A 55,075-nucleotide genomic window follows, 5' to 3' on the forward strand; every position below is an offset into this window, starting at 1 on the left:
AGTGGAGATCATGCACATATAGCTGTGAATGATGGCTGAATGACCCGTTCAGCCTTTCCGATTGCCGTCTGCCGTCTTGCTGCGTAATTGCCGCACCGGCTGCTCTTGCTCCTCCATGGGCGTGTCCGCCGAGTTTTCCTGCTCGTTGGGTTGATCCCTGCCCGCATCGGCAAGCGCGGGACGAGCCTCTCGATGGATGGTAAGATCGGTCTGCGGCAGCGGGATCTCGATGCCCTCGGCCTTGAAGCGCTTAAGGATATCGATCCTGAGATTGTTGCGCACCACCATGCCGTCACCCATATCGGCGAGGAAGAAACGCAGCTCAAAATCCAGCGAATAGGGCCCGAAGCGCAGGAATTCGACATGCGGCTCCGGATTGCGCATGACGAGCGGTATCTTGGCCGTCAGTTCCAGCAGGATGTCCATCACCTGCTGCGGATCGGCGTTGTAGGCGACGGAAACCGGAATTTCCGAGCGGCCGATCTTGTTGCGGTGCGTCCAGTTGCCGACGAGGCCGTTGATCAACTCCGAATTCGGCACGATGATCGACTGCTTGCGGAAGGTCTCGATCTCGGTTGCGCGCACCGAAATGCGTTTGACGATGCCTTCGGCCGTGCCGGAAACGACATGGTCGCCGACCTTGAACGGCCGTTCGACGAGCAGGATCAGGCCGGAGACGAAGTTGGAAACGATGTTCTGCAGGCCGAAACCGATACCGACCGAAAGTGCCGAGGCGACGAGCGCGAAGCTCGACAGATCGATGCCGGCCGCCGAGACGCCGATGATCGCCGCGATGCCGACGCCGAGATAGCCGATGCCGGTCTTGACCGAATTGCGCACGCCGAGATCGACATGGCTTCTGGCCATCACATTGCCATCGAGCCAGCGCTGCAGCCAGCGCGTCAGCAGGTAGACGCCGGCAAACAAGAGAATGCCGGTGCAGATGCCGAGCAGCGAGATGCTGATACCGCCGAGCCTGACCTCGGTGAACAGCCTATAGGCAAGAATCTGCAGGTCCTGCACATGGAAGCCCCACATCAGCAGGATCAGCGGGATGCCGACGAGAAGCGCCACCGCATAGATGGCAAGACCGACAAGCAGGCCGGCCTGGTCGATCGCCACCGGCCCGAGCTTGAAACGGCGCGTCAGGAAGCTTGCGAAGAAGGTGTCGCCGAAGCTTTCCTGCCTTGATATCGCCTTGCCGGAAAGCAGGCCGATATACATGGTGACGACGACGGCGCCGGTGATGATGAGCTGCGTGGCGACGAAGCGCGCGAGCCCGACATAACCGGTCAGCGCGGTAAGGATGAGGCCGGCGCCGATGACCCGCAGGATGATCGCCATGCCGCGCGGCCAATGCCTTCCCGGCGCATCGGGATCGCCGTTCTTCGCCAGCATCGGCTTGCCGAACGAGACCGCGATCAGGATCAGGCCGATGATCAGCGCCGCAATCAGGCTTCTGACCACGGTCAGCACCAGCGGCGAGCCCATCGCCTCGCCGATCGTGCCGAACAGATAATCGAGCGCATTGACGATCGCCATCGCCAGCAGGCAGTAGCCGATCGAGCGCGCGCCGAGATTGGAAAGCCGAACGAGGCGCCAGCGCGGTTCGTGCGGCGCGAAGATGGCATTGACGAAGCGGCCGACGAAATAGACGAGGCCGATCGCCCCGAACAGCGCACCGATGACAGGTGCGATATCGGGCCTCAGCACATTGAACCCGTTAAGGAAAAAGAACGAGGTGACGAGCAGCACCGAGAGCGCCAGCGTGCGGATCAACGTCGACCAGAAGGCGATCGACAGCCGGCCGATATAGGACGGGTTCTCGACAGCCTCGTCGCGCCGCAGGTAGGAGCCGAACAGCCGATAACTGCCGGAGAGCAGGATCAGCGCCGAGGCAAGCGACAGGAAGATCGCGGCAAACATCGGGAAACGCTTGAATTTCCAGACGAAGGTGGCCCAGCTCGACAGGGCGTGCGAGAATTCGCTGGCCTCGTGCACAAAGGCGCTGCCGGCATCGTCGAGCACCGAGACTGAAATCTCGGTGCGCCTGAGCAGCGTATCGGCAAACAGCCGCCGCCGCATCTCGGTGATCTCGTTGACGAGCTTCGTCACCGTGATCGAGAGGTTTTCGGCATCGCCCGTCAGCGCGTTGATCTGCGCGCGTTCGGCGGCGAGCGCGTTGCGCTCCTGGGTGACGATCTCGGCTTCTGGCGGCTGCCCGTCCTTCGGCGGATCGCCGATCTCGGCAAGCCGGTTCTTGATCTGGTCGAAACGCGGCCTGAGATTGACCGATATGGTGATGACGGCGCGGCTGAGTTCGTCGGCCTTGGTCGCAAGCCCGACCAGGGCATCGTCATTATCGGCATTCTGCTTGACGCCGTCCTGAAGCGCCGTCAGCTGGACCTTCGCCTTGTCGATCTCCTTTGTCGCCTGGTCGAGCGGGCTATCGGCAAGCGGCGCCTGCGCGGCCGCCGGTGCCTGCGGCTCCTGCGCGAAAGCGGCAGCACCCTTGAAATGCGCGCCGGCGACCGCCAGCGTCAGCAGAAGAATGGTGCGAAGCAGGATCGGTCTCAGCCGCAAAAGCGCCTCCGGGAAAGGTTGTCGTCGGAATAGAATGCCAGCTTGTCTTAGTAAAGAAAGGCGACAGAAAGGCGGAAGCTCCCTGGAAACCCTCAGAAACCGGCATCGGGCCGGGAGAGATAGTCGCATTCCTCAGCCGTCGACTCGCGTCCGAGCATGGCATTGCGGTGCGGAAAGCGGCCGTAGGCGGCGATCACGTCGCGGTGGCGGATCGCATAATCGAGATATTCTTCATCGCCAAGCGCGGTAAACAACGCCACCGATCGCTCCTGCTCCCCAAGGTCCTCGGCATGTTCGAAGGGCATGTAGAAAAAGGTACGGCATGCGGCCTCGACCGCCCGATCGGCGCCCGATGCCAGCGCGAGCTTGGCTTCCCGAAGCGCCAGCCCATCGGTCGCAACGGCAAGCGCCGTGCCGCGATAGATGTTGCGAGGAAACTGGTCGAGCACGATCACAGCCGCCAGCCGGCTCTTCGCATCCGCCCGCCATTCGGCGCCAACATCCGCGGCAAGGGCCAGATGGGTATCGCGGAAGCCTTCGCGGATCTCCACGTCGAGTTCCGGCGTCGAGCGGAACCACAGCTCCCGGCCGCATCTGACGAACCAGAAATCATACGCTTCCTTAGGTGTGCGGATCCTCGCCATGTTTCCCCTTCCCTAGCGTTAGGCTTGATGATGCAGCTTCGGTAAATTATTGTAGGAAAAGGGATAACACCGTGCCGGGAGCCCCCTCATCCAGCTGCCGCCACCTTCTCCCCGCTGGGGAGAAGAGATTCGCGGCAACGTCTCGATTCCCCCTTCTCCCCTCGGGGAGAAGGTGCCCGTAGGGCGGATGAGGGCCACCCGGCACACCCTACGCTGCACTTCCTACTTCCCCTCATGCAACGAAAACACCAGCGTCGCCTTGGTTCCGTCGTGGCCGGGGTCATAGGCGAAATCGGATTTCAGGCTGGCGGCCATGGCCGTCAGAATGCGTGTGCCGAGGCCGGTTCCCCTGGCCGGGCTCGACGGGTCGAAACCGGCGCCGTCATCCTCGACGATGACGCGCAATGCCCCGTCCGTCTGGTCGACGATGACGCGGATCTCGCCCGGCACGTTGTCCGGATAGGCATATTTGAAGGCATTGGTGACGAGCTCGCTGACGATCAGCCCGAGCGTGATCACCTTGTCGGTCGCCAGATTGATCGGCTGCGCGGTGAGGACGATCCGGTGCGGCCGCCTGTCGTCGCGCATCGAGGTTTCGAGTTCGGTGAGCAGGCTGTTCAGATATTCATCGACCTGCACCGAGCCGACCTGGCGGTTGGTATAAAGCCGGCGGTGCACGCTGGCGATGGCGTTGATGCGCACCTGCGTTTCGTGCAGCGCGTCGATCGCAACCTGATCCGTGGTCATCGAGGATTGCATGCGGATCAGCGCGCCGACGAGGCCGAGGCTGTTGGCGATGCGGTGATTGACTTCGGTGAGCAGCATTTCGGCAAGGTCGCGCTGCTGGCGGATCACCTCCTGCGCCTGCGCCGTCTCGCGGCGAAAACGCGCCCGCTCCAGCGCCTGTTCGAGGGCGGCGGCGAGCAGGTCGAAATAATCGGCTGATATCCCCTTCAGCATGTAATCGTCGGCACCGGCCTTCAGCGCTGCGACCGCGATGCTGGTATCGTCCGAACCTGTCGCATAGATGACCGGCGGATGATCCCCCATCGCAGTGATGCAGGGCAGGATATCGAGGCCGGTTTCGCCCGCCAGGACATGATCGAGCACGACGGCGTCGATCCCGCCTTCGCCGAGTCTCGCAAGGCCTGCAGCGCCGCTCTCGGCCCACTCGACCGAAAAGCCGCGCCGGAGCAGGTTCTTCTGCATCAGCAGGGCAAGCCCCTCGTCGTCGTCGATATAGAGGATGTGGATCAGGGCATCCGCATCGCCGCTAGAATTGCTCATTCGGTCTCCCGGCGTTCTCTCGCAGCGACGACCGCCCGCAAGCGTCCGAGTCGTCCGCATGGCAATGTCGTATTGCATTGGCCACCTGGGGTAAACAGCGGTTATCCCTCGCTCTTGTCGCAGGCGGCGCGGAAGGAGGATGTCGGGAAGCCGGCATTTTCAGAACATGATCCTGGCCTGGGGAGGAACCCTATGGAAGCCGTTGAAGGAGATGGGAAAACGAAAAACCTGAAATGAGATGCATAAACGCCAAGCGGCCCGATTGGTTCCCGGGACAAGCTAATTTTTCTGGAATTTCCGATGGCCAGATACTTCGGCTCCCGCCTCTGCCGGTAATTGCAGAAAACGCAGCGACGAGACGACCCCGATCACGCCGACCACGATGAAAGCCCAGCGGAAATCGGCAAGGACGGGATTGTCGGCACCCCTGAGAGCCGAGGCGATGTTGAGCACGGCCGCCGCCACTGCCACGCCAAGCAGCATCGATACCTGCTGCAGCATGCTCGACAGTGTTGAGGCCGAGCTTCGCTGCGCCGGGCCGATATCGGCGAAGGCGAGCGTGTTCAAAGCGGTGAATTCCATCGACCGCGACAGGCCGGCGAGGAAAAGCAGAGCGTGGATGAAAAACGGCGGCGTCTGCGGCGAGAGGAAACCGCAGCCGACGATCGAAAGAGCGGCGATCAGCCCGTTGACCCCAAGCACCGCGCGAAAGCCGAAGAAGCGCAGCAGCGGCGTCGTCACCGCCTTCATGCTGAAATTGCCGAGGAAATAGACGAGCAGATAGGTGCCGGCGGCAATCGAGCTCAGGCCGAAGCCGAGCTGGAACAGCAGAGGCAGCAGGAACGGCGTCGCATTGATCGCCATCCGGCAGGCCGTGCCCGCCGACAGAGTCGACATCGAGAAGGTCTGGATGCGGAAGGCTGAAAGATCGAGCAGCGGATTGTCGACGGCGAGGAAATGCCGCGTCGCCATGACTGACAGCACGATGCCCGCCGCCAGCATGGATATGATGGGCAAAAGCCCGCCGTCCCATTTGACCGAGAGTTCGAGGGCGGCGAGCAGGAAGGTCAGGCCGGCGGCGCTCAACACAAAGCCCACGAGATCCAGCCGGCTGGGATTGGTCTCGCGCTGCTCCGGCACGAAACGCAGCACCAGCGCGATACCGAGAATGCCGATCGGGATATTGATGAGGAAGTTCCAGTGCCAGCTGGCATAGGTGGTGATGAAGCCGCCGAGCACCGGGCCGATCACCGGCGCCGTCAGCGCCGGCCAGGTGATCAGCGCGATCGCCTGGACGAGTTCCGACTTGCGGGCATTCTTCAGCACGATGATGCGCCCGACCGGCGTCATCAGCGCGCTGCCCGCCCCCTGCACGGCGCGCCACAGCACGAATTCCGCAAGACTGCCGGACAGCCCGCAGAACAGCGAGGCGCCGGTAAAGACGGCGATCGACATCAGGAAGATGCGGCGCGCGCCGAACCGATCGCCGAGCCAGCCCGACAGCGGAATGAAGGCGGCCATCGTCAGCATGTAAACGGTGATGCCGATGCTCATCGACACCGGCTGCACGCCGAAGCTCGCCGCCATCTGCGGCAGCGAGGTGGTGACGATCGTGCCGTCGAGGATCTGCATGAAGAACGAAACGGCAACGACCAGCGCCACGATCTTCGCCTGGCGGCCGCTCACGGCCTCTTGCCCATTCTCGCTCGTCTCTGCCGTCGTCATCGATCTGCCAATAAAAATTCCGGATGACGCGGCAGGCAAACGGGAAGGAAGCCGATCGGAGATCTGCCGCGCGGAGGAGCGCGGACATGGAAAGCCGCACACTGGCTGAATACGCCCGTTGCAGCCGGCCGGAAAGGCTAAATCTCGCACTGCGCGGGAATATTCCCGATGCGGCCCGATACGTCGCGGCATCGACCCAAGAAAGGATTCAAGAAAAAGGCCCCACCGAAGCGAGGCCAAGCTTGAACCGCTCCGGGGAAAAACAGGAGCGGCGTGCAGTCCATACCGTGCGATCGATGTCGCAGCGAGGCCAGATGTCGCTGCATCGGTACGCTCGCCAAGAATTTTTCGCGATCTGCCGAAAAAAGATCGCCGCCCAAAACTATCCGCCCACGGGACGCGACACCTGTCGCATTGCAACAACGATTGATGCTTGCAATGTTTATAAAAATAGATATCACTAAACATATTGCTAAACATGATGATTGAGGAGTTCATGTGAGCATTCTTTGAAGTGGGTGAACATGCGACGCCGGCGGGGAGCCGGCCCTTGGTTCTGGGAGGAACTTATGCAGAAAACATCGAAAGCCCTTTTCGGGCTGGCCACGGCATTCGTCATGTCGTCGGCATTGCCCAATCTCGCCAAAGCCGATGAACTGACGCTGTGCTGGGCCGCATGGGACCCCGCCAATGCGCTGGTCGAGCTGTCGAAGGATTTCACCGCAAAGACCGGCACGCAGATGAAGTTCGAATTCGTTCCCTGGACGAGTTACGCCGACCGCTTCCTCAACGAGCTGAATTCGCACGGCAAGCTCTGCGACCTCATCATCGGCGACAGCCAGTGGATCGGCGGATCGGCCGAGAATGGCCACTATGTCAAGCTCAACGACTTCTTCGACAAGGAAGGCATCAAGATGGATGACTTCGTGCCGGCGACCGTCGTCGGCTATTCGGAATGGCCGAAGAACACGCCGAACTACTGGGCGCTGCCTGCCATGGGCGACGTCGTCGGCTGGACCTACCGCAAGGACTGGTTCGAAAAGCCGGAACTGCAGAAGGAATTCAAGGAGAAGTACGGCCACGATCTCGCAGCCCCGAAGACCTACGACGAGCTGAAACAGATCGCCGAGTTCTTCCAGAAACGCGAGATTGACGGCAAGACCGTCTATGGCGCCTCGATCTATACCGAGCGCGGCTCCGAAGGCATCACCATGGGCGTCACCAACGTGCTCTACGACTGGGGCTTCCAGTACGAGAACCCTAAGAAGCCCTATGACATGGAAGGTTTCGTCAACTCGGACGATGCGGTGAAGGGCCTCGAATTCTACAAGTCGCTCTATGATTGCTGCACGCCGCCCGGCAGCTCCAACGTCTATATGGTCGAATCCGCCGACGCCTTCAAATCCGGCCAAGTCGCCATGCAGATGAACTTCGCCTTCACCTGGCCTGGCCTCTACAAGGACGAGAAGGTCGGCGGCGACAGGATCGGCTTCTTCCCCAATCCGGCTGAAAAGGCGCACTTCGCCCAGCTCGGCGGCCAGGGCATCTCGGTGGTCTCCTATTCCGACAAGCGCGACGCCGCCCTGCAATACATCAAATGGTTCGCACAGCCCGACGTGCAGGCCAAGTGGTGGGAACTCGGCGGTTTTTCATGCCTGAATTCGGTCGTCAACGCGCCGGGCTTTGCCAAGAGCCAGCCCTATGCCCAGGCCTTCCTGGACTCGATGGCGATCGTCAAGGACTTCTGGGCAGAGCCGAGCTACGCCTCGCTGCTGCAGGCCATGCAGAAGCGCGTCCATAACTACGTGGTCGCCGGCAACGGCACCCCCAAGGAAGCGCTCGACGGTCTGGTGAAAGACTGGAGCGACGTCTTCAAGGACGACGGCAAGATCTGACGCGTGGCATCCCTGATGCGCGCCATCCTCGACAGGATGGCGGCCCGGATCGGCAGACGAGCCGGGCCGCCAGATCTCTCATACCCCAAAAGACCCCGTACCCCAAAAAGACCAGGTGAAAACTTGACTATTTCCCATTCCTCCATCGTCGAGAAGGCAGCCGATGCGACTGCAAGGGCAACGCCCTCCTCGGTCGCCCGGCGCGTCCGCGGCCTCTCCGATAGGGCGATCGCCTGGCTGTTCATTGCGCCTGCCATCACCCTGCTCTTGGCGATCAATATCTTCCCACTGCTTTGGGCGGTCTATCTCTCCTTCACCAATTACCGCGCCAACCGGCCGAATGCGCCGGTCCAGGGTGTCGGCTTCGGAAATTACCAGCGCGTCCTCAACGATCCCGATATCTGGCAGGCGATGCAGACCACCGCGCATTTCGTTTTCTGGACAATCGTGCTGCAGACGGTGATCGGCTTTACACTCGCCTATCTGATCGACCGCAAGTTTCGCGGCCATGCCTTCTGGACGACGATCATCCTGATCCCGATGATGCTGTCGCCCGCCGTCGTCGGCAATTTCTGGCGCTTCCTCTACGAGCCTCAGATCGGCCTCTTCGCCTATGCCGTGTCGCTGGTCACGGGCATTCCGACATCGGATATCCAGATGCTCGGCAACGTGACGCTGGCGCCCTGGGCAATCATCATCGTCGATACCTGGATGTGGACGCCCTATGTGATGCTGATCTGCCTCGCCGGACTGCGCTCGATCCCCGACTATATCTACGAGGCGGCCGAGGTCGACCGCGCCTCGCCCTGGCGGCAGTTCTGGTCGATCACCGTGCCGATGGCCCTGCCCTTCATCATGCTCGCCGTGCTTTTCCGCGGCATCGAGAATTTCAAGATGTTCGACATGGTGACGCTGCTGACCGGCGGCGGTCCGGGCTCCGTCACCGAGGTCGCCTCGATCACGCTGAAGCGCGCTGCCTTTGAAAGCTGGGCGACCGGCCGGGCCTCGGCCTTCGCCATCATCCTCTTCGTCGCGGTGTTCGGCCTCGCCAACATCTACGTCAAGGCATTGAACAAGGTGAAGCAACGATGAGCGCCGCCAACTCAGCCCATTCGGTCGTCGAACCGAGCCTCTCCAGCAAGCGCATCGCCGGCACGATCGTCGTCCTCTATGCGCTGATCACTCTCATCCCGCTCGTCTGGATCTTCCTGACCAGCATCAAGTCACCGCCGGATTCGATCAGCTATCCCCCGAAGATCGTCTTCACCCCGTCGCTCGAAGGTTATTGCAACCTGTTCACGACGCGCACGCGCCAGACGCCTGATTATATCGCCTCGCTGCCGGCGCCGGTCGGCACCTGCGATGAGGTGACGCGCAAGCGCAACATGGTCATCGCCGGCCCGTCGAATTTCCTGCCGCGCTTCGTCAATTCGCTGGTGATTGCCTTCGGCTCCACCTTCCTCGCGGTCTTCCTCGGCACGCTCGCCGCCTATGGTTTTTCCCGCTTCAAGATACCGCTCGCCGACGACCTGATGTTCTTCATCCTGTCGACGCGCATGATGCCGCCGATCGCCGTCGCCATACCGATCTACCTGATGTATCGCGAGCTCGGCCTGTCGGACACGGCCTTGGGCATGATCCTACTCTACACCGCCGTCAACGTCTCGCTCGCGGTCTGGCTGCTCAAGGGTTTCATCGACGAAATCCCGCGCGAATACGAGGAAGCGGCGATGATCGACGGCTATACTCGCCTGCAGGCCTTCCGCAAGGTCGTGCTGCCGCAGGCAACGACGGGCATCGCCGCCACCGCGATCTTCTGCCTGATCTTCGCCTGGAATGAATATGCCTTCGCCGCGCTTCTGACATCGGGCGAGGCCCAGACCGCGCCGCCTTTCATCCCGACGATCATCGGCGAAGGCGGCCAAGACTGGCCGGCGGTCGCCGCCGGCACGACGATCTTCCTGATCCCGATCCTCGTCTTCACCATTCTCCTGCGCAAGCAGCTGCTGCGCGGCATCACCTTCGGAGCCGTCCGCAAATGAGCCACCTGATCGAAACACGCACCCCTGCCCGTCCGAAACAGCCGTTCTTCCTGCGCCGCGGCCCGATGGAAAACATCGCCACTGTGCTGATCGGGCTCGGATTCCTGATGCTGTTCCAGCCCTTCCTGCTGGTGCTCTACACCTATTCGCTGGTGACCCTGCTCATAGGCACCGTCATGTTCATCATCGTCTCGAAATTCCCGGGGTGAACCATGGCGGACATCCGGATTGAAAATCTCCGCAAGGAATTCGGCAGCTTCGTCGCCGTCGAGGATTCGAGCTTCACCGTCCATGACGGCGAGTTTCTGGCGCTGCTCGGTCCATCAGGCTGCGGCAAGACGACGACGCTTCGCATGATTGCCGGTCTCGAGCTGCCGTCGAGCGGCAAGATCTATCTCGACGGCGAGGACGTCACCTTCAACCGCGCCAGCGCCCGCGACATCGCCTTCGTCTTCCAACTCTTCGCGCTCTACCCGCATATGAACGTGCGCAAGAATATCGGCTTCCCGCTGCTGTCGCAGGGCATGCCCAAGGCCGAAATCCGTCAGCGCGTGGAAGAGACCGCCCGCCTGCTGCAGATCGACCATATTCTCAACCGCTCGGTCTCCGGCCTTGCCGGCGGCGACCGGCAGCGCGTGGCGCTCGGCCGCGCCATCGTCCGGCGTCCGAAGTGCTTCCTGATGGACGAGCCGCTCGGCACGCTCGACGCCGAGTTCCGCGAGATCATGGTCCATGAGCTGCGCGAACTGCACAACCGCATCCACGCCACCACCGTCTACGTCACCCATGACCAGCACGAGGCGATGGCGATGGCCGACAAGATCGCCGTCATGAACCATGGCGTCATCGAACAATTCGGTACGCCGCAGGAGATCTATGCAAAGCCGGCGACCATGTATGTCGCCGATTTCATCGGCTCGCCGCCGATGAACTTCATGCGCTTCACCTCGGGTCTGAAAAGCGGCGACCGTTCCATCCTGCTCGACGGCGTCGATGTCGCCGTTCCCGAGATCCATAAGGACATGGCCGAAAGCGAGCTGGCGCTCGGCGTGCGGCCGGAGCATATCCGCTTCAGCGACGCCTCGGCGCTTCGCGGCGCCGTCTATGGCAGCGAATATCTCGGCACCAACCAGGTCGTGGCTGTGGAAACACAGGGGGGGCTGATCAAGGCCCGCGTTCCCGCCAATCGCAGCTTCCAGATTGGCGAAAGGGTCGGCCTCGAATTCAACCCGGCGAAACTCGCGCTCTTCGACTGCACGTCCGGCCGCGCAGTGCCATCCTCGCTTTATCAGGAGACCCGGCATGGCTGATGTCGTCCTCAGGAACCTCGCCAAGCGCTTCGGCGACACCCAGGCTTTGGCCGACCTCGACCTTTCGATCCGCGACGGCGAGTTCGTCGTACTGCTCGGTCCCACAGGCGCCGGCAAGACCACGACGCTGCGGCTGATCGCCGGCCTCGAAAAGCCCGATAGCGGCGGCATCGAGATCGGCGGCCGCAATGTCGCCGCCGAAGCGCCCGCCGAACGCGACGTCGCCTTCGTCTTCCAGCAATATTCGCTCTATCCGCATATGACGGTTTACGAGAACCTCGCCTTCCCGCTGAAGGCGCCGGTCCGCAAGCTGAGCCCCCAGGAGATCGACCGGCGCGTGCGCGAAGTCGCGCGCATGGTCCGGATCGACCACAAGCTGGAGAACCGCTCGACGCGCCTTTCCGGCGGCGAGATGCAGCGTGTCGCGATCGGCCGGGCTCTTGTGCGCAAGCCGGCGATCTACCTGATGGACGAGCCGCTGTCCTCACTCGACGCCAAGCTGCGCGCCGAACTGCGCCTGGAGCTGAAACGCATCCAGAAGGAACTCGGCTCGACTTTACTCTATGTCACCCACGACCAGGTGGAAGCCATGACCATGGCCGACCGCATCGGCATCGTCGCCGAGGGACGGCTGATGCAAGTGGGAACGCCGCGCGAGATCTACGGCAATCCCGCCAACCTGCATGTCGCCGCCCGCCTCGGCCAGCCGCACATCAATCTTCTGCCGGCGGACCTCTTGCCGGGCGGCGGACCGCCGCCCGGCACGAAAACCGTCGGCGCGCGCACGGAGCATCTCGACATCATTGTCGGCAAAGACGCTAATGCCGAGATCGACTGGATCGAGCATCTGGGCGACCAGAACCATCTGCACATCAGGGTTGCCGATCCCAAGCAGCCCGCGCGGGATCACAAGCTCGTCACACTTGCAGATCCATATCTGGCGATCGCGCCGGGCGACCGGATCAGCCTGACGCTGCGCGATCCGCTTTATTTCGATGCGGCTGGACAGCGCCTTTCCTGACCGGCAAACAGACATGACCATGGCATGAAAAACAAACAGACGGGTCTCAATCGATGAAACACTTCTTCAACCGCAGGGAAAACATCGTCACCGAAGCCTTGGACGGTCTGCTTCTGACGAGCAGCAAGGGTCGCCTTGCCCGCCTCGACAGCTTTCCCGACATCAAGGTGATCCTGCGCGCGGACTGGGACAAGTCGAAGGTGGCGATCATATCCGGCGGCGGCGCCGGCCATGAGCCCTCCCATGCCGGCTTCGTCGGTAAGGGCATGCTGACGGCTGCCGTATCCGGCGAGATTTTCGCCTCGCCGAGCGTCGATGCCGTGCTGACGGCGATCCGCGCCGTGACCGGCGAAAAGGGCGCCCTGCTGATCGTCAAGAACTACACCGGCGACCGGCTGAATTTCGGCCTCGCCGCCGAAAAGGCGCGCACCGAAGGTTTCGACGTTGAAATGGTCATCGTCGCCGACGACATCGCCATCCCCGAGATCAACCAGCCCCGCGGTGTCGCCGGCACGCTCTTCGTCCACAAGATCGCTGGCTATCACGCCGAAAGGGGCGAGGACCTGAAGACGGTCGCAGCCCATGCCGCCGCGGCAGCCGGCGACATCGCCTCGCTCGGTATGTCGCTTTCCACCTGCAGCGTACCCGGTCAGGCGCATGAGGACCGTCTCGGCGAGAACGAGGGCGAACTCGGCCTTGGCATCCATGGCGAGCCCGGCGTCGAACGCATCACTTTGCAGCCGGTCGCCGATATCGTCGCCACCATGGTGGCGCGCCTGTCGCCTGCGCTGCGCGAAGGGGCAAGCCATGCCCTCCTCATCAACAATCTCGGCGCCGTGCCACCGCTCGAAATGACCGTCATCGCCAATGCCGTGCTGTCCTCGCCGCTTGGCCGCCGCGTCCGGCTGATCATCGGCCCGGCACCGATGATGACGGCGCTCAACATGAACGGCTTCTCGCTGTCGTTGATCCGGCTGGACGCCGTGCGCGAGGCAGCGCTGACGGCAGCGGTCGAGCCGCATGCCTGGATGCCGGCCGTCGAACGCCACGAGATCCAGATCATCGCCGCACCGAGAACATCAGCCGGATTGAACGGCGCGGCTATTGCTGGAGACAACCTTCGCAACCGACGCCTGATTACGGCGCTCTGCGAGCATCTGATCTCGCAGGAAAGCGAACTCAACCGGCTGGATGGCCGCGTCGGCGACGGTGATACCGGCTCGACGGTGGCGACGGGCGCCCGCAGCGTGCTGGCCCGCCTCGACACACTGCCGCTCGACCGGCCGGCCGCAACCCTTGCCTCGCTTGGCGATATCCTCGGCACCAGCATGGGCGGATCGAGTGGCGTGCTGCTATCGATCTTCTTCACCGCCGCAGCAAAGGCGATGGCTGACAAGGCCGATATATCAGCAGCCCTTCTTGCCGGGCTCGACAGGATGACGTTCTATGGCGGAGCCGGAGTCGGCGACCGGACGATGGTCGATGCGTTGTCGCCTGCCCTGCAGGCGCTCGCATCCGGCGATGTCGCCGCCGCGGCAAAGGCTGCGGCAGCGGGGGCGGAGTCGACGAAGGCGATGACGAAGGCGAAAGCCGGACGCGCCTCCTATGTCGGCGAAAGGGATCTGGCGGGCGTTGCCGATCCCGGCGCCGTCGCGGTTGCCGGCGCGTTCGGTGTGGCGGCAAGCCTCGCCTGACCGATGTGACGTTTGAAAGCCCGCGGGAGGCGCGGCGACTAGGAGGATGGCAGTGCAGGCGGAACCGGTGCTTGTGGCAGGATTGATCGAGGTGTGCCGCGCGACGATCGCGGCAAACAGCGATCACCTCTGCGCGCTCGATCGCGCCATCGGCGATGGTGATCACGGAACCAACATGCGGCGCGGCTGTGAGGCAGTGAGCGCCGAAGGCGAAAGCCTGTCCAGCCTGCCCTTCCCCGACGCCATGGAAAAGATCGGCCTGACGCTGGTGATGAATGTCGGCGGTGCCGCCGGGCCACTCTACGGCACGCTGCTGATGGAGATCGGCCGCGAGCTTCGCAAAAGCAACGAGAAAGCCGATTTTTCCCTCGTGCTGAAACAGGCAATCGACGCCGTCGCAAGGCGCGGGCGGGCGCATGCCGGCGACAAGACGCTGCTCGACGTGCTCTATCCCGTGCATGCCGCGCTGGAGAAGCGGTCTCCACTCGGTGACGTCGCCCGCAAGGCCGAACGTTCTGCCAGCCGCACGGCTGACATGAAGGCGATGCGCGGGCGCGCGGCCTATCTCGGCGACCGCTCGATCGGCCATGTCGATCCCGGCGCGTCGAGCTGCGCGCTGCTGACCACGGCGATCTGCCGCTATCTCGGGGAGCATCGTCCGCAATGAATGGAAAGACCGCAAATGTGGGTATCGTGATCGTCTCCCACTCGCCGCTGGTGGCAAGGGGGATCGCCGATATGGTGCGACAGATGGTGGGCGACAGCGTGCCGCTCGCCTGGTCGGGCGGCAATGTCCATGGCGAACTCGGCACCGATGCCGGCGGTATCCTCAGGGCGATCGAGGCCGCTTGGTCCGATGCCGGCGTCGCCGTCTTCGTCGATCTCGGCGGTGCTGAAACCAACAGCGAGATGGCGATCGAAATGCTGGGCCTTCCCCGCGCAGCCCTCGTCTCCATCTGCAACGCGCCTTTGGTTGAAGGCGCCGTCATCGCCGCCGCCGAGGCGTCGGGGGGCGCGTCGCTGGCCAAGGTCGTCGCCACAGCCGAGGAACTGTCCCCCTGATGACAACAGGATTGCGTAGTGAAAAACAGGAGCCCGATCCATTGCATGTGAATTGCCAGACGGAGGTAGAAGTCAAGCACGGCGTCGGGCTGCATGCCCGCCCCTCCGTCACCTTCACGCGGCTTGCCAAGTCCTTCCCCTGTTCGATCGAGATCGCCGTCAACGGCAGCGATGTCTGGCTGAACGGCAAGAGCATCATCAAGATCATGGGCGCGCGAATCCGAAAAGGGTCGATCCTTAGAATACGGGCCGACGGCATTCTCGCCGAAGAGGCGATCCGCGCCCTGAAGGAACTCATCGAGCGCAACTTCGATGAGGAAAAAAAACATGGCCGAACCGCTTAGACTGAAAGCCAAGAGCGCATCCCCGGGCATCGCATCCGGCCCGGCCTTTCTCGCGGAGGAGCCGAAGGCTCCTTCCGCTGCCGAGCAGCCGGACACCGCCCCTGCATCCCGAGCCGTCGGGGGATACGGCGCGCTGGAGAAGGCGATCGACATCTCGATCAGCGAACTCGAGCACCTTGCCGATGGAGCCGACGCCGAAAGCCGGGATATCATCGATTTCCAGATCGAGGTGCTGCGCGATCCGACGATCGCGGAAGCGACCGGCGCACGCCTGGAAGCCGACGAGAATGTCGTCTTTGCCTGGGTCGCCACCCTCGACGCCTATATCGGCGAACTCGAAGCGGCCGATGAAGAGCAGATGCGGGCACGCGCCGTCGATATTCTCGACATCAAGAACCGCGTGCTCGGCGCGCTCGCCGGCACCCCAATTGCCGATTTCCCGCCCGGCTCGGTCTTCGTCGGCAAGGACATGGAGCCGAGCCGCTTTCTCGCCCATGACTGGTCGAAAGGCGGCGGCATCGCGCTGTTCGCAGGCAGCACCGCCGGCCATGTCGCCCTGCTCGCCCGGGCGAAATCGGTGCCGATGGTGATCGGCACAGGCCGCTTTTCAGCCGCAGACGGAGATCCTGTCAGCGTGGATGGCAACGCCGGTGCGGTCATCCTGCAGGCGGGCAGCATGCTGATCCCGCCGCTCGCGCCTGCACAAGAACCCGCCGGCGACACGCAAACCACCGGCGGCGAGTTGCGCACGGCGGACGGCGTGCCGATCCTGCTCTCGATCAACATCAACGATCCCGCCGAGATCGATGCGCTCGATCCGGCAACGGCAGGCGTCGGCCTGATGCGCTCGGAATTTTCGATAACCTCAGTGGCCGATGCCGCCAATGAGGAACAGCAGTTGGCGATCTATCGCCGCGTGCTGGAGCAGGCAGGCGACAGGCCGGTAACGATCCGCATGCTCGATATCGGCGGCGACAAGCCGCTCCCCGGCCTGGAAGATCTGCCGGCTCTTGCCTCGGGCCTACGCGGCATCCGACTGCTGCTTGCCCGGCCGGAAATCGCCCGCGTCCAAGCCCGCGCCCTGCTGCGCGCCGCCGTCTTCGGTAGGCTGTCCGTAATGCTGCCGATGGTGACCTTTCCCGACGAAATCGACAGGATGCGCGACATCTTCCGGGAGGAAGCCGAAAAGCTCGGCCGCCGCGCCCTGCACCACCGAATGCCGCCGATCGGCATGATGGTGGAGGTGCCGGCTGCCGCTTTGATGCTCGACGCCTTCGGGGCGGCGGCATTCTTCTCGTTCGGAACCAACGACCTCACCCAATATCTTGCCGCCTCCGCCCGCGACGATATCGACGCCGATGCCGGCAAGGCTGCACCCGCCGTGCTCCGGCTGCTTGCCCAGGCGGTGAAGCTGACCGCCGGCAAGCCAGTCAGCATCTGCGGCGACATGGCCGGCAATCCGCACTATCTGCCCGGCCTGCTCGCCGCCGGTCTTAGGCATTTTTCCGTGGCGCCGGCCCGGCGTCCCGCGATAAGATCGGCGATCATCGGCCTCAACGCCGATGGCACAAAGGCTGCCGGAGAGTAGAATGGCGCGCGAAGACACCGAAGACGCCATTATCGCCTACAAGTCCATTCTGGCGCAGATCATCGACAACAGGCCATCCGGCACGCGCCAGCGCCTGGCGACGGCGCTTGGAAAACATCGCAGCTTCGTCACCCAGATCACCAGCCCGACCTATGCAACGCCGCTGCCGGCGCGCCATCTCGCCACCATCGTCCGCGTCTGCCATTTTAGCGCCGCCGAACAGGAGCGCTTTCTCGAAGCCTATCAGGCCGCCCATCCCGGCAAGCTGCCGGACCTCGGCCATTCCGAGAAATTGCGGCACCTTTCGCTGATGGTGCCCGACTTCGGCGACGACAGGAAAAACCGCCTATTGGAAGAGGCGATCTCCGATCTGGTGCAGAAGATCGTCGCGATTTCAGGGGCGAGTGAGCAGTGAGTAGTGAGCGGGTTGACGTAACGTAATGCTTTTGGCCTTGGGAGGGGCTTGATGAAGAAGTTCATGAACACTGCGGAAACCATGGTCGCCGAAAGCGTCGAAGGCTTCGTGCGCGCCCATGAGGCCTTGGTGGTGTTCGGGCCTGAGCGCAGATGCATCCGCCGCCGCCATCTCACCCCTGGCAAGGTGGCGCTTATATCTGGCGGCGGCGCCGGCCATGAGCCGATGCATATCGGCTTCGTCGGCCACGGCATGCTGGATGCCGCCTGCGTCGGCCATATCTTCACCTCTCCGACACCGAGTCAGATCATCGCTGCGATCGAAGAGGCCGATACCGGCGCCGGCTGCCTGCTCGTGGTCAAGAATTACGACGGCGATCTGATGAATTTCGAAATGGCGATCGAGATGGCCGGCGACCGCCACAACATCGACATGGTCGTCGTCAGCGACGATATCGAGACATCAAGGTCCGGCGAAGGCAATGGCCGGCGCGGCGTTGCCGGAACGCTGATCGTCGAAAAACTCTTGGGTGCTGCGGCCGAACGCGGCATGTCGCTTGCCGAATTGAAGCAGCTTGGCGAGGGATTGAACACCCGCATCCGCTCGATGGGTGTCGCGCTGAACGGCGTGACGGTGCCGCAGACCGAGCGCACAACATTTTCGCTTGGGCCGGGCGACATGGAAATGGGCGTCGGCATCCATGGAGAACCCGGCCATGCCAGGCAGCCCTTCGCCGCCTCCGACGCCATCATCGGCCATCTCTGCGAAACCATCGCCGGCGATATCGCGGTGGCGCCGGGTACCCGCGCACTGCTCTTCGTCAACGGCCTCGGCGGCACGCCGCCGGCCGAACTCTACCTCGCCTATAACGGCGCCCGCCGCTTTATCGAGCAAAGCGGCATTCCGATCGAGCGTTCGTTGGTCGGAACCTATGTCACCTCGCTCGACATGCAGGGACTGTCCGTCACCCTTGCTTTGCTGAGCGACGAGGAGATCGCACTCTGGGACGCGCCGGTGGCGACGGCGGCGCTGCATTGGCCATAACGGCGCCCCGTCAAATATAAAGCGCTGCCATCTTCCGCCAGGCGCCGGCGCGGTGGGCGCGTCCATCCCAGACATGCAGCTGATGGCCGATATTCTTTTCGCCGAGCAGCCGGCTGAGATAGCGGTTGTTGTCGAGGAAAGGGTCGGCGTCGCCAATGGTGAGAACGATGTCGCGCTCACGCAGCCTGTCGAGCCGCCAGTCGCTGCCGAGCCCTGGAAGAAAATGCGCCGGCGTGTGGAAATAGACGCTGTCGTCGTAATAGCCGTCGAACAGGTCGCCGAAGGATTCCACCCTCATCGTCAGATCGTAACGGCCGGAAAAGGCGACGAGTTTGCGGAAGAGATGCGGATGGCGAAAGAACAGGCTCGCCGCCTGGAAGGCGCCGAGGCTGCATCCGTGCACGATGGTGCAGTCATGCTGGTTCTTCGCCGCCATCAGCGGCAGCACTTCGTGCAGGATATAATCCTCAAGGGCGCCATGCCGGCGGATTCGCTCGGCCGGGTGACGGTGAAAGCCGTAAAAGGTTTCTGTCGCCAGGCCCTCGATGCAATAGAGCTGGAGATGGCCGGCTTCCAACTTGTCGGCGAGACTCGCGACGAGGCCGAGCTGTTCATATTCGAAGAAGCGCCCGTCCCGCGTCGGAAATACCAGGACCTTGGCGCCGGCATGGCCGAACACCAGCATCTCCATGTCTCGATGCAGCCGCTGACTGTACCAGCGCAGATATTCGCGGTTCATGGCACCCTGAAAAAATGTCCGATCTTGTCGCGGAGAACCGCTTCTTGCTCAGCACTTCCAGGGTAATCGAAATGCCCGGCATCCAGGATGAAGATTTCATTAAATTTTGGTATCGCATTTGCGACGGCGAATTGGCAGGGCGGTGCGACGGCAGGATCGAAAAGGGCGACGGCCGTCAGCATCGGCACCTTGATCCGGCTGGCGGCGGTCGCCGCATCGTAGGAGCGTAACGTCTCCAGCACATCCGGGTGTTTCTTATGATACGCTTGCACCGACTGCGCGCTGCCGACGGTCGGCAGCGTCAGCCGCAGCGGCTGGTCCCCGAAGGTCGGCAGCGCCAGATGACCGCGATCGATACGCGGGTCGTAAGCGATCGCCATCGCCCCGAGACCGCCGCCGAAGCTGATGCCGCTATAGCCGATATGTCCTGACACCCAGGGATAGAGCGCAACCAGCGTCGAGACGGCAAGCCACAGATCCTCGACGCAGCCGCCGATGATATAGGATCCAGGCTTGTCGATATCGTGTAGCACATGCCAGGAGGGATTCGGCGAAATCGGCGGACGGGCGCTGAGCGACAGCCCGCGGCAGCAGGGAAAGAGCACCGCCGTTTCCTCGACCGGCAGATCGAAATCGGGACGATCCCGCCCGCCATAACCATGCCCGACGACAAGACCGCGCCGCACCTCCCCCTTACGCGGCAGGATGAGCCAGCCGCCGATCCTGAATGAACTGGTCGAGATATAGACGAGATCGAGCACGTGCCAGTCGGCATGGGTGATCTTGCTCCGGCGCAGCACCGGCTGCGGATCGACCGCCAGCGCCTTGAGATACCGCGCCTTCCAGAAATCATCGAAGCCGGCAGGCGCCTCGGGCGGCTCGACCGCGAGAAGTTCTTCGAGCTGCATTCCGTAGGTCGGATCGAAATCGAAGGGATGTGTCGTCGGAATACTCATCCAAGGCTTGTCTCGTGAAAAAGCCGGCGGCGCAAGACTCTGCCCGCGCCAGCCAGCAAAACCGCGCCGTCGGATCTCGCGCTACATCGTTACGCCGCGTCGGCCGCCTTGCGTTGCCGGGAGGCATCAAAAAGCCTGCGGCCGATGACGCGCGCAGCCTCCAGATGAGCGGTCGCATGGTCCGGTCCGGCTTCGAACAGCACCTCTGATGTCACGACGCGGGCGCCGCAATAGTCGAAGATCCCGTGATCGATCTGCGTCTTCATGGCGCCGAAATAACCGTGCCGCATATAGGTCCCGGCATCGGCGCCGCCGAGGCCGACCAGATGCACCGGCAGGCGGCCAAGCAGCTTCACCGGCCCGATATCCGGGCGATCGTCGTAAGCCCAGCCATTGGTGAACACCCGGTCGATCCATCCCTTGATAAGCCCCGGCATCGACCACCAGTAGACGGGATAGACGAGCACCAGCGCATCGGCGCGGTCGATCCTTGCCTGCTCGGCGGCAACGTCGGCGGGCAGCACCCCTTTCCTCAGATGCACAGCGATATCGGCCGCGGTGAACCGGGGATCGAAGCCCTCGGCCGCGAGATCGGCAAACTCGACGGAATGGCCGACATCGGAAAATGTGACACCTTCGGCAAGATGGGCGGCGACGCCGTGGGTGAGCGACTGGGGATCGGGATGCGCGACGACGATGAGCGCGTGCATGCAGAAAACTCCTGTTGAATGATTGCGGACGGAAGTCGCGGGCTGTATACCTTTGGTAAGCTACTTTCAGTAAGTTACTTTTGGTATATAACGATGTCAAGCGCCGAAACAACAGGTCAGCCGACCAATCCGCAACCGCGCCGCCGCCTGTCGCGGCAGGATCGGCATCGCCAGTTGCTCGACGTCGCTTGGCAGATCACCCGTGACGAGGGAACGGAAGCGCTGACCCTCGGCCGGCTTTCCGAGCGGGCGGGCGTAACGAAACCCGTGGTCTATGATCATTTCGAATCCCGCCCCGGCCTGCTCGCAGCGCTCTACCGCGAATTCGACGCCCGCCAGACGGCTGTGATGGACGCAGCCCTTGCGGCAAGCCAGCCGTCGCTCGCCGACCGGGCCACAGTCATCGCCACCTCCTATGTCGACTGCGTGCTTCTTCAGGGCCGTGAAATCCCCGGCGTGATCGCAGCACTTGCCGGCTCGCCGGAACTCGAAAGGATCAAGCGCGAATACGAAGCGGCCTTCATCGAGAAATGCCGCATCGCGCTTTCGCCCTTTACCGGTGCCGGCACGATCGCCGCAGCCGGCCTCTGGGCCATGCTCGGCGCCGCCGAAGCCCTCTCCTATGCCGCCGCGTCGGGCGACATCACCGCCGTCGAGGCAAAGAACGAACTCTTCGAAACCATCGTCGCGATGGTGGCGAGAAGTATGGGCGGCGGCACACATCCCGATCACCTGCGCAATACGGCCGGCCTCGCATCGAGATGATCCGGCTGGAATACCTGTATCGAATCCACCGCCCGCTTCGTCATGGAACTCGGTTATTTCGCGACCCTGGTGAGCGACGCGACGGCCGCCTTCTCGCACCTAATGATGCATGCTGCGCACAAGCCGAACGGCCCGACCTTCGCCCATGCTTTTCTGACGACGGCCGAACTCATCGAAGTCTTGCCCAAGGCGTCTGCTTCAAAGGACAATGCGATGACCATGCTCTTCAAAATGCTCACAAGTGCCGGCTCGGAATCCCTGAACCGCGACCGGCGCAGGTTCCTGACCACCGCGGCGATCGGGATCGCCGCCGCGGGCGCGACCAGCCTGTTTCCGTCCTATCCGGCATCGGCTGCCACGGGAGATGCGATCCGCCCGTTTCGCGTCGACACTCCCGAGGCGGACCTCCTCGACCTTCGCCGGCGCGTGCTGGCAACACGCTGGCCCGAACGCGAGACGGTCGACGACCAGACGCAGGGCATACAGCTCGAAAAGATCAAGCCGCTCGTCGATTATTGGGGCACCGGCTACGACTGGCGAAAGGCGGAAGCGAAGCTGAATGCGCTGCCGCAATTCATCACCGAGATCGACGGCCTAGACATCCACTTCATTCACGTCCACTCGAAACATTCGAATGCCCTGCCCGTCATCATCACCCATGGCTGGCCGGGATCGGTATTCGAGAACCTCAAGATCATCGGCCCGCTCACCGATCCGACCGCTCATGGCGGACGCGCCGAAGATGCGTTCGACGTGGTCATTCCGTCGATGCCGGGCTACGGCTTCTCCGGCAAGCCGACCGGCACCGGCTGGGGGCCGGACCGCATCGCGCGGGCCTGGGCGGAACTGATGAAGCGCCTCGCTTACAGCAGCTACGTCGCCCAGGGCGGCGACTGGGGCTCGCCGGTCTCCGGCGCGATGGCACGGCTCGCGCCACAAGGTCTGCTCGGCATCCACATCAACCTGCCGGCTGTCGTGCCGCCCGAAGTTGCCGCGGTGCTCGCCGCGGGCGGGCCGGCGCCGCAGCGACTCTCCACCGAGGAACGCGCGGCGTTCGATGCCCTCAGCGCCGCAGCCAAGATGGGGAACGGGTCCTATGCCACGATGATGGGCACGAGGCCGCAGACGATCGGCTACGCCATATCGGATTCCCCGGCCGGCCTTGCGGCATGGGCGCTCGGTCATCCAGGCTTCACGCACTGGACCTACGACAGCAGCGATCCCGAAAAGTCTCCCGACGAGGTGCTCGACGACATCACGCTTTACTGGTTGACCAACAGCGCCGCTTCCTCGGCCCGAATCTACTGGGAATATGGCGGCGGGCGCAGTCCCGTCCTTGCGGCCGGGGAGAAGACCTCCAAGATCGCGCTTCCGGTCGCCATCACCGTCTTTCCTGGGGAGAGCTATCAGGCCCCGGAGACATGGGCCCGTCGCGCCTATCGCAACCTTATCTATTTCCACAAGGTCGACAAGGGCGGCCACTTCGCCGCCTGGGAGCAGCCGGAGCTCTTCTCCGCCGAGCTTCGAGCAGCGTTCAGGCCGCTGCGCCGGTGACCAGCTGGCGAACGGCCCTGCCGCTTCCCGGCCTCGGCATCAGTCCGTATTCTGCCCCGCCGCCGTGAGGATCAGCTTTGTGATCTCGTCCGGGTGGGAGATCAACGACAGATGGCTGGCCTGGATTTCAATGGTCTTTGCTCCCATGCGTTTGGCCATGAAGCGTTCGAGATCGGGATTGATCGTCCGGTCCTCGGTCGAAACGGCATACCAACTCGGCTTCGAACGCCAGGCGGCCTGTGTCGTCTTGCCGGTCAGCAGCGCCTTCTGGAACGGTTGCTGCACGGCGTAAAGAACTTTCGCCTTCGCCTCCGGCAGGTCGCCGGCGAAATCTCGCAGGAATGCTTCCTCGCTCAGCCGACCCTCGTCGCCGTCGAAGACGATGCCGGCCGAAGCCGGCGGCGTCGGGAAGGTTTTGGCGAGAGCAGTATAATCCTCACCTGCATCCGGCGCCCGCGCCGCGACATAGACGAGCGCCGAAACATCAGGGTGCACGCCGGCCTCGGTGACCATCATGCCGGAAAACGAATGCCCGACCAGAACCGTTGGGCCATCCTGCCGGTCGAGCACCCGCTTCACGGCAGCGACGGCCTCGGGCAGCGTCGTCAGCGGGTTTTGCACCGCCGTGGCATTGAGCCCGGCCGCCTGCAGGCGCGCGATCACCTCGGTCCAGCACGAGCCGTCGGCAAACAGCCCGTGCGCCAGCACGACGTTGCGCGCCCTAACGAGAGCGGATGTCGCGGCCATACCGCGGGTAACAAGCAGAGAAGCGGCGGCGCCGGCAACAAGGGCAGCCGAGAAAGTCCGTCTGTTCATCATCATGATCTGGTTCCTTGTGCGTCCAGGAATTGAAGGATCGAAAGCATGCTGGTTCGGGACCGAAGAACCGAAGCCAAGTCGAAATCGGTTGGTCTGTAATGCCATGTCGGAACGGTTCGCTTTGCCCGGCGCGAGGCGCTGGCCTTCGTCGCGTTGCGGTTCCCGTCGTATTCAAATTCGGTATTTGAAGCGGCTTCGTGTATGCAAAAGCCTGCTTGCTGGAGATTTATGTATTCCCATCCGATATAAAGTCAATTATTGAATACGTAACACCTCCGTGATGCTATCAGTGTATACGCCTAGCGGCACGTCAATCGCATTTGCATTCACAATCGATCGAGCCGTCGATGCTGACACAGATCGGAGATAACGGAAATGGCGAGTGGTTTCGAAACCGAGGATGACGGCGATGATCGCGGGTTGCTCTCCGACCGCATTCGCAACGCCCTGACGGACGAGATCGCCACCGGCACGCTGGCGGCGGGCGCAGCGTTGGACGAACAGCAGCTTGCCGATCGCTTCGGCGCCTCCCGCACGCCGGTTCGCGAAGCGCTGCGTCAGCTGGCGGCGGGCGGCCTCGTCGAGCTTCGCGCCCGGCGCGGCGGCGTCGTTGCCCGTATGACACCGGAGCGCATCATGGAAATGTTCGAGACGGTGGCCGAGATCGAGGCCATTTGCGTCAGGCTCGCCACCTACCGCATGACACCGCTGGAACGCAGCCATCTGATCGAACTGCACGACCTCTCAGAGCCGATCGTCGAGACCGGCGATTTCGATGCCTATGACAGCTTCAACCGCCAATTCCATGAAGCCATCTATCACGCCACCCACAATAGCTTCCTTGCCGAACAGGCGATCGCCGTGCGCAACCGCCTGAATGCCTTTCGGCGCACGCAGCTGCGCCAGGGCGAACGGCTCCGCCGATCCCGGGACGAACACGAGGCAATCATGCAGGCGATCGCCGAAGGCGACGGCGAGATGGCATCCCGGCGCATGCGCGCCCACATGCTGAACGCCGCCACCTCGCTCAGCCGTTTCATCGAAACCAACAAGCCGGGGGGAGTTTGACGTTCCTACGGCACGGGGCAGCGGTATTTATAGGCGATCAACGTCGTCATCAGCTCGTCGCCGGTGGCCTCGCGAATGCCGGGATTCTCTGCCAGGAATGTACACAACGTATTGCCGATTGCTTCCGCGGTCGTTCCAACCGGCACACAGACGTTTACCCCAACGGAGTTGGCAAAATACGCCGAGTTCACCATTGCTTTCGGCGCAGGAACGACCTCGGTGAAAATACGGCGGGCCAGATACTCGTCCCGGTTCCACTTGTCCAACCAACCCGCGACATATCCGACGACAAACTGCCGGGAGCCGCCGCAATCAGAATAAAGCAGGTCACCGCTGGAAAATCCGGCAGGAATCTTTGCTGAAACCGTTGCCAACAGGGTGGCGATAAGAATGCCCGACATCACATCTCCAAAGCTCGCGATGGCGGAGCTTTGATCGGGAAAGTGTCGGAAATTAGCTTCAAACGTGTCATCTTTTTTGCTGCAACTAAAAACAAAATGGCCGCTAATCTCACGTCAGCCTCAATCGAACCGACTGACCTCAAGCCCGCTGCCGACCGGCAGCAGCACGCTTGATATCCCGGGCTTGGCACGGACAGCCTCACCATAGCGTTTGAGATCATCGCCTCCCGGGCGCAGCATGTTGTCGGCGACAATGATCGCGCCTGGATTGAGCTTGGGGTAGAAGGCTTCGAGGCAGGGAACGTAGAGATCCTTCCACAGATCCACCAGCACGAAGTCGATGCCGGAGGAAAGCGCGCCGATCATCTGGACGGCATCGCCGACCTTGAATTCCACATGCTCGGCGAGCCCTGCCTTGACGGCCATGTCTCGTGCGTAGCCAGACTTGTAGTCGTGCATTTCCATGGTGATCAGCCGCCCGCCGGAAGCGCGCGCGGCTTCCGCCAGCCATATCCCGGAATAACCGAAGGAGGTGCCGAGTTCGAGAATGGTCGGGCTCTTGAGGCTCTTGGCGAGGATATTGATGAACTGCCCGGTCGCCGGCCCGACCGCGCGCAACCGCTGATCCTGTCCTCCATCGCGGCCGCCCGGAGGCAGCTCGCGCGGGCTGTTATGCTCCGTCTCGATCATCGCGTGATAGATGTCGAGCACGTCCTGGATTCTGCTGTCCATTGTCTTCTCCATAACCGCTGATCGGCCGATCATTGCCCGACCGAACCAGCGCCGGAAAGTTAAACTTTAGCAATCATCGCCATTGCTGGTTCCCTTGCGGTTGCACATGCCGCCGTCGTCGGCTACATCATGCTGTCAATGGTCGGTTCACCCGGCCACGTAAGCGTTAACGTCACTCAACGCGTATGATCGAACGGCTTTGCGGCTTCGATCTGCGCGACTGTGTCCTGCGGATCGAGCTTCAGAAGCCCCGGAAGGACACATGGATAACAATCAATTCAAAGATCAAGCTTCATCGACCCCTGGCATCGAGCGGATTCGCCACGACACGCGGCGGCGCTTACTGAAAGTCGAAAGCGTCGTCGATATCACTCCGAGCATGCGCCGGGTCGTATTGGCAGGTGACGATCTCGCCGATTTCATCAGTCTCGGTGCTGACGACCACATCAAGATCTTCATTCCCACTGCCGATGGTGGAGAAGAGCGCCGTGACTACACGCCGCGCCGCTATGACAATGCCGAGCGGAGATTGACCATCGACTTTGCCTTGCATGAGGCAGGTCCGGTGACGAAATGGGCGATCGACGCCAACCCGGGCGACAGGCTCGAGATCGGCGGACCAAGAGGCTCCGCCGTAGTCTCGAAGACCGTAAAACGATGGCTGCTGATCGGCGACGAAACAGCACTGCCGGCGATCGGCCGCCGGATCGAGGAAATCGGCGCCGGAACCGTCGTCACCACAATCGCAGCCGTCACCGGCCCGTTGGAAGAGCAGACCTTCGAGACATCAGCCGAGCTGCACCTCCACTGGGTGCACCGGCCGCTTTCGCAGGCAACCGATGCCGCAGCACTGCTGAAACTGTTGAGTACGGTCGATGTCCAGCCGGAGACCTTCATCTGGGTCGCGGCGGAAGCCTCGGTGACACGCGATATCCGCGCCTACCTGCTGGAACGAGGTTGCCCGCTCGGCTGGATCAAGGCTTCCGGCTACTGGGTGTTCGGCAAGGCCGATACGACGGAGAAATTCGGCTAGGACCAACCCGCATTCCGGATTCCATTTGGTGATGAGTTCTGTCTCACTTCGTTCCGGATTTTATGATCCGGAACGATCAGATGGATGTGAAGAGGTATAAATTGAGCGAAGCCTCGGCAGCATCTGCCGGAACGCTGCGGCAGATGGAAGAGCATCAGCAACTGTAAGCACCAGGCCCCAGCCACCGACTTATTGAAAGAGATCGATCACGCGGCGGGCGGAGCCCAATGCAAGCGTCCATCCCAACATGCCGTGACCGGCATTGATATAGAGACCTTTGATGCGTCGGGAGGCAGCGATAATGGGCTTGGAGGTCGGAGTCATAGGCCTCTCACCCGACCATCTCATCAGTTCGTCCGATCGCTCGAAAAGGTCGGGCAGCACTACAGACGCGGCCAGCTTGAGCGTGTCGAAACGTCTGGCATCAAAACCGGCCCCGGGACGCTCGATGTCTGCCAGTCCGGCGACACGAAAACGGTCGCCGATTGCTGCAAAGGCAAGCTTTCGCTTGACATCGGTCAGGCTGATACTTGGTGCAAGGCCAGTTCTTGGAACGGTGAGCGAGTAGCCTCTGATAGGGCGGACGTCTCGGGCCTCGGGCAAATCGGATATGAGGGAACGGATCTGCGGTCCTGCGGCAACGATGGCCGCATCGATGCGAAGCTCATCGCGGTCCTCGAACCTCAGCCCTGTCAGCACACCTCCCGTTTGGACGAAGCTCGAGACTCTCCTGCCGAAGAGCACCGAGACCTGCCCGCGCTCAATCATCCAGGCGGTCAGCTGGCGGCAAAATCCGGCGGCATCGCCGAGGGCATCACCGGGAGTATAAACGGCGCCGGCGATCTCTCCCTGATACGCCGCGAGCGCAGGCTCGACGTCTTCCGCCTCCACCCGCGTCAGCAGGTGCTGTTCGAAGCCACAGGCCTTCTTGCGCGCGACGCTGGAATCGGCAGCAGCAAAACTTTGCCGGTCGGCGTAGAGGTGCAGTTTTCCGGCGACACGATAGTCGAATTCGATATCGGTTTCCTTAAGCAGGATTGCAAGCTCGTGACGGGATTGCTCGGCAAGGCGCAGGATCTCCTCTGTATTGTTCCACCAACGCCTAAACGGTGTATTGGCAAGGAATTTCAGCCCCCAGCAGAGAAAGTCCCGATCGAGTTGCCAGTGGATCCGGAAGGCTGGATCGCGGCCCATCGCAATGGCTGGCAGATGCTTCAGCAGGGCTGGTGATGCCATTGCGTCACCGTAGGCCCAGGACAGCTGCGCGGCGTTGCCGGCGCTCGCCCCCATGCCGGGCTCGCTTGCCGCATCGATAAGTGTCACATCATGCCCCGCCCGGGCCAGAAGATAGGCCGACGATACGCCGATGACGCCGGCGCCGATCACCGCAACGCGCGCCATCTCAAGCCTCGCCGCCGACGACGGCCGTCAACTCGACTTCAACAGGAACCCCGCGCGGCAGGGATGTTACGCCGATTGCGATGCGGGCATGCGCCCATCGATCCGGGAAGAGCTCTCGGAGCAATTCGGAAGCCCCATCGATGACGGCACCGTGGCGCTCGAAAGCAGCATCTGCCGCGACATAGCCCGCGAGCCGGACGAAGCCCAGGATGTTGTCAAAGCCACCCGCAGCCCCTTCCAGCTGTGCAAGCGCATTGAGAAGCGCCCAGCGCGCGCATTCTCGCCCGTCTTCGATGGAGACGCATGCTCCGAGATGTCCTGTCCGCAGCACCACACCATCCTTCAGCGGCACCTGACCGGAAACGGTGATGACATTGCCGGTCCGCACAGCCCCGGAAAATGCACCTGGCGGCGAGGATGCTTCCGGCAGAGCAAGCTCAAGCTGTGCCAGCCGTTCGCGCACACGATTGCTTCCAGCCGATGAAGCACTGCGTGCCTTGCGGACTGCTGCTTCTGCGCTGCGGTCGACGAAGGCCCTCATGATATTCCTGTCGAGTTCGCTCAGCCGGTATTCGGGGTGCCACTGGATGCCGAGGCAAAAGCCGTCCGTGTCCCCTTCGAACGCTTCGATGGTTCCGTCCGGCGCCCGCGCGGCGACACGGAAGCGTCCTTGGCCGGCCAAAGCATGCCGGTGCAGGCTGTTGACGCGTGCCGGCCCCTTCCCCACCCAATCGGTTAGCACGCTGCCTTGCTCGACGATGATCTCGTGCGCCAAAACGTCGGGGATACCCTGCGGGATGTGGGATACGGCGGCGGCCGGCAGCTCGGTTTGAAATTCGCCCCCAAGGCATTCACCGATCAGTTGCATGCCGTGGCATATGCCGAGAAGCGGCTTACCCGTTTTCAAGGCCTGCTCGACCAGCTGAATTTCGAACTGTCTGCGCGCGCCTGTTACCTCGGTCCCTGGCCGCGCACCGGTAAGGACAATTCCATCGGCGAGTGCCAACGCCGATGCCAGGCTCCGGGTGTTGTAAGGCAAGATCAAAGGAATTCCCCCTGCCTCGGCTATGGCATCCGCATAGTTGGCACGCACCACATACTCCGTCTCGGTCGGAGCATCGGGCGCCTCGCTGACGTCGGGCGTCATGAGGATCACCGGCCAGCGAGGTTCATGCGATTGCGTTGCATGCCGACGTGCGTTGCCCGTGGCAACGGTCGTTTCAGTGGTCATGGTCTTGGCCTTGTGATGACGAGTTAGCGGGCGGCTGGAAGGGCTAGCCGGCGCGAGAGGACCGAGAACGGCCAGGCTATCGCGAAATAGCAGAGCCCGACGGCAACATAGATTTGCAAGGGAAGGAAATACTCCGTCGCCATTGACCGCCCCGTGAGCACCAGTTCGTCGACGGTAATCAGCGAAGCGAGCGAAGAATCCTTGAGCAGCGAAACGAAGGTGATGATCATCGGCGCCAGGATGACACGCGCGACCTGCGGCAGGATGATCCAGACGAAGCTCTGGGCCGGGGTGAAGCCCGCAGCCAGCGCTGCCTCGCTCTGCCCGGCCGGTATAGCTTTCAGACCGGCGCGGAAAAGCTCTGCGACCTGGGCCGCGAAACACAAGGCCAGGCCGGCGATCGCCGCACCGAAAGCATCGAAGACCACCCCGATGCCCGGCAAGCCGAAATAAATCAGAAACAGAACCGCCAGCAGCGGCACGCCACGCACGATCGTCACATAGAGAGCCGCAAAATACCGCAGCGCTGCGAAACTGGATTTCTGGCAGAGCGAAAGCAGCAGGCCGAAAACGAATGCCAGGGCAAACGCACAAACGGAAAGCAGGGCCGTATTCACCATCGCCCGCAGCAGCAGAGGCAGCCATTCGGCACCATAATCGCCATAGGGCGCCAGGAAAGCACTCATCCCTTCAATCTCCCGTAACGTCTTTCGAGGAACTGCGTTGCCTGCATCAATGGCAGGCTCAGCAACAGGTAGAGTGCCGCCGCCGTCGCATAGATCATTGTTGTCTGGAAGGACGACGTCACCATTGAACGGGCGAAGAACATGATTTCCGGCGCCGCAATGGCCGAGACGACGGATGTATCCTTGAGAAGCTGCACCGCGTAGTTTCCGAGCCCCGGAAGCGCTATCCGCATGGCCTGCGGCGTCAGGATCTCAAAGATGGTCTGGAATGGGGTCAGCCCTGCAGCAAGCGCCGCCTCCGCCTGCCCGCCAGGCAGCGCGGCGAAACCGGCGCGAAAGATTGCGCAGGTGATCGCCGCCCCGATGAGCCCGAGGCCCAGGATGGCCGCCGTGATCGACGTCAATTTCACGCCGAGGCTGGCAAGCCCGAAGTAGAGGATAAACAGATGCGTCAAGGCCGGCACATTGCAGAGAATCTCGCAGCAGGCATCGATCGCGAGATTGATGAACCTGATCCCGGCAAATTGCCTGAGCAGAGCGAGAAGGAACCCGAAAGCGGCTGCGAACACGAGCGAGGCGATCGTGACGAAAACGGTTACGCCAAGCCCGGCGACGAGCCCCTGGACGACCGAGAAGAATACGGAAAATCCAATCATGACACGCCTAGTGCCGGATCTTGTTGAGAAACGCTTGCGTGCGCGCTTCCCGAGGAGCGGTTATGACCTGGCGTGCCGGGCCGGATTCCACGATCGTGCCGCCGTCGAGAAACAGAACGCGGTCGGCAATCTCGCGTGCAAACGCGATCTCGTGCGTGACGATCAGCATCGTGCGCCCTTCGTCTGCCAGCTCCTCCATCACTTTCAGAACCTCCTGGACCAGTTCGGGATCGAGTGCCGATGTCGGCTCGTCGAACAGCATGAGCTTTGGCTTCTGGGCAAGCGCCCGCGCAATCGCGACGCGCTGTTGCTGGCCGCCGGACAGCTCGAGTGGTGAGGCTTCGGCGCGGTGCGTCATATGGACTTTGGCCAGCATCTCCAAAGCCAGTTCGCGTGCCTCGGCGGCAGGCAGACCGCGCACCTTGCGCGCCGCGATCGCCACGTTTTCCGTCACCGACAGATGCGGCCAGAGATTGAAGAGCTGGAAGACCATGCCCATCTCGGCGCGCTGCGGTGCAAGTTGCCGGTCGCTCATGATACGGCCATTGCGCGTACCGATCCGCTCGCCATCGAGGCGGATCTCGCCGGCACTGGGCTTTTCCAGAAAATTCATGCAGCGCAGACAGGTGGATTTCCCGGAGCCGGAAGGGCCGATCAGGGCAATCTTCTCACCTGGCGCGACGTCGAAATCGATACCTTTGAGAACTTCGATAGGACCATAGCTCTTGCGCAGGCCTGCAACGCTCAGAAGCGCATTCATCGCCGTTTCCTTATGCGATTATATCTACAGCGCCGCGCGTCTTTTCAGACGCGCCAAGGACGCTGTAGCACTTTGAATTGCTGCATAATTTTCTCCTGAAATCGATTCCGATTTAAGGAATTATGCAGTAGGCGAAGAGGGTGGACGAAAGCTGCCGACTGCTGCTTCCGTCCACACGGCCGTTCAGCCGCCAGCTGCGCAGGACGGCAGCTTGTAATCTGCGGGGCGATCGACGCCGGCGCGGAAGTTTTGACCCGCAGGCTTGAACCAGACTTCCGACGACAATCCGTAGCGGGTGCCGATTTCCTTCATCTCGCAAGTCTTCCACATGTCGGCGATGATGGCGTCCATCTTCTGGCGCAGATCGTCGTTCTTCTGGTTGAGGCCATAGACGACCTGGCCGAGACCGGTCAGCAGCGGAAAATCCGGACTGTTATCGGTGAAGGCAAGGAAGTGCATATTCCAATCGGGGTTCTGCTTGATGGCGTAGGAGATCACCGGCGGATCGCCGATGACAGCGTCGATGCGCCCGGCGATAAGATCGCGCACGGCCGCGTCGGACGTGTCGTAGAGCGAGAGTTGGAGATCTTTGATGCTCTTCAATTCCGGGATGAACGAAAAGCCGGTGATCGTGCCGATCTTCTTGCCTTCCAGGTCAGAAAGCTTGTCCCAGCTCGTCTTCGTCGATTGCATGATGCCGTTCTTGAAGTAGTGGATCGGCTCGGACAGTGTCATGATCTTCGTACGTTTTTCGGTCCAGCCCATGGTGCCGAGCATGACGTCGACGCGGCCTGACTGAACGGAGGCGATCGTACCCGACCATTCCATGAGCGCAGGCTGAATCTTGAGGCCGAGCTTGTCGGCAATGCGCTGCATGATTTCACCGTCATAGCCTACCAGCTTCCCGTCCTGCCAGCCGGAGCCGGGCATGTCGCCGGTGAAGGCAACCGTCAGCTTGCCCTGCTCGGCAAGTTCGAAAGCATTGGCGATAGATGAAAGGGACATGAAGCTGCCTGCCAGCAGAGCGCACGTCACCATCCTTCTCGAAAGAGAAAGTGCCATTGTTCTGATCCTTGATTTGTTGGTTCCCCGGTCCGGTGGTTTCTGCTCCCCGGATGTCGTGTTCGACGAGAGGAAACTTGACACTGAAGGCTGCGGCTGAATTTTATAAATCGGACATTTTCTTTGAAAAAAGGACATGATGACTCTATCATCGCCACACGCCATGATCACATCCGAGGAACCTTCCGAAATATCTGCCAACGAGCCGGACTATGTGCGCTGGCTTGACGATCTTTGGGCCGAGCGGCTTCTGGTCGCACGCGACCGAAAGGCCGATCTATCCGTCGGCATTCTCCTCTGGCCGACCTTCCCGATGATGTCGCTGACGGGTATCGTCGAGCCTCTCAGGCATGCGGCGGACTTTGCCGACAATTCCCGTCCATTGCATTGTCGCTGGTCGATCATGGGGACTCCGGGCCATGCAGCGGTCGCCAGCTGCGGCATCCGGGTTCACGCCGATGCGCCCTACATTAACCCGACCGACTTCGACTACGTCGTGGCTATCGGCGGCCTCCTGCCACATCTGCGCGCTGCACCTAGCAAGCATCGCGACTATCTCAGGGTGGCGGCATCGGCAGGTGTCCCGGTCATTGGTGTGTGTACGGGCGCCTTCGTATTGGCGCAGGAGGGACTGCTCGCCGGACGCAAGGCGTGCGTTCATCCGTTTCACGCGGAGGATTTCCGAATTGCCTTCCCGCGCCTTGCCTTCTCCACGCGCGATGACTTCCTGATCGAAAACGGCCGCATTACCGTGCCTGGCGGCGTATCGATCCTGTCGCTGATGACTGAACTCATCCGCACGCATTGCGGGCCGGATCGGGCGGCCAAGGCCGTGCACCAGCTTTCGCTCTCGGAGCAGAAGCACATGAGCGCCTTCGATCACGGCCGCGCCACAACATTTCGCCGCACAGAAGATTCGCGCATACAGCGAGCCGTTGTTCTCATCGAAAGTCGGAAAGGCCGCGACGTCTCACCGGAACAGGTGGCCTCTCTGGTCGGCCTGTCACCACGCCAGTTCGCGCGTATCTTCCAGGATAATATCGGCATGACTCCGAAGCGTTTTATCGTCGAAACGAGATTGCGCTATGGCCGGTTTCTGGTCGAAAACAGCACACTGCCGATGACGGCGATCGCCTTTGAAATCGGATTCTCCGACTCCGCCCATTTCGCGACCGCTTTTCGCAAGAAGTATGGGAAGCCTCCCAGGAGTTTCCGCTGATCTTTGTCGAGTCACCACAAACGGCAGGATCGAAAACCGACTTCTACACTATTGCGATTTAATCGGATGCGATATATATAACTCCTAGCATTCAGAGCTTGGATAGGATGAAGTCATGCCCGCATCTAAAACCGCAAGGCAGCCTGGCACGCCTGCACCCTCCTCCCCGCAGGCGGGCAAGGAAGGAAGGAAACTTTCCAATTTTCTGTGCTTCGCGGTCTATTCGGCAAATCTCGCCTTCGGCCGCGCCTATAAGCCGATCCTGGACGAACTTGGCCTGACCTATACCCAATATATCGCCATGGTGGCCCTCTCCGAAGAGGACGACCAGACCGTCGGGGTATTGGGGGAAAAGATGTTCCTCGAATCCAATACGCTGACCCCCATCCTCAAGAAGCTGGAGTCGAATGGTTATATCACCCGTCACCGCGATCCCGCCGACGAACGGCAGGTGCGGGTCAGCCTGACGTCGGCAGGGCGCCAACTCGTTGAAACTGATCCCGGCAACGCGCTGCTTGGCGCCACCGGCCTCGGCGACGACTTTCCCGTCGTGCAGAAATCAGTGACGACGCTGCGCGACAACCTCCTGCGGTCAACGCAGGGCGAACCGGGGAAGTCGTGATCGCGGCATCAGTTGGTAACTGCTGACATAGCGGAGAAGACGACATGCCCGAGATTGCGATGGGCGCCTTGAGCCAGAACGGAACCGTTCTTCTGGCCAGACGTAGTTCCGTGCGCAAGGTGCATCCGGATCGGTGGAGCCTGCCGGGCGGCCATATCGAAGAGGGCGAAGACGCCGAGACGGCAATGTGCCGGGAATTGATGGAAGAAATAGGCGTAATGCCGGAGCTCTGGCAGTTTGCAGGACGGTTCGGATCGGAAGACTCGCCCGAAACATCCGTCACCTTCCATGTCTATCACGTGGATAAATGGCGCGGCCGGCCGCGACTGATCGGTGACGAACACACCGAGTTCAGATGGTTCACCGCCGCCGAGATAGAAAAAGAAGCCGAATTGGCGTTGCCTCAGCTCACTGAAATGCTGGCAAACCTGGCCATGCGGGAAACAGGCACGCCCGCTTAGCTCTCTTGGCGGTCACGACGTCTCGCCAGCTGAACGGGCCTTCAGCGAGCATGGTGCTGGATGTCTCTAAGCGCGCCTTCCTCCATCATCTCGGCGGCCCTGGCATAGCCGCCGCCCATTCCGTCGAGGAAATGCAGGTGCGCATCCGGGCTGCCTGATGGTACGAGACAGGTCATCAGCGCATGCGTCTGGCGGTGCAGTCCGAAGTTGATCTCGCCGCGCGCCCTTGCCGCAACGAGAATCGCTTCGGCCCCGTCGATCTGCTCCGGCGTGCAATCCAGCGTGAGGCGCAAACCGTCGTCGAACTTGCGGAAATCCGAATTGGCGGCGACCTCCGACCAGCCTTTCGTATCGACCTGTCTGCCACTGTCCTTGGGAATAGCCATATCCCCCGAAAGCGGATGAGACTGACGCGGCGCGGCGTCGAAAACCGCAAGCACCCGTTTTGCCAAAGCAGCAAAGACCTCGGGGCTCGTATGGTCATTCGGCTCGACCAGCAGCGACAGGATCTCGCCCTGCCGGCTCGGGAACGGAGCCCAGTCACAGCTGAGGCCGGTCAGGTCGGGCTTCGTCGCGTAGCGGCCCGGCTTGACCAGATACCGGCCGTTCTTGATCTGCTGTTCCGCCCATTTGAGCCCGCCCCCTGTAAACATCGCATAGGTCGCGTTCTCTGAGGCGGCATAGCGGGCAATTCTGACGTCGCGCCCACTGGTACGGATTTCGCGTACGGTCAGCAGCCCGATACGAAGGGTAAGATCTAGATCGGCTCTTGCAAAGCTCGCCACCTGCCGCAATGCCGATGTCGCCGCCATCATGCCCTGTGGCGGCAAGGCGAATGCGGCCCCGTCTCCGCGAAACACGAAGGGGAAATCGAACGATCCCCAGGCATTGCCGAGGGCGGCGATAACAGATGCGCCGGCATAGTTGACGTCTTCATAGCGCCCCGACCGGATCGCCGTGGTCGAGTTGACGACATCAGTGATGCCGATCAGCCAGTCATCGGGCAACGGCTCATAGACATCGGGATCGAGCACGAGTGAAAACTCGTCATAGGCCTGGTGCAACTGGACGTGGCTATTGATCATGGCTTGCTCTCCAGATCGGCAAGGTTTCCCGTGCCTGCTACCTCAGAAAGAGGTCTGCCGGCCGACCGGCAGGCCCTCCGCATCAAATCCTCCGGCGATGAGGTCTGCCCTCGCCCGCTCAGACAAGCTTGGTCTCGACGTCGATATTGCCGTGTGTCGCCTTGGAATAAGGGCAGATGCCATGGGCTGCCTCGATCAGCTCCTGCGCGATGTCGCGATCGATGCCGGACAGGCTGACATTGAGGCGCGCCCTCAGGAAGAAGGAGCCGTTGTCGGCGTTGAGAGTAATCTCCGCGTCGACCTCGGGACCATCAGGCAGCGTGATCTTTCTCTGGGCAGCGGCAAGTTCGATGGCGCCGATGTAGCAGGCCGACCAGGCGATGCCGAACAGGTTTTCGGCGGCCGGATGCGGCTGCGGCAGCTTGATGTCGATCGTGCCGTCGCTACTGCGTGCAGAGCCGTCGCGGCCGCCGGAGATGTGGGTTTTGCCGGTAAAGAGAAGCTTCTCGGTCATGGTGATATCCTTTCGGTTTAAGTTTTATTCGCATCCGATTAAATCGGATACGCTTTAATACGCTCAGCCAAAACTGATGTCAACACCATTCCGATTTAATCGGATGCGATTTGTTTCTATAGGCGGAAACACGCCATATCCGCGCAACCCTCAGCGGCAGCTATGCGAGCAAGCTGGCCCGCTGCGCAAGGTCACGTCTTGTCCGGGAATCGGGCCATCTATAGGCTCTACCCGCGAACTAGAGGCAAGGCGCGCATCCTGTGAAGAAACCCGGAGAGATGACATGTCCTCCATAACAGCAGACAATGCCGGGCAATATGGCGACAGCCGGAAACTCGCTGCGCGGGCTCGACTGCATAGCCAATACACCATCGCCGAGACGGCCTGGTTTCCATGGGTTGCGGCGCAATTGTCCCTGAAACCGGGCGATCGCGTCCTCGACGTCGGCTGCGGGCCGGCCTGGTTCTGGGCGGCAACGGCAGGTCTGCTGCCGGCGGACCTCGACCTGACGCTCGCCGACCTTTCGCAAGGCATGGTCGACGAGGCAGTGGCGCGTTGCAGCGCGCTGCCGTTCGGCTCCGTCCAGGGCTGCCAGGTCGACGCCGCCGCGCTCCCCTTCGAAGATGGCGCCTTCGATGCGGTCGTCGCGATGCATATGCTCTATCATCTGCCAGACCCAGCTGCCGGCATCGCGGACATGTCGAGAGTGCTGAGGCCGGGCGGCTTGCTCGCGGTCACAACCAACGGTGCCGGCAATATGCGCGAGATTTACGAGCTGACGACCGTATTCGGCAGTGCCCCTTCCGATCCCGCTGCCGAAGCCTTCGGATATGACGCTGCCGAGCGATCGATGCGGTCGCAGTTTGGAAACGTGAGCATGTCGCAGCATCCGGCAAGCCTGCGGATCACCGAGCCCGAGGATGTATTCCTGGCGCTCACCTCCTATCCGCCCGGCGATGGCGCCGGCGAAACTCAACTCACCAGGTTCCGTCAAGCCATTGCCGATGCGTTCAGCCAACGCAATGGCGTGCTAGAGGTCAGCAAAGAGACTGCGCTGTTCCTGAGCAGAAAGACGGCCTGATCGGTGTCGTGGGGCGTTCAGACCTTCTCTTTCTTCCTGATTTTTTCCTTAGGCTCCACCGGTGCATCGGGCGTCGGCGCTAGAAGCTTGCGCAGTGACGAGATCTTGTCCTTCACCAGCGGCCGGAACCGCGTCGCGCGATAGGGCATGTCGGCCGCTCCGTAACCTTCCGGCCCGTCATCATTGCCGCGGTTGATCTCCGCGAGCTTCACCCCTATGAAAGTGCCGTCGATATAATGGGTATATTCACCCACCCAGCGGATCGTATAGATCTCGCCCTTGCGGATCAGCTGGTCGATGCTGACATGCTTGAAGGTGTCGTTGATGCAGACGACCTTCTGGCCGACATGGAAATCATAGCTCATGGATCAAACTCTCGAAACGGCAATCCGCTTGGCCGATCTATAGCGTGCCCTGCGGCGGGGATGAACCGTTTTCTGCCAGCCCGGCCCAATTGCGGCCGCAACATCGGCACCCGCCGCATGGTGTAGGAGGACAGGCATCAGTCGCAATAGGCCTTACCGCTCTTGCGGGAGCGAAGATCGAAGTGGAAGTGGTTCCAGTGCTCCGGGTTGCTGCCCGGCCCGAGCACGGTGTTGAAATAGCGGCAGCTGTCGCTGCGCACCGCCTTCAAAAGCCGCCCTTCGCGTAACGAGAACAGGCCCTTCTTGCGCACGTCGATTTCGTGGCCGTTCTTCAGCACGAACTTGCCGACGTCGATGGCGTTGCCGCGGGCGTGTTCCGACATCGGATTGTATTTCTGCCGGCTATTGTTCATGCGCCGGCAGGAATAGCCGCCGAGCGGCTGGATCGTCTTGATGCCGGACCAGTAACGATAGCGGGCGGACGGCGCCAGTTCGTTCTTCACCCATTTGGCGAAGGCCAGCGTCACCTGGCAGTTCAGTGTCACGGCGGGGCGGACGCCGATATTGCCGGAAAGCCCCTTCAGCGACACCGGATAGGGTACCTGGCAGGCCGGCCCGTTCGAGATCGGCGGCTTGTTGTCGAAGAGTACGCCCATGCGTTTCAGCTCACGCCGGCAGGCAAGCTCGGAGGACGGCATGACGCTGGGATCGACGGGTGCTGCCGGTTCGCTCATCATCGGATTGTTCGGCCGCAGCATCGCGACCTCTTCGCTCTCGTCCTCTTCGGGAACACGTGATGGCGCCACCACGGGGCTGCCGTCGTTCCAGGCGGGCGCCCGGCTCATCTGTGCCTCGGCCGCCGGCTGCGGCATTGGTTGCTGCGCGGGCTGGCGCATGGGCTGGTTGAGCTGCGTTGGATTATCGGTGCCGATGCCGTCGACAACCGGCTCGGTGGCGTTGCCCTCGGCGATCTGTTGCTGTTGTTCCTGCGCCAGTCCGACGACCGGCTCCGCCCCGAGATCGTCATCCATGTTGACGCCGCCGGACGGGACCGCAAGCGCCTGCGTGCCGCCCCAGTTGCCGCTCGGTTGGCCTGCCGCCAGTGCCTCGTCGCTGTCGATCATCGGCAGTCCACCCCCTTGCGCCGGTGCGGCCGGCGCCGCGTGACCGGTGCCGGCGAGGTTTGGCGTGTCGAGGTAATCGACGGAGCCCTGGCTATTGCCGACGGGCGTGCTGGAAACCGGATAGGAAGCCTGGCTCTCCACCGGCGCCATGCGCACGGCAGGCGCCATGCGCGCTGCCCCCCGCGACGGCGAGATCGAGCTGACCCTGGTGCCGTTGTCGACATTGGCCGGCGGTACCAGTCCGTCGCTGATCGAACAGGTCGTCAGCGCCGCCGAGAGGATAACTGGCAAAAGGGTTCGCCGAGGAAAGGAAACAAACGCCATACTCTTATCGCTTCCGCAGGCTGGCTGGGCAGTGACCGAAAAAACTCACTCCAATTTTAATTAAAAACGGTGAATGAAAACTTACCGGCACAATCTGAACGCGACGGAAATGAAAAAGGCCGGTTTCCCGGCCTTTCATCTCTACGTTTCCTCACGCTGCCCGTGTGTATCGGGTCACTGGCGGCGGCTCGCCGCGCAGGCGGAAATTCGAAAGCAGCGTCTTCAACTGGGTGCTTTCGTCGGCGAGCGTGCGGCTTGCCGCCGTTGTCTCCTCGACCATCGCGGCATTCTGCTGCGTCATCTGGTCCATGTGATTGACGGAGCCGTTGATCTCGTTCAGCCCCGTCGACTGCTCGCGCGCCGCCGTCGCGATTGATGCGACGTGATCGTTGACCTGGTTGACCAGCGCCTCGATCTCCAGCAACGCCTCGCCCGTCGAGCGCACCAGCGCCACCCCACCCTCGACCTCCGTTGCCGACCGGCTGATCAGTTCCTTGATCTCCTTGGCCGCATTGGCGGAACGCTGAGCGAGTTCGCGCACTTCCTGGGCGACGACGGCAAAGCCGCGGCCCGCCTCGCCCGCGCGCGCAGCCTCAACGCCGGCATTCAGCGCCAGAAGGTTCGTCTGGAAGGCGATCTCGTCGATGACCGAGATGATCTGACCGATGCGGTTCGACGAATCCTCGATCCGGCCCATCGCCGTCACCGCGTTGCGAACGATCTCGCCGGATTTTCCGGCACTCGCCTTGGTCTCGGCCACCATTTCGCGCGCCTCGCTCGCCCGTTCGGATGCCGTCTTGACCGTCGCGGTGATCTCGTCGAGCGCTGCCGCCGTTTCTTCGAGCGCGGCTGCCTGCTGTTCCGTGCGCTTCGACAGATTGCCGGTCGCCTCGCTGATGTCGGACGCGCTGTCGTTGACGACGCGACTCGATTCGGCGATCGCATGAATGACGCCGTTCAGCGCATCGACGGCGGCGTTGAAATCGCCCCTCAGCTTGGCGTAGTCCTCGCCGATATCGCCGATCGCCACCGTCAGGTCACCGCTCGCCAGCTTTTCCAGGCCGACGCCGAGCGCCTGCATCGCGCGGTTCTGCCGCTCGGACGCGGAACGCAGGCTCGCCTCGTTGCCACGGCGCTCTTCTTCAATCTGCCGCTGCCTCTCGTCTTCCCGGCCGCGCAGCGCGCTGCGCTCATCGACGGAGTCGCGCAGCACTAGCAGCACCTTGGCCATCTGGCCGACCTCGTCGCGATACTCGCTGCCAGCGATCTCTACCGACGCTTCTTCGGCAGCAATCGCATTCATCGCTTTCCTCAGCCGGGCAATCGGCGCCGTCACGCTGCGCACTATGGCAAAGGCGATCGCGATCGTCGCCGCCGCGCCGATCAGGCAGGCCATCGTGGCCCAGAGCAAATTCTGGCGATAAAGCGCGGCAAGGTCGTCGGCATAGACGCCGGTGCCGACGATCCAGCCCCAGGCCTCGAAACCGGCGACATAGGAGTATTTCAGCACCGGCTCATCGGCGCCCGGCTTCGGCCAGAGATAGTCGACGAAACCCTTGCCGTCCTTCTTCACCTTGTTGACGAACTCGACGAACAGGAATTTGCCGGCCGGGTCCTTCATCTGCGAGATATCGGTACCATCAAGCGCCGGCTTGATCGGGTGCATCACCATTTTGGGATGCATGTCATTGATCCAGAAATAGCCGTCGGCGCCGTAGCGCATCGCGCCGATCACGTCCTTGGCCGCCGCCTGCGCCTGCTCGCGAGTCATCGTGCCCGCCTGCTCCATCTTGTAATATTTTTCGAAAATGCCGAGCGCTGTCGCATCGAGCTGCGCCAGCCCTGCCTTCCGCTCGTCTTCCAGCTCGGAGTAAGAATAGTTCAGAAAGAAGACCATCGTCGCCGCGAGCACGGCAAGCGTGAAGCCAACGAGACAATAAAGACGGGTGGAAATCTTGACGTTGCGCATGAGGTTCCCAGCGATTCTTATAGGTGAGATCAATCGCATTCTGAATTGCCGGAATTACTGGAGCGTAAAGCTTAATTAGAAGAAGGTTAAATAACGTTAGGTTAGGTGACGGCTGTAAAATTCAACCATTTGAAATCGAATGAAATTTCAATCGGCAAAGGCAGCAATATTTTTCCCATCGGCCGTCTGTAGAGCTTGGTCTTGCCGTCTTTTACAGCCCTCGGCCTTTGCACTAGGGTGCTTCGCAGTGAATCGCCGGCCCGACGCCGCACCAGATGGAGAAGACTTGATGACCGATGCCGCCAAGCCGAGAGGCGAATTGACGCTGAGGACGCTTGCCATGCCCGGTGACGCCAACCCGGCCGGCGATATCTTCGGCGGCTGGGTCATGGCGCAGATGGACCTTGCCTCCGGCATCCGCGCTGCAGAGCGCGCCAAGGGCCGCGTCGTCACCGCCGCCGTCAAGGAGATGGCCTTCGAGTTGCCGGTCAAGATCGGCGACACGTTGTCCGTCTATACGGATATCGACCGCGTCGGCCGCACCTCGATCACGCTCTGCGTCGAAGCCTGGGCGCACCGCGCGCGTTACGCCAAGATGGAAAAGGTCACGGCGGGCACCTTCATCATGGTGGCGCTCGACGAAGAGGGCAAACCGAAGCAAGTCCCCGAGGAGTGACAGCCTAAGGATCGAAAGCATGGAAACGGTCAGCTCGCCGGAGGTCTTCCTTCACATCAAGGTGGTGATGGGCATGGTCATCAGCCTTTCGCTCGCGAGAGTGCTCACCGGCCTTGCCGGCATCGTCCAGCATCCCGCCAAGGCCAAGGTCTATCCCATCCATCTCGGCTGGGCGCTGTCGATGTTCCTGTTCATCATCCATATCTGGTGGTGGGAATATCGCCTGCAGGCGGTGCCGGCGATCGGCTTCGGCATCTATCTCTTCCTCATCTGCTTCTGCAGCCTGTTCTTCCTGCTCTGCGCCCTGCTCTTTCCTGCCTCGCTCGACGAATATGGCGGCTACGAGGAATATTTCATCTCGCGGCGCAAATGGTTCTTCGGCATCCTCGGCCTCACCTACGCCGTCGATATTCTCGACACGGCAATCAAGGGCCATGAACGCATCCTCTCGCTCGGCTGGGAATACCCAGCCCGCAACATCATCTACATCCTCCTCTGCGCCATCGCCGCCTGGACCCCCAACCGCCGCTTCCACGCCACCTTCGTCATCGCCAACCTGATCTACCAGATCAGCTTCATCTTCCGTCTTTATGATGTGTTGGGGTGAGAAGCGGTCCCGCAAAGCGGGAGCAATCGATCCGGTGAATCGATTGCAGCTTCGAACGCCCTGAGCCCAAGCGAAGGGCCGGGCGGCCGCAAACTCCATTCCCCACAAAGCCGCCGCACATCACTCGCCGGCATTCGTCACCCTGCGCACCCCACCCGCCCATCGAAGCCAGACGGCCGCATAATGCGCAGCGCACCCGCACACAGCCAGGATCGCGATGTGATGCAGGAAGAACCCGATCGTGGACTCCTGAAAATCCCAGAAATCCATCGACGGCCGGGCAACGAGCCTGTCTGCGATTCCCATGACGACAGTGCTGTGGATGCCGCACACGGCGATTGCAGCCGCGGTGGCACGAAGAGACGCTGTCCGGATCGCGTTTGGCGGCCCGACGCGCAAAAACCTGCCCATGACGGCCATGATCACCGACCAGTGAAGGCCGAGATGCACGGCTGCGAGAATGAATGCCCAATATGCCGCAAGAATGTGGATTTCGCGTGCCGTCGGACCGCCACTTAAAGGAAGGAAAGCAAACACCGTGCGTGACATCAGCACGCTCGTCACCAGCAACGCGGCCATGGTCGCGGCGATCGAGATATTCGAAGCAATTGTCAGAAAGCTCGGCTTGCCAGGCGCCGCCTTCGGGAGCCTGGCCCACCATCGCCTGTTGAAGACGTTGTGGGATAGGAGAAGGATGAACATGCCCATGCCGATCAGCTCGTGCGACATGTTGTCGAGCCACCAGTAGGCGAGCGCGGCCAGAAGCAGCCCGGCGGCGGTGAAGTCGAGCACGAGGCGGATCACGAAAAAAGCATTCACGATGCGACGCCCCCGTCGGGGATTCGATCCGGCCTAGTCAACGACGGCTCCGTCAAATTCCTTGAGAGCCTCGAGAGTATAGAGGAAGCCTTCGTCGGCTCTGGACGAATGACAGGACTGACACCGCGCCGTGTTCTCGGCCATGTTGATCGTGCCATCCGGCTTGAACCATTGGAACTGCCAATCGCCGGTGCGGCGGTCCTCGTCATAGTCCGCTCCCCAGCCGCCGCCCTTTTCCATGACGAAATAGCGAAAGACTGCGCCTTCGCGGTAATCCACCAGGACGAAGTGCGTGCCGTCGGGAATCGGCTGTCCGGTCTTCACCGCCTGGATGGCTTCGTTTGTCGTCATGATATGCTCAGTCACGTTCCCCCGTCTGACGGTCGTGTAATGAACGAGGCCCGCCAATTCGGGTAGCGTCGTCCGGTTCGGCTCCGCGTCGACTTGCCAACCGACAAGAACGACGGCGCTGGCCAAGGCGAGAAGGATGGGAACACGTTTGAAGAGATCACGCATGGATATGTTTCCCTTAGTCTGCAGATCGTATGGGCTCTGAGCAGGATGCAAACGGGATCGCTGCCTGCACGACAGCCGAGCAGCGCCGCGCCGCGTCCGAGGCGGATCAGTCGAGCTTCTTCTCGCGGAGGAAGGTCGAGACCAGGTCGGCGACCTCTACGTTGTTCAGGTCCGAGAACGGGAAGTGGGTGTTGCCGCGGATGCCAATCTCGGGAAGGTGCACGACGGTGACATCGCCACCATGCTTGTTCACCGTATCGCGCCACAGGCGGGCCATCGCCAGGCGCACCCGCCAGCTGTCCTGCGCCGGCATCGTCGTCGGCTCGTCGGGGATGTTGTCGCCGTAATAGATGACGATCGGGATCTTCGTCAGCTTGATAAAGTCGTCCATCGGTACCGGCACGCCCTTCAGCGTGTCGAAGGCGCTCGGCATATCGGCGGGGACCTCGCTTGCCGGGAACACGAAGCTGCTGCCGGGTTCGAAGGCGACGACGGCTTTGACCTTGTCGCTCTTGATGGCCGTTAGCCAGCCCGGTCCGCCGCCCTGCGAATGGGTGAAAAGAATGCCGGGGCCGATTTTCTCGAACAGCTTTGCCACCGCATTCGACACGACCTCCATATCGAACGGCCCAGTGTTCGGCGTCATCGCGCGGAAGTACTGGTTCAGCGCTTCCGGATCACGGGAGAATTGCACGCCGTCGAAATAGTTCGGCCAGGTGCCGACGCGAAACTGGTTGAACCAGAGCTGCTCGTCCGCTGTCGGCTTCACTGTTGTCTCGGCCATGCTCCGCCCGGCGCCGCCCCGGCGCGGCTGGTCGACGAGATAGGTGGAGAAGCCTCGACGCAGGAAGATGTTCTGGAAGCCTTCGCGGCCGTCGGGAGTCGTCTCCCAGGTCTTGGAGAATTGTCCGGCACCGTGCCACATCACGATCGGGTACTGACGCGGGTTTGCCGGCACCTGGTAGAAGGCAAAGGCATGATCGCCGTGATAGGTCTGGCCAGCGGGATCGAGAGGTTTCAGCGGATCGAAGGTTCCAGGCGCTGCCGTGCTGGTTCCCCCGACGGCAAAACTGCCCTGCTCCTGGATGACCAATGGCTCAGGCTTTACCGCATCGGCAGCCGTCGCCAATGGCGCGGCAAGCTGCGATGAGGCAAGCAGCAATGCCGCCAGGGTGTTGGACAATCCATATCGCATGTCGGCTTCTCGCTTCATTTCGGATGGCGAGAAGGTAGCGGCATCGGACGGAAAGGATTAGCCGGCCTGGACAGCTAGGGTCTATTAGGCCGACTAATTAATCACAGCCTGTTGATAAGCCGTGATGGAATAAAATCGGCGCTACTTTCCTCTATAGCGGAGCGCATCGACGAACAGCGTGAAGGCGGGAGACGCATGCCGCCTGTTCGGATAGTAGAGATGATATCCTGGGAAGGGCTGGCACCAGTCCTCCAGAACCCGGATCAGCCGCCCGTCTTCGATGTAAGGCTGAACCTGGTCCTCGGGCATGTAGGCCAGCCCCAGCCCGTCCAGCACGGCGCCGATCCTCATGGCGATGTTGTTGAACACGGCCTGGCCCTCGACACGGACGCGCAATTCACGTCCATCCTTCTCGAATTCCCAGGGATATATCGTCCCGTGTGTCGGCAACCGCATATTGATGCAGTTGTGCGCCGTCAGATCCTGCGGGATATCAGGGCGCGGATGGCGCTCGAAATAGGCGGGTGCTCCGACGACCGCCATGCATATCTCGGGGCCGATCCGGACCGCGATCATGTCCTTTGCCAAATGCTCGCCGAGCCGGATGCCGGCGTCGTAACGCTCGGCGACGATGTCGGTCAGGCCGTAGTCGACGATCACCTCGACATTGATATCGGGATGATCAGGAAGAAACCGCGCCAATGCCGGGGCGAGAACGGAAATCGCCGGATGCTCGCCCGCCGTGATGCGAATGGTGCCCGCGGGCCGCTCGCGCATTTCGCTGAGCGCGGCGATCTCGAACTGGATTTCTTCAAATCTCGGTCCGACCCGTTCCAGCAGACGTTCTCCTGCCTGCGTCGGCGACACGCTTCTGGTGGTGCGGGTCAAAAGGCGAAGCCCGAGCTTCTCTTCGAGACCGCGTACCGTCTGGCTCAACGCCGATTGCGACACGCCGAGCTTGGCGGCCGCCCTGGTAAAGCTTCGTTCTCTGGCGACGGTCAAAAAGGCCACGAGTTCGTTGAAATTGTTGTCCTGGGGCATTCATTAGTCCGTCTTATGGGTGCATGCGCATTACAGCATCTAATCGAAAGCTGGCACGAGGACTAAGTTCCCGTCAACTCAACTGCGAGACCGGCGGCACTGAGCCGGCGCCCTCACCCTCAAGCCCATACAACGCCACGAACGGACACGACCATGAAAACACGCATTATCGGCGATCTCGAAGTCTCAGCGCTCGGGCTCGGCTGCATGAGCATGAGCGCTGCTTACGGCCCGCCCGCCGACGAAGGCGACATGATCGGATTGATGCGCACCGCCCATCAGCAGGGCGTCACCTTGTTCGATACGGCCGAAGCCTATGGCCCCTTCGTCAATGAAGAGCTTGTCGGCAAAGCGCTCGCACCGATCCGCGACCAGGTAGTTATCGCCACCAAATTCGGCTTCGACATCGATCAGCAAACCGGCGAACGCCGAGGCGGCACCAACAGTCGCCCCGAACACATCAAGGCGGTTGCCGATGCCTGCCTGCGCCGCCTGAAGACGGACCGCATCGACCTGTTCTACCAGCACCGCGTCGATCCCGACGTTCCGATCGAAGACGTGGCCGGCGCCGTCAAGGACCTGATCGCAGCCGGCAAGGTCAAGCATTTCGGCCTTTCCGAAGCCGGCGTTCAGACGATACGCCGCGCCCATGCCGTCCAGAAAGTGACCGCCGTCCAGAGCGAATATTCGCTCTTCTGGCGCGGCCCCGAGGCGGAACTGCTGCCCACCCTTGAGGAATTCGGCATCGGCTTCGTGCCTTTCAGCCCACTCGGCGCAGGCTTTTTGACCGGCAAGATCGACGAGAACACCAAGTTTGATCCAAGCGATTTCCGCAACAGTGTGCCGCGCTTTTCACCTGAGGCGCGCAAGGCCAATTTTGCGCTCGTCGACCTGATCAGGCGCATCGGCGACCGCAAGGGCGCAACACCCGCGCAGATCGCCCTCTCCTGGCTACTGGCCCAAAAGCCATGGATCGTCCCGATCCCGGGAACAACGAAGCAGCACCGGTTGGAAGAGAACCTCGGGGCAGTAGACGTCGACCTGCTTGCCGACGACCTCGCCGAAATCGATGCCGCCCTGTCGGAGATCGAGGTCCAAGGCGAGCGGCTTCCTGAGGCAGCGCTGAAGATGACCGGCCGCTAGGGCCCTCTCTCCAGCCTCATCCTGAGGTGCCCGTAGGGGCCTCGAAGGACGATGCTGGCCACCCGCCTCGGCAAATGCCGATGCCGCCGAAACAACCACCCGCCCTTGTCCTTCAAGGCTCCTGCCTACGGCCTCCGCACCTCATCAGGATGAGGGCTAGTCGGTGTGCCGCGCCGCCCTCCTTACTGTGCCTTCCACTGGAGGAGGAGAGGTAAGCGCCCCACCTCACGCCTTCAAAAACTGCGATCCCTTGTCGAACCCCAGCCTCGGAAAGATCTTCCCCGTCAGATCATCGGCAGACACATCGAACTGCCGGTAGAGCATCGCGGCCGCAAGCTCGCGCACGTCGGCGGTCGGCATCAGGTCGCGGTCGTCGAGCAACTGGCCGTCGCCGATGCCCGGCCAACGGCCGAGGATGCGGCCGCCATTGACGGCGCCGCCGGCAAGTAGCGCGCAGCCGCCGGTGCCGTGGTCGGTGCCGGCTGAGCCGTTCTGGCGCACGGTGCGGCCGAATTCGGTCATGGCAAGCACCACCGTCTTTGCCCAGATCTCAGGCCCGAGTGTCGCCTTCAGCGTATTGATCGCTTGGGCGAGGTCCTGCACCGGCCGCTTGAACTGGTCGGCCTGGCCGATATGCGTGTCCCAGCCTGATATCGAGAAGCTGGCGATGCGGTAATCGCCCTTCAGCATGTTGGCGGCGAGCGCCGCCACATCGGCGATCTTTGCGCCGCGCTGGCCCTCCGGCTCGACCATCATCGAGGCGCTATTGGCCCGCGTCGCCTCGGCAAGCGCCTCGGCGAACGGCGGATCGCCGGCATAAAGCCGCGCCAGGAACTGCATCTCGTCGCGCGCCGGCGCCAGATTGGAATCCGACGCCCAGACGTCGACATTGTTCGGTCCGGAGAGGATCAGCTCCGTCGAGGTGTTGATGTCGATCGCCTTGCGCGCATCCGAGCGCGGGATGACGGCGAGCGCCCGGTTCAGCCAGCCGGTCTTTTCCTCGGCGACATGCTCGCCGCCGGATTCCAGCATGTCCTGCCCGTCGAAATGGCTGCGCTGGTCGCGATAGGGTGTCGAGACCGCATGCACGAAGGCAAGCTCGCGGCTCTTCCACAGCGGCATCAGCTCGGCCGCTGCAGGATTGAGGCCGAAATGCCCGTCTAGATCGAGAAGCCCGGTGTCCGGCGTCAGCGCCAAGGTCGGTCTCAGCGCCGCAAAAGCGGCATCGCCGTAGGGCTGCACCAGGTCCAGCCCATCCATTGCGCCGCGCAGCACGATGGTGACGAAGCGGTTATCACCGGGCATCGCCGCGAAGGTGACGGGCGTGAAGATGGGAGCAGCGGCAAGACAGCAGCCAGAGGCCAGAAAGCCGCGGCGGGAGAGCAAAATCCGGTTCATCACAGAAGCTCCTATCGGCGATTGAATTCGGGCGATGCCAGCACCAGCGTCAGCCCGCTGATCTTGTTCGGCGCCTGCGATACCACGCGGATCGTCTCGTCGCGGGCGGCATCGGCAAGCGTCGATTTCAGGAATTCGCGCGGATCCTCGTCCCGGCCGAACTGGGCCGCGGCCCGCCTTGCCCAGGCCAGCCGCTCGGCGAGCTGGCTGCCGGTGATCCAGGCGGAGAAGCCTTCCTCGAAACCGGCCGGGCTCGGCGGCAGCCAGGTCGGTTGCCCCATGCGCCTGAGCGCCCCCTGCCCCAGCGCCCGCGCCGTCCGGAAGGCTTTGAGGCGCTTCTCCCTCGCCTCGCCGGCGGGATCCGTCGGCACCGGCGATCCTGCCATGCCGGGCGTGTTCGCCGCCATGTCGCCCTCGTCCGTGCCCTGCTGGTTCGCCGCCAGGAAGCTGCCGACAACGCCGTTGACCGGTCCCGCATTCAGCGCCCTGAGGCCGGCGACGATATAGTCGAAAGGCTGGCGCGCCTTGGCGCCCTCTTCACGCCAGGCGGCGGGATGATCGAGCATGGTGGTGTAGACGGCAGTCAGATCGCCATCCGTCTTCTTCCAGGCTTCAGCCATGTCGGACACCATGCCCTCGTCAGGCTGATCGGAGATGAAATGCACCGCGAGCTTGCGGCTGATATGCGCCGCCGTCTTCGGATGCAGCGCCAGATCGTCGAGCATGTCGAGATAATCGTCGCGCGAGCGCCTGCGCCCGCCATAGCTGACGCCCAGCACCTCATGTGCGCCGGGCTCCGAAATATTCGGCCGGAACGCGATGTCCATCTCCTTGCGGTCGATGGTGAGCCCCGTCAGCACCATGGCCGCCGCCGTGACGTCCGCCTGGCTATAGCCGCTGCCGGCGCCGAGCGTGTGCAGCTCCAGCAGTTCGCGGCCGAGATTTTCATTCAGCCCCTTGTTGCGCTTCATGCCGCCGGCCGAATCCGGCCCGAGCGAATCCGCCTGGTCGAGATAGATCAGCATGGCCGGATGGGCGGTGGCGTTGCGCAAGAGATCCCCGAACCTGCCTGATATGAACGGCCGGATCGCCTCGGCCTCGTAGAGCGGCACGATGAGACGCATCGGCAGGCTCTTGTTGGCGCTGGTGGAAAAGTGATCGGTCCAGAAGGTCGAAAGCCTCTCGTAGAAGCCGTACGGCGACAGCACCGCCTGCATCAGCCGCAGGTTCGCATCATGTTGAAACTGCTGCTGCGCCTGGCGTTGCACCCCTTTGCGCATCTCGCGCTGCGTCGTATCGTCGGTCACCGTCTTGGCGTCCTGCCGGATCTGCTTGAGCTGCTCTTGCAGGCTGAGAATCGCCTGGTGGCGCATGTCGAGGCCGCCAAGGGGAAAGTCCGGCGTTGCCGCCGCCCCCATGCGCAGTTGGCCGATGAGATCGTCCTTGCTGCTCGGCGGAGCTTCGCCCGGCCGGAAACCATAGCCGAACCGGATCGCCGCCATCGTCGGAAAAGACAGGCTCATGGCAGATCACCTCCTGATCACTTGGTAGTGACAGGCTGCCAGCCGATTGCGACGCCAATCTGTAGGAAATGTGGCGATATCTAGACATGGACAATTTGTAATCTATTGAAAAGGCTAAAGTTTATGCACGAAAGATGAAGGATGCCCCGATCGCGATCAGGGCGAAGCCGATCGCGTGGTTCCAGGTCAGGTTCTCGCCCAGCCAGAAAATCGAGAAGCCGGCAAAGACGATCAGCGTGATCACCTCCTGCATCGTCTTCAGCTGCGCCGTCGTATAGACCGCCGAACCGATGCGGTTGGCCGGCACCGCCAGGCAATACTCGAAGAAGGCAATGCCCCAGCTTACGATGATGGCGAGGAAGATGGCGCTGCTCTTGTGCTTGAGATGCCCGTACCAGGCAAAGGTCATGAAGATGTTGGAGGCAAACAGCATGACGACGGGCCAGAGGGCGGCGGGAGAAAACGGCATGGAGTCACTCGGGGCTTTGGAGGGAACGGTGGATCCGGCGAGATGCCGGCGGGCCTTACCTAGCACGCCGTCATCCGACGGCAAGTCCTGCAAGGCTCGGACCAATCGTCTCATGCCACCGATGCGGGTCGCCGGCAGCTCACACAGCGCTTGACTTCCGGCATCACCCTGCTGCGGCCGGCGTTTGACGATCGCATCTGCGGTTGCAATGTGCTCAAGAACTGAAAGGCCGGCAGCTGTCGCCGCCGGCCCTCATAACCGCAGGCAGCGCTAGATTCGCATCGCGCCATGCGGTTCCTCGGCCTCCTCCGTGCCGAAGCGGACATTCTTCTTCTCGTAGCCGAAGCCGGCGAGAGCGGCGACGACGAGCGCCACGACTGCTGCGACGATCAGGAGCGCATAGGCATAGTCGCCGTCCCAACGAGCGGCGAGCCCTGCCTGCAGCGTCGCATTGCCTGACGCCAGCAGGTTGCCGAGCTGATAGGCAAAGCCCGGGAATGTGCCGCGCACCTCGTCCGGGGACAGCTCGTTCAGATGCACCGGCACGATGCCCCAGGCGCCCTGGACGAAGAACTGCATCAGGAAAGCGCCGATGGCGAGCAGCACCGGCCCGGGCGCATAGGCCCAGAGCGGCGCGACAGGCACGGCGATCAGCGCGGCGATGACGATCGCGCGTCGGCGCCCGATCCGCTGCGACAGCGCCCCGAAGAACAGCCCGCCGCAGATCGCCCCGATATTGTAGACGATGGCGATGGCGCCGACCGTGTAGCTCGAATAGTTGCGCTGAGTCTCGAGGAAGGTCGGGTAGATATCCTGCGTGCCGTGGCTGAAGAAGTTGAACGCCGTCATCAGCAGCACCGACCAGATGAACAGCGGGATGTTTTCGCGCAGCACCGTGAGGAACGGCCGGCGCCCCGTAGCCTGCCGTTTCAGGAAAGCCGGGCTCTCCTCGACATTGCGCCTGATGTAGAGCACCAGCAGCGCCGGCAGCGCGCCGACGAAAAACATGCCGCGCCAGCCGATAACAGGGAAGAGCAGGAAGAACACGACCGAGGCGATCAGATAGCCGGAGGGATAACCCGCCTGCAGTATGCCCGAGACGATGCCGCGGCTCTGCTCCGGCACCGTCTCCATCACAAGCGAAGCGCCGACGCCCCATTCGCCGCCCATGGCGATGCCGTAGAGCGCGCGGAGGACCAGGAACATGGTGAGCCCGGTGGAGAAGCCGGTCAGAAATTCGAATATCGAATAAAGCAGCACGTCGGCCATCAGCGTGATGCGCCGCCCGTAGCGATCGGCGGCAAGCCCGAAGATCAGCGCGCCGAGCGCCCGCATGGCAAGCGTCAGGAAGATCGCCACCGAGACGGCGGGAACGTCGGTGTGGAATTCCTCGGCGATATATTTGAGAACGAAGACGAGAATGAAGAAATCGAAAGCGTCGAGCGTCCAGCCGAGATAGCTGGCGATGACGGTGTTGCGCTGCTGCGGCGTCAGCCGGCGCAGGCTTTCCAAAGCGGACATCTGATATTCCTCCGTCCGAAAGCGGCGGCGAGGCGGGCAATTCCGGATGCCGTCGGAAGGGGTGCCCGAAACGGGCGGGTGATGCTGTTGCGGCAGCGTTTGCAGTCGGAGACAGCGGGCAATAACGTCAGCAATGCTGCCCGTGTTCCATCACGATTACCGTGATCGGGCGGCGTCCCACGCGGCTCCTTGTCGCAGGCATACGACCGTCCAGCGCCCAGCCCTTGGGCGCGGCACCCTCCAACATCCCTTATCCTGAGGCGCGGAGCCCGCAGGGCGAAGCCTCGAAGGACACGCTGCAACGCTGCTCCTTGCGTCCATTTGACGTCGAAGCACCCGCCTCGTCCTTCGAGGCCCCTACGGGGCGCCTCAGGATGGGGCTCTCTTGGATGTTGCCGCCATACGCACCACAGGCAGCCACAGAGAAAAACGCTATGCCTAGCTCTTGCCCGGCACCCTGCCCCGACACGCCCACGCCACCGACGCGAACGACCGTGGCCCATCCGGTTCGCCGGCCTCATATGCCGCCCTCACCGCCGCATCGACCGCTTTTCGCTTCGCCGGGTCCAGCCCCGCGATATATTTGCCGAGCGGTCCCTCGCCGGCGGCGATCGGGTCCCAGTAGTCCGTGAAGGAGACGTATTCCATCCGGATCAACAGCGAGGTTTCCTCGACATCGGCAAGGCCCTGCGCGATGAAGCTCTCCTTCATTTCCCCCGGCCGCATCATCGGCTGGAAACAATATTTGCGGCGCAGGGGCAGCGCGCCCTCATCAAGCATCGCCACCGTATCCCACATCATCCGCATGCCGGACATGCCGCCATAATGGTCCCAGACGGCGGCCGCGACCACGCCGCCCGGGCGCACCACGCGGCGCATCTCGGATACCGCCTTTCCCGCCTCCGGCACGAAATGCAGCACGAGCAGCGACATCGCCCTGTCGAAGAGCCCGTCCTCGAACGGCAGCGCACAGGCATCCGCCTGCTGGATCGATATGCGCGGATCGGTATTGCGCCGTGTCGCCGCCTCGACGAAAACAGGCGAATAGTCGACCGCGACGATTTCACTGAGACCCGGCGTTTCCGCAAGGGTGAAGGTCAAGCTGCCGGTACCGCAGCCGACATCGAGCACGCGGTCGCCCTCTGCAAGACCGGCGAAATCGATCAGCATCGGCGCGAGCTTCCTGCTCCAGCGCCCCATCAGCCGTTCATAACCATCCGCACTTTCAACATTGAAACTCGACGGCATTGAAGTCTCCCCCTCAAGGACGCTGGTCTGCCGTCGAACAATAGAGTTACGCGGCAGCCGTCGCAAGCGGAACAGCCGTTCTCATTCGACCTTCGCGTCCGACCAGTAGCGCTTCGGGGCGCGCCCGAAGACACGCTTGAACGCGTTTCCGAAGGCGCTTTCGGAGGAGTATCCGAGTGCGGCGGCAAGGCCGGCGACCGAGACGTCCTCCCGGCGTAGGGCTTCGCGGGCGCGATGCATGCGCCAGCGCGTGACGTAGTCGAGGGGTGCAACGCCGACCAGTTCCTTGAAGCGCTGCGCAAAGGCGGAGCGCGACATGCCGATCCGGGTCGCCAGCGCCTCGACCGTCCAGCGATGGCCGGGGCTGTTGTGAATCAGGCTGATCGCCGCGCCGATCTGCGGATTTGTGAGCGCGCCGATCCATCCCGTTTCGGCAGCACCCTTCCGGCCGACATAGGCCCGCAGCGCCTGCACGAGCAGGATATCGCCCATCCGCCGCGTCATCAGCGTCGAGCCCATCTGCCCGGCCTCGAGTTCGCCGTCGAGGGTCGCGAGCGTGGCGCTGAGGATCGCCGCGGCCCGGTCGCTGGCCGGGATGTGGATGAACGGCGGCAGCGCGTCGAGCAGCAGCCGGGCGTTGCCGCCTCCGATGACAAAGCTGCCGCCGATCAGCGCGGTCTCGTCACCGCCGTGCCGGGCGATGTTGGAATGCTCCCAGTCGAAGAAGGCGATCCCGTCCTCCGGCTCCCTATCGAGATCGTTGGCGATCACATAGGCGGGCGCATTGGCCAGCAGGAAGGTGTCGCCCGCAACAAGCACAAACGGCGGCTCGTCAGGCAGAACGATCGAGCAGGCGCCACGGAGGACGGCGACGAACTTGAGCGCGGGCTTGGCCGGAAAGCGAAAAGCCCATTTCCCACCGACCTCG

At 62.3% G+C, this 55,075-nt stretch carries 57 protein-coding genes and 1 pseudogene (1 of these 58 running past the window's edge); 27 read left to right on the top strand and 31 right to left on the bottom strand.

Annotated features, from left to right (window positions below):
• Positions 1-48: 48 nt before the first annotated feature.
• Positions 49-2,583 (bottom strand): mechanosensitive ion channel family protein, encoded by a 2,535-nt coding sequence (locus GR198_RS13185; protein WP_029870659.1) that lies wholly within the window; start codon positions 2,581-2,583, stop codon positions 49-51.
• A 92-nt stretch (positions 2,584-2,675) separates the two neighbouring features.
• Complete coding sequence (locus GR198_RS13190; protein ID WP_164069107.1) at positions 2,676-3,227, bottom strand: DUF924 family protein; 552 nt, start codon at positions 3,225-3,227, stop codon at positions 2,676-2,678.
• A 71-nt stretch (positions 3,228-3,298) separates the two neighbouring features.
• Here GR198_RS13190 and GR198_RS36425 point away from each other — a divergent pair.
• A pseudogene (locus tag GR198_RS36425) lies at positions 3,299-3,428 on the top strand (endonuclease domain-containing protein); the annotation flags it as partial.
• Positions 3,429-3,449: 21 nt separating this feature from the next.
• On the opposite strand, the gene GR198_RS13195 reads toward GR198_RS36425, so the two are convergent.
• Together GR198_RS13195 and GR198_RS13200 are read right to left on the bottom strand one after the other, a co-directional pair.
• Entirely contained in the window at positions 3,450-4,514 is a 1,065-nt protein-coding gene (locus tag GR198_RS13195) for a sensor histidine kinase (protein WP_164069108.1), read from the bottom strand.
• A 279-nt stretch (positions 4,515-4,793) separates the two neighbouring features.
• Positions 4,794-6,239 (bottom strand): MFS transporter, encoded by a 1,446-nt coding sequence (locus tag GR198_RS13200; RefSeq protein ID WP_029870655.1) that lies wholly within the window; start codon positions 6,237-6,239, stop codon positions 4,794-4,796.
• Positions 6,240-6,325: 86 nt separating this feature from the next.
• On the opposite strand from GR198_RS13200, the gene GR198_RS13205 reads away from it, so the two are divergent.
• The 14 genes from GR198_RS13205 to GR198_RS13270 all read left to right on the top strand — a co-directional run bounded on the left by GR198_RS13205 (position 6,326) and on the right by GR198_RS13270 (position 18,654).
• Positions 6,326-6,703 (top strand): hypothetical protein, encoded by a 378-nt coding sequence (locus GR198_RS13205; RefSeq protein WP_155248889.1) that lies wholly within the window; start codon positions 6,326-6,328, stop codon positions 6,701-6,703.
• Positions 6,704-6,808: 105 nt separating this feature from the next.
• Positions 6,809-8,134, top strand: a complete 1,326-nt coding sequence (locus tag GR198_RS13210; protein ID WP_164069109.1) for an ABC transporter substrate-binding protein — start codon at positions 6,809-6,811, stop codon at positions 8,132-8,134.
• Positions 8,135-8,257: 123 nt separating this feature from the next.
• A complete protein-coding gene (locus GR198_RS13215; protein ID WP_018074536.1) occupies positions 8,258-9,226 on the top strand; it encodes a carbohydrate ABC transporter permease in 969 nt (322 codons plus the stop codon).
• Positions 9,223-10,176, top strand: coding sequence for a carbohydrate ABC transporter permease (locus GR198_RS13220; RefSeq protein WP_017960896.1), 954 nt, complete (start codon positions 9,223-9,225; stop codon positions 10,174-10,176). Before GR198_RS13215 ends, GR198_RS13220 begins: the two co-directional genes overlap by 4 nt.
• The gene (locus GR198_RS13225) at positions 10,173-10,385 is read left to right on the top strand and encodes a hypothetical protein (protein WP_164069110.1); all 213 of its coding nucleotides are present in this window, start codon (positions 10,173-10,175) and stop codon (positions 10,383-10,385) included. The genes GR198_RS13220 and GR198_RS13225 overlap by 4 nt, the downstream gene beginning before the upstream one ends.
• A gap of 3 nt (positions 10,386-10,388) precedes the next feature.
• Positions 10,389-11,486, top strand: coding sequence for an ABC transporter ATP-binding protein (locus GR198_RS13230; RefSeq protein WP_164022565.1), 1,098 nt, complete (start codon positions 10,389-10,391; stop codon positions 11,484-11,486).
• Positions 11,479-12,507 carry an ABC transporter ATP-binding protein gene (locus tag GR198_RS13235; protein WP_164022564.1) on the top strand — a complete coding sequence of 343 codons (1,029 nt, stop codon included), beginning with the start codon at positions 11,479-11,481 and terminating at the stop codon, positions 12,505-12,507. Before GR198_RS13230 ends, GR198_RS13235 begins: the two co-directional genes overlap by 8 nt.
• A 53-nt stretch (positions 12,508-12,560) precedes the next feature.
• On the top strand, positions 12,561-14,201 hold the full coding sequence (locus GR198_RS13240) for a dihydroxyacetone kinase subunit DhaK (protein WP_164047722.1): 1,641 nt from the start codon (positions 12,561-12,563) through the stop codon (positions 14,199-14,201).
• A gap of 46 nt (positions 14,202-14,247) precedes the next feature.
• Positions 14,248-14,868, top strand: coding sequence for a dihydroxyacetone kinase subunit DhaL (gene dhaL / locus GR198_RS13245; protein ID WP_017994417.1), 621 nt, complete (start codon positions 14,248-14,250; stop codon positions 14,866-14,868).
• On the top strand, positions 14,865-15,263 hold the full coding sequence (dhaM, locus tag GR198_RS13250) for a dihydroxyacetone kinase phosphoryl donor subunit DhaM (protein ID WP_003540653.1): 399 nt from the start codon (positions 14,865-14,867) through the stop codon (positions 15,261-15,263). Before dhaL ends, dhaM begins: the two co-directional genes overlap by 4 nt.
• Positions 15,263-15,607 (top strand): HPr family phosphocarrier protein, encoded by a 345-nt coding sequence (locus tag GR198_RS13255; RefSeq protein ID WP_017994418.1) that lies wholly within the window; start codon positions 15,263-15,265, stop codon positions 15,605-15,607. Before dhaM ends, GR198_RS13255 begins: the two co-directional genes overlap by 1 nt.
• The gene (locus GR198_RS13260; RefSeq protein ID WP_029870647.1) at positions 15,591-17,195 is read left to right on the top strand and encodes a putative PEP-binding protein; all 1,605 of its coding nucleotides are present in this window, start codon (positions 15,591-15,593) and stop codon (positions 17,193-17,195) included. The genes GR198_RS13255 and GR198_RS13260 overlap by 17 nt, the downstream gene beginning before the upstream one ends.
• A gap of 1 nt (position 17,196) precedes the next feature.
• Positions 17,197-17,610 carry a hypothetical protein gene (locus tag GR198_RS13265; protein WP_011652427.1) on the top strand — a complete coding sequence of 138 codons (414 nt, stop codon included), beginning with the start codon at positions 17,197-17,199 and terminating at the stop codon, positions 17,608-17,610.
• A gap of 51 nt (positions 17,611-17,661) precedes the next feature.
• The gene (locus GR198_RS13270) at positions 17,662-18,654 is read left to right on the top strand and encodes a dihydroxyacetone kinase subunit DhaK (RefSeq protein ID WP_029870646.1); all 993 of its coding nucleotides are present in this window, start codon (positions 17,662-17,664) and stop codon (positions 18,652-18,654) included.
• Positions 18,655-18,664: 10 nt separating this feature from the next.
• Here GR198_RS13270 and GR198_RS13275 read toward each other — a convergent pair whose 3' ends face one another.
• The 3 genes from GR198_RS13275 to GR198_RS13285 form a co-directional block, all read right to left on the bottom strand.
• Positions 18,665-19,393, bottom strand: a complete 729-nt coding sequence (locus GR198_RS13275; protein ID WP_029870644.1) for an esterase family protein — start codon at positions 19,391-19,393, stop codon at positions 18,665-18,667.
• Positions 19,390-20,349: an acetylxylan esterase gene (locus GR198_RS13280; RefSeq protein ID WP_164069111.1), complete on the bottom strand. Its 960-nt coding sequence runs from the start codon at positions 20,347-20,349 to the stop codon at positions 19,390-19,392. Before GR198_RS13280 ends, GR198_RS13275 begins: the two co-directional genes overlap by 4 nt.
• Positions 20,350-20,438: 89 nt before the next feature.
• Positions 20,439-21,059 (bottom strand): NAD(P)H-dependent oxidoreductase, encoded by a 621-nt coding sequence (locus GR198_RS13285; protein ID WP_164069112.1) that lies wholly within the window; start codon positions 21,057-21,059, stop codon positions 20,439-20,441.
• A gap of 93 nt (positions 21,060-21,152) precedes the next feature.
• Between GR198_RS13285 and GR198_RS13290 the strand changes: the two genes are divergently transcribed.
• Together GR198_RS13290 and GR198_RS13295 are read left to right on the top strand one after the other, a co-directional pair.
• Positions 21,153-21,824 carry a TetR/AcrR family transcriptional regulator gene (locus GR198_RS13290; RefSeq protein WP_164069113.1) on the top strand — a complete coding sequence of 224 codons (672 nt, stop codon included), beginning with the start codon at positions 21,153-21,155 and terminating at the stop codon, positions 21,822-21,824.
• 42 nt (positions 21,825-21,866) lie between these two features.
• Entirely contained in the window at positions 21,867-23,378 is a 1,512-nt protein-coding gene (locus tag GR198_RS13295) for an epoxide hydrolase family protein (RefSeq protein ID WP_164069114.1), read from the top strand.
• Between the two features lie 39 nt (positions 23,379-23,417).
• On the opposite strand, the gene GR198_RS13300 is transcribed toward GR198_RS13295, so the two are convergent.
• On the bottom strand, positions 23,418-24,200 hold the full coding sequence (locus tag GR198_RS13300) for an alpha/beta fold hydrolase (protein WP_164069115.1): 783 nt from the start codon (positions 24,198-24,200) through the stop codon (positions 23,418-23,420).
• Positions 24,201-24,572: 372 nt separating this feature from the next.
• Between GR198_RS13300 and GR198_RS13305 the strand changes: the two genes are divergently transcribed.
• Positions 24,573-25,265, top strand: coding sequence for a GntR family transcriptional regulator (locus GR198_RS13305; protein WP_029870639.1), 693 nt, complete (start codon positions 24,573-24,575; stop codon positions 25,263-25,265).
• A gap of 5 nt (positions 25,266-25,270) precedes the next feature.
• On the opposite strand, the gene GR198_RS13310 is transcribed toward GR198_RS13305, so the two are convergent.
• Complete coding sequence (locus GR198_RS13310; RefSeq protein ID WP_029870638.1) at positions 25,271-25,666, bottom strand: hypothetical protein; 396 nt, start codon at positions 25,664-25,666, stop codon at positions 25,271-25,273.
• 120 nt (positions 25,667-25,786) lie between these two features.
• Positions 25,787-26,398, bottom strand: a complete 612-nt coding sequence (locus tag GR198_RS13315; RefSeq protein ID WP_012757905.1) for an O-methyltransferase — start codon at positions 26,396-26,398, stop codon at positions 25,787-25,789.
• 262 nt (positions 26,399-26,660) lie between these two features.
• On the opposite strand from GR198_RS13315, the gene GR198_RS13320 reads away from it, so the two are divergent.
• The gene (locus GR198_RS13320; protein WP_164069116.1) at positions 26,661-27,431 is read left to right on the top strand and encodes a siderophore-interacting protein; all 771 of its coding nucleotides are present in this window, start codon (positions 26,661-26,663) and stop codon (positions 27,429-27,431) included.
• 189 nt (positions 27,432-27,620) lie between these two features.
• Here the strand turns inward: GR198_RS13320 and GR198_RS13325 are convergent, their stop codons facing one another.
• The 6 genes from GR198_RS13325 to GR198_RS13350 form a co-directional block, all read right to left on the bottom strand.
• Positions 27,621-28,832 carry an FAD-dependent oxidoreductase gene (locus GR198_RS13325; RefSeq protein ID WP_164069117.1) on the bottom strand — a complete coding sequence of 404 codons (1,212 nt, stop codon included), beginning with the start codon at positions 28,830-28,832 and terminating at the stop codon, positions 27,621-27,623.
• Position 28,833: 1 nt separating this feature from the next.
• A complete protein-coding gene (locus tag GR198_RS13330; protein WP_164069118.1) occupies positions 28,834-30,063 on the bottom strand; it encodes an Atu1372/SO_1960 family protein in 1,230 nt (409 codons plus the stop codon).
• 23 nt (positions 30,064-30,086) lie between these two features.
• Positions 30,087-30,749: an amino acid ABC transporter permease gene (locus GR198_RS13335; protein ID WP_029870634.1), complete on the bottom strand. Its 663-nt coding sequence runs from the start codon at positions 30,747-30,749 to the stop codon at positions 30,087-30,089.
• A complete protein-coding gene (locus GR198_RS13340) occupies positions 30,746-31,405 on the bottom strand; it encodes an amino acid ABC transporter permease (protein WP_029870633.1) in 660 nt (219 codons plus the stop codon). The genes GR198_RS13335 and GR198_RS13340 overlap by 4 nt, the downstream gene beginning before the upstream one ends.
• Before the next feature lie 7 nt (positions 31,406-31,412).
• On the bottom strand, positions 31,413-32,165 hold the full coding sequence (locus tag GR198_RS13345) for an amino acid ABC transporter ATP-binding protein (RefSeq protein ID WP_029870632.1): 753 nt from the start codon (positions 32,163-32,165) through the stop codon (positions 31,413-31,415).
• Between the two features lie 183 nt (positions 32,166-32,348).
• The gene (locus GR198_RS13350; protein WP_029870631.1) at positions 32,349-33,227 is read right to left on the bottom strand and encodes an ABC transporter substrate-binding protein; all 879 of its coding nucleotides are present in this window, start codon (positions 33,225-33,227) and stop codon (positions 32,349-32,351) included.
• Here GR198_RS13350 and GR198_RS13355 point away from each other — a divergent pair.
• From GR198_RS13355 to GR198_RS13370, 4 genes are all read left to right on the top strand, one after another.
• Positions 33,169-33,327 carry a hypothetical protein gene (locus tag GR198_RS13355; protein WP_164069057.1) on the top strand — a complete coding sequence of 53 codons (159 nt, stop codon included), beginning with the start codon at positions 33,169-33,171 and terminating at the stop codon, positions 33,325-33,327. The two genes, GR198_RS13350 and GR198_RS13355, sit on opposite strands and share 59 nt — an antisense overlap.
• A gap of 63 nt (positions 33,328-33,390) precedes the next feature.
• A complete protein-coding gene (locus GR198_RS13360; RefSeq protein WP_029870630.1) occupies positions 33,391-34,446 on the top strand; it encodes a GlxA family transcriptional regulator in 1,056 nt (351 codons plus the stop codon).
• Between the two features lie 115 nt (positions 34,447-34,561).
• The gene (locus GR198_RS13365) at positions 34,562-35,068 is read left to right on the top strand and encodes a MarR family winged helix-turn-helix transcriptional regulator (protein WP_029870629.1); all 507 of its coding nucleotides are present in this window, start codon (positions 34,562-34,564) and stop codon (positions 35,066-35,068) included.
• A gap of 44 nt (positions 35,069-35,112) precedes the next feature.
• Positions 35,113-35,529 (top strand): NUDIX hydrolase, encoded by a 417-nt coding sequence (locus GR198_RS13370; protein ID WP_029870628.1) that lies wholly within the window; start codon positions 35,113-35,115, stop codon positions 35,527-35,529.
• 41 nt (positions 35,530-35,570) lie between these two features.
• On the opposite strand, the gene GR198_RS13375 is transcribed toward GR198_RS13370, so the two are convergent.
• Positions 35,571-36,614 (bottom strand): DUF3095 family protein, encoded by a 1,044-nt coding sequence (locus tag GR198_RS13375; protein WP_164069119.1) that lies wholly within the window; start codon positions 36,612-36,614, stop codon positions 35,571-35,573.
• A gap of 118 nt (positions 36,615-36,732) precedes the next feature.
• Complete coding sequence (locus GR198_RS13380; RefSeq protein ID WP_025394996.1) at positions 36,733-37,128, bottom strand: Ohr family peroxiredoxin; 396 nt, start codon at positions 37,126-37,128, stop codon at positions 36,733-36,735.
• Positions 37,129-37,411: 283 nt separating this feature from the next.
• On the opposite strand from GR198_RS13380, the gene GR198_RS13385 reads away from it, so the two are divergent.
• Positions 37,412-38,209 carry a class I SAM-dependent methyltransferase gene (locus tag GR198_RS13385; protein WP_029870626.1) on the top strand — a complete coding sequence of 266 codons (798 nt, stop codon included), beginning with the start codon at positions 37,412-37,414 and terminating at the stop codon, positions 38,207-38,209.
• A gap of 17 nt (positions 38,210-38,226) precedes the next feature.
• On the opposite strand, the gene GR198_RS13390 is transcribed toward GR198_RS13385, so the two are convergent.
• The 3 genes from GR198_RS13390 to GR198_RS13400 form a co-directional block, all read right to left on the bottom strand.
• The gene (locus GR198_RS13390) at positions 38,227-38,574 is read right to left on the bottom strand and encodes a hypothetical protein (protein ID WP_012757920.1); all 348 of its coding nucleotides are present in this window, start codon (positions 38,572-38,574) and stop codon (positions 38,227-38,229) included.
• A 137-nt stretch (positions 38,575-38,711) separates the two neighbouring features.
• A complete protein-coding gene (locus tag GR198_RS13395; protein WP_029870625.1) occupies positions 38,712-40,022 on the bottom strand; it encodes an extensin-like domain-containing protein in 1,311 nt (436 codons plus the stop codon).
• A 151-nt stretch (positions 40,023-40,173) separates the two neighbouring features.
• Positions 40,174-41,991 carry a methyl-accepting chemotaxis protein gene (locus GR198_RS13400; protein WP_029870624.1) on the bottom strand — a complete coding sequence of 606 codons (1,818 nt, stop codon included), beginning with the start codon at positions 41,989-41,991 and terminating at the stop codon, positions 40,174-40,176.
• A gap of 289 nt (positions 41,992-42,280) precedes the next feature.
• On the opposite strand from GR198_RS13400, the gene GR198_RS13405 reads away from it, so the two are divergent.
• Positions 42,281-42,667: an acyl-CoA thioesterase gene (locus GR198_RS13405; RefSeq protein WP_003540707.1), complete on the top strand. Its 387-nt coding sequence runs from the start codon at positions 42,281-42,283 to the stop codon at positions 42,665-42,667.
• A gap of 19 nt (positions 42,668-42,686) precedes the next feature.
• Positions 42,687-43,274, top strand: coding sequence for a hypothetical protein (locus tag GR198_RS13410; RefSeq protein WP_029870623.1), 588 nt, complete (start codon positions 42,687-42,689; stop codon positions 43,272-43,274).
• Between the two features lie 120 nt (positions 43,275-43,394).
• Here the strand turns inward: GR198_RS13410 and GR198_RS13415 are convergent, their stop codons facing one another.
• The 4 genes from GR198_RS13415 to GR198_RS13430 form a co-directional block, all read right to left on the bottom strand.
• The gene (locus tag GR198_RS13415; RefSeq protein ID WP_029870622.1) at positions 43,395-44,093 is read right to left on the bottom strand and encodes a DUF4405 domain-containing protein; all 699 of its coding nucleotides are present in this window, start codon (positions 44,091-44,093) and stop codon (positions 43,395-43,397) included.
• 33 nt (positions 44,094-44,126) lie between these two features.
• The gene (locus GR198_RS13420) at positions 44,127-44,609 is read right to left on the bottom strand and encodes a cytochrome P460 family protein (protein WP_029870621.1); all 483 of its coding nucleotides are present in this window, start codon (positions 44,607-44,609) and stop codon (positions 44,127-44,129) included.
• Positions 44,610-44,715: 106 nt separating this feature from the next.
• Complete coding sequence (locus GR198_RS13425; protein ID WP_029870620.1) at positions 44,716-45,804, bottom strand: alpha/beta hydrolase; 1,089 nt, start codon at positions 45,802-45,804, stop codon at positions 44,716-44,718.
• A gap of 141 nt (positions 45,805-45,945) precedes the next feature.
• Entirely contained in the window at positions 45,946-46,845 is a 900-nt protein-coding gene (locus GR198_RS13430) for a LysR family transcriptional regulator (RefSeq protein ID WP_017988698.1), read from the bottom strand.
• Between the two features lie 153 nt (positions 46,846-46,998).
• Here GR198_RS13430 and GR198_RS13435 point away from each other — a divergent pair, with 153 nt between their 5' ends.
• Positions 46,999-47,988, top strand: a complete 990-nt coding sequence (locus tag GR198_RS13435; protein WP_029870619.1) for an aldo/keto reductase — start codon at positions 46,999-47,001, stop codon at positions 47,986-47,988.
• 225 nt (positions 47,989-48,213) lie between these two features.
• Here GR198_RS13435 and GR198_RS13440 read toward each other — a convergent pair whose 3' ends face one another.
• The 6 genes from GR198_RS13440 to GR198_RS13465 form a co-directional block, all read right to left on the bottom strand.
• Positions 48,214-49,386 (bottom strand): DUF1501 domain-containing protein, encoded by a 1,173-nt coding sequence (locus GR198_RS13440; RefSeq protein WP_164069120.1) that lies wholly within the window; start codon positions 49,384-49,386, stop codon positions 48,214-48,216.
• Between the two features lie 11 nt (positions 49,387-49,397).
• Positions 49,398-50,909 carry a DUF1800 domain-containing protein gene (locus tag GR198_RS13445; protein WP_164069121.1) on the bottom strand — a complete coding sequence of 504 codons (1,512 nt, stop codon included), beginning with the start codon at positions 50,907-50,909 and terminating at the stop codon, positions 49,398-49,400.
• A 121-nt stretch (positions 50,910-51,030) separates the two neighbouring features.
• Positions 51,031-51,378, bottom strand: coding sequence for a DMT family protein (locus GR198_RS13450; RefSeq protein ID WP_011652456.1), 348 nt, complete (start codon positions 51,376-51,378; stop codon positions 51,031-51,033).
• 270 nt (positions 51,379-51,648) lie between these two features.
• A complete protein-coding gene (locus GR198_RS13455) occupies positions 51,649-52,899 on the bottom strand; it encodes an MFS transporter (protein WP_164069122.1) in 1,251 nt (416 codons plus the stop codon).
• A 438-nt stretch (positions 52,900-53,337) separates the two neighbouring features.
• On the bottom strand, positions 53,338-54,147 hold the full coding sequence (locus tag GR198_RS13460; protein ID WP_029870614.1) for a class I SAM-dependent methyltransferase: 810 nt from the start codon (positions 54,145-54,147) through the stop codon (positions 53,338-53,340).
• Between the two features lie 81 nt (positions 54,148-54,228).
• Positions 54,229-55,075: the 3' portion of an AraC family transcriptional regulator gene (locus GR198_RS13465; RefSeq protein ID WP_029870613.1), read on the bottom strand. 65 nt of this gene lie beyond the right edge of the window; 847 of the gene's 912 nt are visible here — the last part of the coding sequence; its start codon lies off the right edge, out of view — the gene reads right to left on this strand; its stop codon occupies positions 54,229-54,231.

Origin of the sequence: Rhizobium leguminosarum (assembly GCF_010668065.1) — a bacterium.
In the GTDB taxonomy this organism is placed as follows: Bacteria; Pseudomonadota; Alphaproteobacteria; order Rhizobiales; family Rhizobiaceae; genus Rhizobium; species Rhizobium leguminosarum_S.

What these genes read in the sequence shown, in the direction of transcription:
- GR198_RS13190 (WP_164069107.1), bottom strand. Translation starts at nt 3,227, where the DNA reads ATGGCGAGGATCCGCACACCTAAGGAAGCGTATGATTTCTGGTTCGTC.
- GR198_RS13195 (WP_164069108.1), bottom strand. Translation starts at nt 4,514, where the DNA reads ATGAGCAATTCTAGCGGCGATGCGGATGCCCTGATCCACATCCTCTAT.
- GR198_RS13200 (WP_029870655.1), bottom strand. Translation starts at nt 6,239, where the DNA reads ATGACGACGGCAGAGACGAGCGAGAATGGGCAAGAGGCCGTGAGCGGC.
- GR198_RS13205 (WP_155248889.1), top strand. Translation starts at nt 6,326, where the DNA reads ATGGAAAGCCGCACACTGGCTGAATACGCCCGTTGCAGCCGGCCGGAA.
- GR198_RS13210 (WP_164069109.1), top strand. Translation starts at nt 6,809, where the DNA reads ATGCAGAAAACATCGAAAGCCCTTTTCGGGCTGGCCACGGCATTCGTC.
- GR198_RS13220 (WP_017960896.1), top strand. Translation starts at nt 9,223, where the DNA reads ATGAGCGCCGCCAACTCAGCCCATTCGGTCGTCGAACCGAGCCTCTCC.
- GR198_RS13225 (WP_164069110.1), top strand. Translation starts at nt 10,173, where the DNA reads ATGAGCCACCTGATCGAAACACGCACCCCTGCCCGTCCGAAACAGCCG.
- GR198_RS13230 (WP_164022565.1), top strand. Translation starts at nt 10,389, where the DNA reads ATGGCGGACATCCGGATTGAAAATCTCCGCAAGGAATTCGGCAGCTTC.
- GR198_RS13235 (WP_164022564.1), top strand. Translation starts at nt 11,479, where the DNA reads ATGGCTGATGTCGTCCTCAGGAACCTCGCCAAGCGCTTCGGCGACACC.
- GR198_RS13240 (WP_164047722.1), top strand. Translation starts at nt 12,561, where the DNA reads ATGAAACACTTCTTCAACCGCAGGGAAAACATCGTCACCGAAGCCTTG.
- dhaL (WP_017994417.1), top strand. Translation starts at nt 14,248, where the DNA reads ATGGCAGTGCAGGCGGAACCGGTGCTTGTGGCAGGATTGATCGAGGTG.
- dhaM (WP_003540653.1), top strand. Translation starts at nt 14,865, where the DNA reads ATGAATGGAAAGACCGCAAATGTGGGTATCGTGATCGTCTCCCACTCG.
- GR198_RS13255 (WP_017994418.1), top strand. Translation starts at nt 15,263, where the DNA reads ATGACAACAGGATTGCGTAGTGAAAAACAGGAGCCCGATCCATTGCAT.
- GR198_RS13260 (WP_029870647.1), top strand. Translation starts at nt 15,591, where the DNA reads ATGGCCGAACCGCTTAGACTGAAAGCCAAGAGCGCATCCCCGGGCATC.
- GR198_RS13265 (WP_011652427.1), top strand. Translation starts at nt 17,197, where the DNA reads ATGGCGCGCGAAGACACCGAAGACGCCATTATCGCCTACAAGTCCATT.
- GR198_RS13270 (WP_029870646.1), top strand. Translation starts at nt 17,662, where the DNA reads ATGAAGAAGTTCATGAACACTGCGGAAACCATGGTCGCCGAAAGCGTC.
- GR198_RS13275 (WP_029870644.1), bottom strand. Translation starts at nt 19,393, where the DNA reads ATGAACCGCGAATATCTGCGCTGGTACAGTCAGCGGCTGCATCGAGAC.
- GR198_RS13280 (WP_164069111.1), bottom strand. Translation starts at nt 20,349, where the DNA reads ATGAGTATTCCGACGACACATCCCTTCGATTTCGATCCGACCTACGGA.
- GR198_RS13285 (WP_164069112.1), bottom strand. Translation starts at nt 21,059, where the DNA reads ATGCACGCGCTCATCGTCGTCGCGCATCCCGATCCCCAGTCGCTCACC.
- GR198_RS13290 (WP_164069113.1), top strand. Translation starts at nt 21,153, where the DNA reads ATGTCAAGCGCCGAAACAACAGGTCAGCCGACCAATCCGCAACCGCGC.
- GR198_RS13295 (WP_164069114.1), top strand. Translation starts at nt 21,867, where the DNA reads ATGGAACTCGGTTATTTCGCGACCCTGGTGAGCGACGCGACGGCCGCC.
- GR198_RS13300 (WP_164069115.1), bottom strand. Translation starts at nt 24,200, where the DNA reads ATGATGATGAACAGACGGACTTTCTCGGCTGCCCTTGTTGCCGGCGCC.
- GR198_RS13305 (WP_029870639.1), top strand. Translation starts at nt 24,573, where the DNA reads ATGGCGAGTGGTTTCGAAACCGAGGATGACGGCGATGATCGCGGGTTG.
- GR198_RS13310 (WP_029870638.1), bottom strand. Translation starts at nt 25,666, where the DNA reads ATGTCGGGCATTCTTATCGCCACCCTGTTGGCAACGGTTTCAGCAAAG.
- GR198_RS13315 (WP_012757905.1), bottom strand. Translation starts at nt 26,398, where the DNA reads ATGGACAGCAGAATCCAGGACGTGCTCGACATCTATCACGCGATGATC.
- GR198_RS13320 (WP_164069116.1), top strand. Translation starts at nt 26,661, where the DNA reads ATGGATAACAATCAATTCAAAGATCAAGCTTCATCGACCCCTGGCATC.
- GR198_RS13325 (WP_164069117.1), bottom strand. Translation starts at nt 28,832, where the DNA reads ATGGCGCGCGTTGCGGTGATCGGCGCCGGCGTCATCGGCGTATCGTCG.
- GR198_RS13330 (WP_164069118.1), bottom strand. Translation starts at nt 30,063, where the DNA reads ATGACCACTGAAACGACCGTTGCCACGGGCAACGCACGTCGGCATGCA.
- GR198_RS13335 (WP_029870634.1), bottom strand. Translation starts at nt 30,749, where the DNA reads ATGAGTGCTTTCCTGGCGCCCTATGGCGATTATGGTGCCGAATGGCTG.
- GR198_RS13340 (WP_029870633.1), bottom strand. Translation starts at nt 31,405, where the DNA reads ATGATTGGATTTTCCGTATTCTTCTCGGTCGTCCAGGGGCTCGTCGCC.
- GR198_RS13345 (WP_029870632.1), bottom strand. Translation starts at nt 32,165, where the DNA reads ATGAATGCGCTTCTGAGCGTTGCAGGCCTGCGCAAGAGCTATGGTCCT.
- GR198_RS13355 (WP_164069057.1), top strand. Translation starts at nt 33,169, where the DNA reads ATGAAGCTGCCTGCCAGCAGAGCGCACGTCACCATCCTTCTCGAAAGA.
- GR198_RS13350 (WP_029870631.1), bottom strand. Translation starts at nt 33,227, where the DNA reads ATGGCACTTTCTCTTTCGAGAAGGATGGTGACGTGCGCTCTGCTGGCA.
- GR198_RS13360 (WP_029870630.1), top strand. Translation starts at nt 33,391, where the DNA reads ATGATCACATCCGAGGAACCTTCCGAAATATCTGCCAACGAGCCGGAC.
- GR198_RS13365 (WP_029870629.1), top strand. Translation starts at nt 34,562, where the DNA reads ATGCCCGCATCTAAAACCGCAAGGCAGCCTGGCACGCCTGCACCCTCC.
- GR198_RS13370 (WP_029870628.1), top strand. Translation starts at nt 35,113, where the DNA reads ATGCCCGAGATTGCGATGGGCGCCTTGAGCCAGAACGGAACCGTTCTT.
- GR198_RS13375 (WP_164069119.1), bottom strand. Translation starts at nt 36,614, where the DNA reads ATGATCAATAGCCACGTCCAGTTGCACCAGGCCTATGACGAGTTTTCA.
- GR198_RS13380 (WP_025394996.1), bottom strand. Translation starts at nt 37,128, where the DNA reads ATGACCGAGAAGCTTCTCTTTACCGGCAAAACCCACATCTCCGGCGGC.
- GR198_RS13385 (WP_029870626.1), top strand. Translation starts at nt 37,412, where the DNA reads ATGTCCTCCATAACAGCAGACAATGCCGGGCAATATGGCGACAGCCGG.
- GR198_RS13390 (WP_012757920.1), bottom strand. Translation starts at nt 38,574, where the DNA reads ATGAGCTATGATTTCCATGTCGGCCAGAAGGTCGTCTGCATCAACGAC.
- GR198_RS13395 (WP_029870625.1), bottom strand. Translation starts at nt 40,022, where the DNA reads ATGGCGTTTGTTTCCTTTCCTCGGCGAACCCTTTTGCCAGTTATCCTC.
- GR198_RS13400 (WP_029870624.1), bottom strand. Translation starts at nt 41,991, where the DNA reads ATGCGCAACGTCAAGATTTCCACCCGTCTTTATTGTCTCGTTGGCTTC.
- GR198_RS13405 (WP_003540707.1), top strand. Translation starts at nt 42,281, where the DNA reads ATGACCGATGCCGCCAAGCCGAGAGGCGAATTGACGCTGAGGACGCTT.
- GR198_RS13410 (WP_029870623.1), top strand. Translation starts at nt 42,687, where the DNA reads ATGGAAACGGTCAGCTCGCCGGAGGTCTTCCTTCACATCAAGGTGGTG.
- GR198_RS13420 (WP_029870621.1), bottom strand. Translation starts at nt 44,609, where the DNA reads ATGCGTGATCTCTTCAAACGTGTTCCCATCCTTCTCGCCTTGGCCAGC.
- GR198_RS13425 (WP_029870620.1), bottom strand. Translation starts at nt 45,804, where the DNA reads ATGCGATATGGATTGTCCAACACCCTGGCGGCATTGCTGCTTGCCTCA.
- GR198_RS13430 (WP_017988698.1), bottom strand. Translation starts at nt 46,845, where the DNA reads ATGCCCCAGGACAACAATTTCAACGAACTCGTGGCCTTTTTGACCGTC.
- GR198_RS13435 (WP_029870619.1), top strand. Translation starts at nt 46,999, where the DNA reads ATGAAAACACGCATTATCGGCGATCTCGAAGTCTCAGCGCTCGGGCTC.
- GR198_RS13440 (WP_164069120.1), bottom strand. Translation starts at nt 49,386, where the DNA reads ATGAACCGGATTTTGCTCTCCCGCCGCGGCTTTCTGGCCTCTGGCTGC.
- GR198_RS13445 (WP_164069121.1), bottom strand. Translation starts at nt 50,909, where the DNA reads ATGAGCCTGTCTTTTCCGACGATGGCGGCGATCCGGTTCGGCTATGGT.
- GR198_RS13450 (WP_011652456.1), bottom strand. Translation starts at nt 51,378, where the DNA reads ATGCCGTTTTCTCCCGCCGCCCTCTGGCCCGTCGTCATGCTGTTTGCC.
- GR198_RS13455 (WP_164069122.1), bottom strand. Translation starts at nt 52,899, where the DNA reads ATGTCCGCTTTGGAAAGCCTGCGCCGGCTGACGCCGCAGCAGCGCAAC.
- GR198_RS13460 (WP_029870614.1), bottom strand. Translation starts at nt 54,147, where the DNA reads ATGCCGTCGAGTTTCAATGTTGAAAGTGCGGATGGTTATGAACGGCTG.